Genomic DNA, 50,493 nt, shown 5'->3' on the forward strand with positions numbered 1-50,493 from the left:
CTCTCCCGCGGGGGGGCCCGCGCCCCCAGACCCCCGGCTGGTCGCGTCCCGCTGCGGGGGCTCCGCCCCCGGCCCCCCGAATCGGCGCTGCGCGCCTCTGGCCTCAAACGCCGGCCGGGCTGTATTGGCGCTTCGCGCCTCGGCCTCAAGCGCCGGCCGGGCTGTGTCGGCGCTTCGCGCCTCTGGCCTCAAACGCCGGCCGGGCTGTGTCGGCGCTTCGCGCCTCCGGTGGCCGCCGGATCGGGGCGTGCCGGGGCCGACACCCCGTCCATCCGTACCGATGCCCTTGCCACGGTGTGTGACCGAGTCGTACGTTTCCCGTCTACGCCCTCTACGTGCGTAGACGGGCGTGACCGTGCCGAAGGAGCAGCTCATGGCCAACGTCGTCCGCGCCGCCCTGGTTCAGGCCACCTGGACCGGCGACACCGAATCGATGATCGCGAAGCATGAGGAGCACGCCCGGGCGGCCGCCGCCCAGGGTGCGAAGATCATCGGGTTTCAGGAGGTCTTCAACGCCCCCTACTTCTGCCAGGTTCAGGAACCCGAGCACTACCGCTGGGCGGAGCCCGTCCCCGACGGCCCCACGACCGAGCGGATGCGCGCGCTGGCGCAGGAGACCGGGATGGTCGTCGTCGCGCCGGTGTTCGAGATCGAGCAGTCCGGCTTCTACTACAACACCGCCGTCGTCATCGACCCGGACGGCACCGTCCTCGGCAAGTACCGCAAGCACCACATCCCCCAGGTCAAGGGCTTCTGGGAGAAGTACTACTTCAAGCCCGGCAACCTCGGCTGGCCGGTCTTCGACACGGCCGTCGGCCGGATCGGCGTCTACATCTGCTACGACCGCCACTTCCCCGAGGGCTGGCGCCAGCTCGGCCTGAACGGCGCCCAGCTGGTGTACAACCCGTCCGCGACGTCCCGCGGCCTCTCGGCGTACCTCTGGCAGCTGGAGCAGCCCGCCGCCGCCGTCGCCAACGAGTACTTCATCGCCGCGATCAACCGCGTCGGCCAGGAGGAGTACGGGGACAACGACTTCTACGGCACCAGCTACTTCGTCGACCCGCGCGGCCAGTTCGTCGGCGAGGCGGCCAGCGACAAGGAGGAGGAGCTCGTCGTACGGGACCTGGACTTCGGGCTGATCGACGAGGTCCGCCGGCAGTGGGCGTTCTACCGTGACCGCCGCCCCGACGCGTACGAAGGGCTGGTGCAGCCGTGAGCAGCCCCCTCCACCAGCGCCACCGGGCGGTCATGCCCGACTGGCTGGCCCTGTACTACAAGGAGCAGGTCGAGCTCACGCACGGCGAGGGCCGCCACGTCTGGGACAGCGAGGGCCGGCGCTATCTGGACTTCTTCGGCGGCATCCTCACCACCATGACCGCCCACGCCCTGCCCGAGGTCACCAAGGCCGTCAGCGAGCAGGCCGGCCGCATCCTGCACACCTCCACCCTCTACCTCGACCGCCCGATGATCGAGCTGGCCGAGCGCGTCGCCCAGCTCTCCGGCATCCCGGACGCCCGCGTCTTCTTCACCACCTCGGGCACGGAGGCCAACGACACCGCGCTGCTGCTGGCGACGGCGTACCGCCGCTCCAACCAGATCCTGGCGATGCGCAACAGCTACCACGGCCGTTCGTTCTCCGCGGTCGGCATCACCGGCAACCGCTCCTGGTCCCCGACCAGCCTCTCCCCGCTGCAGACGCTGTACGTGCACGGCGGGATCCGTACAAAGGGGCCCTTCGCCGACCTGTCCGACGACGCGTTCATCGCCGCCTGCGTCGCCGATCTGCGGGACCTGCTCGGACAGACCCGCGGCCCGGTCGCCGCGCTGATCGCCGAGCCGATCCAGGGCGTCGGCGGCTTCACCTCGCCGCCGGACGGCCTGTACGCGGCGTTCCGCGAGGTGCTCCAGGCCGAGGGCATCCTGTGGATCAGCGACGAGGTGCAGACGGGCTGGGGACGCACCGGCGAGCACTTCTGGGGCTGGCAGGCGCACGGCGAGAACGGGCCGCCGGACATCCTCACCTTCGCCAAGGGCATCGGCAACGGCGCCTCCATCGGCGGCGTGGTGGCCCGCGCGGACGTGATGAACTGCCTGGACGCCAACTCCATCTCCACCTTCGGCGGCAGCCCCGTCACCATGGCCGCGGGCCTGGCCAACCTCACGTACCTGCTGGAGCACGATCTGCAGGGCAACGCGCGCCGCGTCGGCGGTCTGCTGCTGGAGCGGCTGCGGGCGGTCGCGGCGCCGCTGGACCTCGTGACGGAGGTCCGCGGCCGCGGGCTCATGATCGGTGTCGAGCTGGCCACCGCGGCGGCGGCCACCGCCGTACTGGAGGCGTCGCGCGAGCGCGGACTGCTGATCGGCAAGGGCGGACTCGCGGGCGACGCCCTGCGGATCGCGCCTCCCCTGACCCTGACCGTCGCGGAGGCGGAGGAAGGAGCGGCCATTCTGGAGCAGGCTCTGCACGCCGCGGTCAACTATGGCTAGGATCCTCAACTGTCCGTACAGAAGTGGAATTTGAGTCCACAGTTGCGTGCTGCGACTCGGCCTGCTTCGAATCTGAAGCGGCAGAGAATCTGACGTGACAGAGAAACGGACGCAATCGTACACATTCGTAAGTACGCACCCTTTTGGGGATCTGATGACGAGGGACGCGTGCACCCGCCCCCGAGGGCGGGTTGATGCGTAGCCGCCGCCAGCCGGCGGGCCGGGGGGAGTTCCGGCCGGTCTACCATCCGGCCGGGCCCGACGAGCAGTTACGGACGGTCCTGGACGATCTGCGGGTCGGCCGCTGGATGTCCATGCGGGACCTGCTCGCCCGTACCGGCAAGGACTGGGGGCTGCGCACGGCGCGTTCGCAGGTGCTGGCCGCCGGCGCCGCCCGGTCCGCGGTGGTCCGGGTCTGGCTCGACGAGGAGCCGGACAGCACCGACGCCCTGATGATGGCGGCCCGGGTGGCGACGGCCCGGGCCCAGCAGGCCCACCGCCGCCGGCTGCCCGGGGCGGCGGAGCTGGAGGCCGAGGCGCGCGAGGCGTGCCTGGAGGCGGTCGAACGGTTACCGCTGGACCCGGTCCCCTGGGTCTGTCTGCTGGCCCTGGCCCAGCTGGACGAGGCCCAGACCCGTCCCGAGCACCGGGCCGAACCGCCCGAGCAACTGCTCCCCGCGGGCCCCTGGGGCCTGCTCCGCTCGTGCGCCGAGCGTGACGCGTACAACCGCGAGGCGCACCACCGCGTCCTCCAGGTCTGCGCCCGCCTCGGCGGCTCGCGGGCCCACGCGCTGAACTTCTCCCGCTGGGTGGCCTCCTGGGCCCCGCGGGGTTCGGCCCTCCTCGTCCTGCCGCTCTACGCCCATGTGGAGCACTACCTCTACGAGCGCAAGCGCGGCCGCGGGGACGCGCTCGCGCACCGCCAGTGGTCGCGCCCGGACATCGCGCGCGACGCCGAGCGGGCCCTGACCGGCTGGTTCCACCAGGTCGCGCCGGTGACCCGGTCCGTGGCGGACCTCAGCCATCTGGCCCACGCCCTGGTGGCGGCGCGCCGCTTCGACGAAGCGGCCCCCGTCTTCGAGGCGATGGGGCCCCATGCCTCCCTGCAGCCGTGGTCGCAGGTGAGCAGCGACCCCGACCGGCCGGAGCTGGGCGAGGCCGACTTCCTCCGAGCCCGCGCGGAGGCCCTCGGCCGTACCTGACCCACCCCCCACGCGAGTTGTCTGTTTTGGCCTGTCATGTCCCCGTCATACTCTTCTGGAGGTCTCCCCCCATGTCCCAAGCCGCGCAAAGAACCGGGGTACCCCGGCAGCGCAAAGCGGACGACGCCCATCTGCGCGATCTGGGTTACGAGCCCGAACTGACGCGCCGGATGGGACCGTTCGGCAACTTCGCCATCTCCTTCTCCGTGATCTCGATCCTGTCCGGCTGTATGACGCTGTACGGGTTCGGCATGAACACCGGCGGCCCGTCGGTGATGATCTGGGGCTGGGTGGCCGTCGGCGCACTGGTGCTCTGCGTGGGCCTCGGCCTCGCCGAGGTCACCAGCGCCTACCCGACCTCCGGCGCGCTGTACTACATGGCCCACCAGCTCGGCGGCAAGCGCTGGGGCTGGTACACCGGCTGGCTCAACCTGCTCGGCCTGCTCGGCGCCATCGCCGGCATCGACTACGGCGCGGCGCTCTTCACCGGCGCCTTCATGAACCTCCAGTGGGGCTTCACGCCCACCCCCGAGAAGACCCTGGCGATCTTCGCCGTCATCCTGCTGGTGCACGCCGTGCTGAACCTCTTCGGCGTACGCCTGGTCAGCATCCTCAACTCCGTCAGCGTCTGGTGGCACCTGATCGGCGTCGTGGTGATCGTCGGCGCCCTGGTGATCGTCCCCTCCGAGCACCAGTCGGCCGGGTTCGTCTTCACCGAGTTCAACAACGGCACCGGCTGGTCCAGCCCGTTCTACGTCGCCGCCATCGGTCTGCTGCTGGCCCAGTACACCTTCTCCGGGTACGACGCCTCCGCGCACCTGTCGGAGGAGACCACCCAGGCCCAGGTGAACTCCGCCAAGGGCATCGTCCGCTCCATCTGGGTCTCCTGGATAGCCGGCCTCGTCCTGCTCCTCGGACTCACCTTCGCCATCCAGGACTACGCCGGCACGCTCGGCTCCTCGACGGGCGTACCGCCCGCGCAGATCTTCATCGACGCACTCGGTGTCTCCGCCGCCAAGGCACTGCTGCTCGTCGTGATCGTGGCCCAGCTGTTCTGCGGCAACGCCGAGGTCGCCGCCACCTCCCGGATGGTCTTCGCGTTCTCCCGCGACGGCGCGCTGCCCGGCTCCCGCCAGTGGCGCCGGGTCTCCAGCCGTACGGGCATCCCCACCATGGCCGTCCTGCTGTCCGTGGTCGTGGCGTTCGTCCTCGCCCTGCCCTCGCTGTACTCGGTCACCGCGTACGGGGCCGTGACGGCCATCAACGTCATCGGCATCACCCCCGCCTACGCGATCCCGATCCTGCTGCGCCGGCGGGCCGGCGACCGGTTCACCCCCGGGCCCTGGCAACTGGGCAGGTGGAGCAAGCCGATCGGCTGGATCGCCGTCGTCTGGGTCGCCGTCATCACCGTGGTGTTCTGCCTCCCGCAGGCGTCGCCGGTCACGGTGGACACCTTCAACTACGCGTCCGTGGCGCTGGTCGCCGTACTGCTGCTGGCCACCGTCTCCTGGTGGAACCACGGCCGGCGCAGCTACACCCCGCCCACGTACAACGCGGACCCGGAGCTGGAGGACCTCAGCAAGGACCTCGTCTGACTCCTCACCCCGCCGCCTGTCCGGTCCACGGGCGGGCGGCGGGGACCCGCACCCCTGTCCACCCACAACCCCCCACCCGCACCCCTGTCCACCCACAACCCCCCGCCCGCACCACCGTTCCGTGAGGACCGATGCCCCCCTTCGCCCAGCTGCCCCTGCGCACGCTGCTTCGCATCCTCGCAGCGATCGTCACGGCCGCCCTGGCCGCCCTGGTGGTGGCCGGCACGGTCCCGGCGTTCCAGCACGCAGGAGAACTCCGGGACCAGGCCAGGACCCTGGAGAGGAACCTGCCGCCGCTGCAGGCACTGATCACCGAACTGCAGACCGAGCGCTCCCTGACCGCCGCCCGCGTCGCCAAGCGGTCCGTCAGCCAGGCCGTGCTCGACACCCAGCGCACTCGCACCGACGCCGCGCTCGCCGGCACCGGCACCAAGCGCCGGGCCGTGGCCCAGATCCGCGAGGCCGCCGACGCCCGCAACACCGACGCGCCCACCGTCATCGACCGCTACACCGACGAGATCGCCAAGGCGGTCGAGGAGCTGGAGGAGTACGCGGCGGCCGGTGACGCCGACCAGGTCCGCCAGACCCGTGCGCTCGTCGGTCTGGTGCGCGTCACCGAGGCCGTGCGCCAGGAGGACGCGCTGCTGGCCGCCGCCGAGGACGGCCGGCTCACCGCCGGCGCCCAGACCGCGTTCGGCGCGGCGGTGGCCGTACAACGGCAGCAGGCCACCGACGTGGTCGCCGCGTACCTGCCCGACGCGGAGAAGACCGGGTACGGTCGGCTGGCCGGCTCGGCGGCCTGGAGCGCCAAGCAGCGCACCGAGGACCGCGTCGTCACCGCACACCGCCTCCCCGCCGCCGACGACTGGCGCGCCGTGCACGACGAGGTCGTCTCCGAACTCACCGCGCTCACCACCGGCCGGATCACCGCCATGGCCCAGCGCGTCGACGACCGCGCGGCGGAGCTGCGCGAGCGCGCGTTCTGGCTGTCGCTGGGCGGGTTCGCCGGCGCCGTCGCCGTGGTGGCGCTCGTCCTGGCCGTGACCCGCCACGTCAGCCGCCGCGCGGAGGAGGTCCGCTCCAGCGCCCTGGACGTCGCCCGCCGCCAGCTGCCGCAGCTCATCGTGCGGGTGCAGCACGGCGAGCCCGCCGACCTCTCCGAACTGCCCGCCCAGACCCGCGCCCGCGACGAGTTCGCCGAACTGTCCAACGTCGTGGCCCGGCTCACCGAGGAGGTCGTCGACGCCGCCAAGATCGTGTACGCCGAACGCCGAGGCTTCGAGAAGTTCGCCGAGGGCGTCACCCTGCGCGCGGTCACCCTCATCGTCGCCATGCTGAAGACCCTCGACGAGCTGCAGCACCGCTACGCCGACACCGACCCCGCCCTGCTGAACGAGCTGTACCAGATGGACCACCTGACGGTACGGGTCCGCCGCCAGCTGGAGAACCTGCTGGTGCTCTCCGGCGGCGCCGTCGCCAACCCGCACACCGAGCCCGTGCACATCGCCAACCTGATCGTGGACGCGGCCGGCGAGTCCCGCGGCTACGCCCACGTCGTCAAGGAGTTCCACGCCGAGGCGTGGATCGTCCCCGACGCCGCCGGGGAGCTGACGCACCTCATCGCCGAGCTGATCGAGAACGCCACGACGTACTCGCCGAGCGGCTACGAGGTCTTCGTCCGCGCCACCGAGGCCGTCACCGGCGTGGCGATCGAGGTGGAGGACAAGGGGCGCGCCCCCGACGCCTGGCACTTCGAGGCGCTGAACGGCCGCCTGCTCGACGTACCGCCGTACTCCGTGCTCGGCGAGTCCGCCGACCAGCTGGGCCTGTTCGTGGTCGGCCAGCTCGCCCAGCGGCACGGGGTGAAGGTCTCGCTGGGGGAGGGCCGGTTCGGCGGTGTCCGGGCCGTCGCGCTCATCCCGCACGCGCTGCTGACCGCCGAACCCGCCGGTGGGCCGGAGCCCGAGGCGCTGCGCGCCGCGCGCGCCACCGCCGTACCGCGCGGGCCGAAGGCCCTGCCCGCCCAGCGCGGCGCGCCGCCGGTGCAGACCACGGCGGCGGGGCTCATACGACGGCGGCCGGCGGAACCGGCGGAGCACGGGCGGGCCGTGGAGGCGGACGCCCCACCCGGCGCCGCGCGGGAGACCGCCCCAACCGGCGCCGAGCGGGCGACCGCTCCAACCAGCGCCGCACGGGACGCCGCCGCCCAGGTGACCGCGCTGCCGCAGCGCGTGCCCGGCCGCAACCTCGCCCGGCAGCTGCGCGAGGAGTCCGCCGACACCACAGCCGCCCCGTCGGAGGCGACCGCCGTCGACGACAGCCCCCTGGACACCATCGAGACCACCTTCACCCAGCTCCAGCACGCCCTGACCAACCCCGAGAAAGACACCGACCGATGAGCCCCCAGCAGTGGAAGAACGTCATCCCCGTCGCCAGTGCCCATGACGAGGCGGTCTTCGACAACCTCCGGGACAACCTCCGCCTCGTCCCCGACCTGACCGGCTTCGTCCTCCTCGCCGACGACGGCCTCGCCCTGTGCGGCTACGGCGAGGGCTGGACGGAGGACGGCGTGCAGACCATCGCCGCCGCCTGCTCCGGGCTGGCCAGCCTCGCCGACGGGCTCTCGCACCCGGTGCGCGGCGGCTCCGTACTCCACCTCAACATCACCATGGAGCGCAGCCACCTCATCCTCACCGCCTGCGGCAACGGCAGCACCCTCGCCGTGTACACCTCGGGCCCCGAGTCGCTGGGCCTGGCCATGCGGGAGACCGTGCGCGTCGCCCGGGCGTTCAAGCCCCAGCTCGGCGTCGGCGCCCGCGCCGGCGCCCGCCCGGCGGAATGAGCGGCGAGCGGGGCACGCGCCGGACGCGTACCTTCGCGCTCACGGCCGCCATGGCCGACGGGCAGCGCCCGGAGGGCATCACCATGCACTCCACCGTGCGTACCGTGGCCGACCCCAAGTCGGCCCGGCACATCCCGGAGGAGTGGCAGCGGATCCTCGCCCTGTGCACGGGCAGCGGCCTGGCCGTCGCCGAGGTCTCGGCGCGGATCGGCATGCGGCTGACGCCCACCGTCGACCTGCTGCGCGAACTCGTGGCGCACGGGCTCGTCGAGCACAGCGCCCCGCTCACCGAGGCGGACGCCTCCAACATCGAATTCCTTCGACGACTCAGGAGAGGCCTTGAACGCGGCTGACCACAACGGCCCCGACCGCCGGCGGATGCTGCCCTCCGTCAAGCTCCTCATCGCCGGCGGCTTCGGCGTCGGCAAGACCACGGCGGTCGGCGCCGTCAGCGAGATCACGCCCCTGCGTACGGAGGAACAGCTCAGCGAGGCGGGCGTCGGCATCGACGACCTCACCGGCATCGAGCAGAAGACCGCCACCACCGTGGCGATGGACTTCGGCCGGATCACCGTGCCCGAGGCGGTGCTGATGCTCTTCGGCACGCCCGGGCAGGAGCGGTTCTGGTTCATGTGGGACGACCTGCTGCGCGGGGCGCTGGGCGCGGTCGTGCTCGTCGACACCCGCCGGCTCGAACGGTCCTTCGCGGCCGTGGACTTCTTCGAGCACCGCCGGCTGCCGTTCGTCGTGGCCGCCAACTGCTTCTTCAAACAGCAGCGGTTCACCCCCGAGCAGATCCGCGAGGCGCTGGCCCTGAAGGATCCCGAGACGCCGATCGTGCTGTTCGACGCGCGGGAGGAGGACTCCGTACGGGACGTCCTGCTCGCGCTGATGGACCATCTGATCGCGATCGCCGAACGCGGACAGACGGCCAGGGTGTAGGACGGCGAACGCTTGGGACGACGAACGTTTGGGACCGCGAAGGTACAGGGAGGCATCTGCGCATGACCACCGTGCTCGCCATCGACCAGGGCACCTCCGGTACGAAGGCGCTGGTCGTCGACCCCGTCGACGGTGTGCTGGCCGTCGCCGAGGTGCCCGTGACGCCGGTGTACCTGCCCGGCGGCGGCGTCGAGCAGGATCCCGGACAGCTCCTGGCCTCCGTGCTGGACGCCGGACGGCAGGCCGTCGCCCGGGCCGGGCGCGCCCCCGACGCGGTCGCCCTCGCCAACCAGGGCGAGACCGTGCTGGCGTGGGACCGGGCCACCGGAAAGCCCCTCTCCCAGGCCGTGGTCTGGCAGGACAGCCGCTCCCAGGCGCTGTGCGACCAGCGCGCCCACGCCCGCGACTGGGTCGCCCAGCGCACGGGCCTGGTGCTCGACCCGTACTTCTCCGCCCCGAAGATGACCTGGCTGCGCGAGAACGTCACCGCCGAGGGCGTGGTGACGACCACCGACACCTGGCTGGTCCACCGGCTCACTGGCGAGTTCGTCACCGACGCCGCCACCGCGAGCCGCTCCCTGCTGCTGGACCTCGACGCCGTGGCCTGGGACCCCGAGCTGACGGGGCTGTTCGAACTCGATCCGGCCGCGCTCCCGCGGATCGTCGGCTGCGACGAGATCGTGGGGAGTACGGGCGCGTTCGGCCCGGAGGTGCCCGTGGCGGGGCTCGTCGTCGACCAGCAGGCGGCGCTCTTCGGCGAGTCGTGCCTGGACCCCGGGACCGCCAAGTGCACGTACGGCACCGGGGCGTTCCTGCTGGCCAACACGGGTGCCGCGGCCGTGCGTTCCACCGGCGGACTCACCACCTCGGTCGCCTGGCGCGCCCGCGGGGCCACGCCGTACTGCGTCGACGGGCAGGTCTACACGGCCGCCTCCGCGATGCGCTGGCTGACCGAGCTGGGGCTCATCGGCTCCGCCGCCGACCTGGACGCCGTTGCCGTGGACGACGCGGGCGGCGTGCTGTGCGTCCCGTCCTTCGCGGGCCTGGCGGCGCCGTGGTGGCGCTCGGACGCCACGGCCTCCTTCACCGGCCTCACCCTGGCCAGCGGGCCCGGCCACCTCGTCACCGCGGTGCTGCAGGGCATCGCCGCACAGGTCGCCGAACTCGCCGCGCTGGTCGAGGCCGACCTCGGTGCCCCGCTCACCCGGCTGCGCGTGGACGGCGGCCTGACGCGCAGCGCGGCCCTGATGCAGGCCCAGGCGGACCTCGCCCAGGTCCCGCTCGACGTCTACCCCTCCCCGCACGCCACCGCCCTCGGCGCGGCGGCCCTGGCGCGCCTGGCCCTGGAGCCGGCGCTCACCCCGCGGGAGGCGGTGCCGGCGTGGACGCCGGGGCGGGTGTACGAGCCGCGGTGGACGGCGGAGCGGGCGGGGGAGTTCCGGGAGCGGTGGCGGGGGGCGGCGTTGGCCAACCTTCCGGGGGGTTCGGGTGACTGACGGGCTTCCTGGGGAGGAGGTTCGGGTGACTGACGGTCTTCCTGGGGAGGAGGTTCAGGTGACTCACGAGTCTGTTCCGTACGACATCGCCGTCATCGGCGCCGGCGTGGTCGGGTGCGCCATCGCCCGCGAGCTGTCCGGCCACCGTCTCTCCGTCGCGCTGCTCGACGCCGCCGACGACGTGGGGGAGGGCACGAGCAAGGCCAACACCGCGATCCTGCACACCGGTTTCGACGCGAAGCCCGGCACGCTGGAGTCGCGGCTCGTACGCCGCGGTTACGCACTGCTCTCCGCGTACGCGGCCGACACCGGCATCCCCGTGGAGCGCACGGGCGCGCTGCTGGTGGCATGGACGCGCGAGGAACTCGACGCGCTTCCCGGCCTGCGCGAGAAGGCCCTGGCGAACGGATACGGGCACACCGTCTCGCTGACCGCCGACGAGGTCTACGCCCGCGTCCCCGCCCTCGGCCCCGGCGCCCTCGGCGGGCTCGCCGTCCCCGACGAGTCGATCATCTGCTCGTGGACGACGACCCTCGCGTACGCGACGGAGGCCAAGGCACGCGGGGCCGATCTGCTGCTGGGCCGACGCGTCACCTCGGTGTCCGTGGCCGTCGAGCACACCACGCTGCACACCGACCAGGGTCCGGTCACCGCCCGCTGGGTCGTCAACGCGGCGGGCCTCGGCGCGGACGTCATCGACGGTCACTTCGGCCACCGGGACCGCTTCACGGTCACCCCGCGCCGGGGCGAGCTGCTCGTGTACGACAAGCTGGCACGGCCACTCGCCCCGCTCATCGTCCTGCCCGTCCCCAGCTCGCGCGGCAAGGGAGTACTGATCAGCCCCACCGTCTACGGCAACGTCATGCTCGGCCCGACCGCCGAGGACCTCACCGACCGCACCGACACCGGCACCTCGGCACGCGGGCTCGACTTCCTCCTCGACAAGGGGCGGCAGTTGATGCCCCGGCTGCTCGAGGAGGAGGTCACCGCGAGTTACGCCGGACTGCGTGCCGCCATCGCCGGCGACGACTACCTCATCGAGGCCGACGCCGACCGCCGCTACCTCCTCGCGGGCGGCATCCGCTCCACCGGCCTGTCGGCGTCGCTCGCGATCGCCGAGCACGTACGCGGCCTGCTCGCCGACGCGGGGCTCACCCTCGACGCCCGCGCCGACCTGCCGTCCGCGCCGCGCATGCCGGGGATCGGCGAGGGGTCACCCCGCCCGTACCAGGACGGGGAACTGATCGCCAAGGACGCGGCGTACGGGCGCGTCGTCTGCTTCTGCGAGCGGGTCACCGAGGGCGAGATCCGCGACGCGCTCGCGTCCCCGGTGCCGCCGGCGGGCGCCTCGGGGTTGCGGCGACGGACGCGCGCGATGAACGGACGCTGCCAGGGCTTCTACTGCGCGGCGGAGGTGGGCGCGATGCTGGCCGGGCGCCGCGGCTGGGACGGGATCCCGGCCGGCCGGGAGGGCGGCCGGTGACGGGGCGTCGGATCCGCACCCCGGACGTGGCGATCGTCGGCGCCGGCCCGGCGGGGCTCGCGGCCGCCGCCCGCCTCGCCCCCCACGTAGGCAGCGTCCTGGTGCTGGAGCGGGAGCGGGCCGCCGGCGGCATCCCCCGGCACAGCGACCACACCGGCTTCGGCATCCGCGACCTGCGCCGGGTCATGCGGGGGCCGGCGTACGCCCGTACGCTCGCGGAGCGGGCCGTCGACGCGGGTGCGCAGCTGCTCACCGAGGCCACCGTGACCGGCTGGTGCGGCGAACGGTCCCTGGAGGTCACGACCCCCCAGGGCCTGCTGCGGGTGGACGCCCGCGCCGTCATCCTCGCCACGGGCGCCCGCGAACGCCCGCGCTCCGCCCGGCTCATCCCGGGCGACCGCCCCTCCGGTGTGTTCACCACCGGCCAGCTGCAGAACCTCGTCCACCTCCACGGCGGCAGCCCCGGCCGGCGGGCGGTGGTCGTGGGCGCGGAGCCGGTGAGCTGGTTGGCGGTGCTCACGCTGCGGGAGTCGGGCTGCCGCCCGGTGCTGATGACGACGTGCCACCCGGTGCCGGAGTCGTACCGGGCGGCACGCCACCTCCTGCGCGTGCCGGTCGCCACGCGGACCCGGCTCGTACGGGTCATCGGCCGCCGCCGACTGGAGGCGGTCGAGCTGGAGCACACGGACACGGGCAGCCGCCGCACGGTCGCGTGCGACACGCTGGTCCTGACCGGCGACTGGATCCCCGACCACGAACTGGCGCGCGCGGCGGGCCTGGCCATGGACCCCGGCACACGCGGCCCGCTCACGGACACGGCGCTGCGCACGAGCACGGACGGCATCTTCGCGGCCGGCAACCTCCTGCACCCGGCGGACACGGCCGACGTCGCGGCCCTCGACGGCCGCCACGCCGCGGCGAGCACGCTGCGCTACCTCGCCGCCCCCGCGGTGCCGCGCCCGCCGCTCGCCCTGGAGGCGGACACCCCGTTCCGCTGGGTGACCCCGGGCCTCTTCCGCCCCGGCGACCCACCCCCGCCGCGCGCCCGCCTCCTGCTCTGGTCGGACGCCCTGGTCCGTACCCCGCGGGTGACGGTGCACCAGGACTCCCGCCTCCTCACCGCCCGCCCACTGCCGTGGCCGGCAACCCCGGGCCGGGTGTTCCGCGTCCCGTGGCGACTGCTGGCGGGGGTGGACCCGGGGGGCGGGGCGGTGCGGATCGGGCTGGGGCCCGCCAGGCTGGGGTGAGAGGGCGGCAGACGGGTGCTGGTCGGCGACTTGACCCGTGCGGTATTGCGCGGAGGGGACACGTTCCTACGGTCTTTTGATCACGGGCGGGGTCGACGCGCCCACACACGGAGCTGCCGTTCGGCGGAACGTTCGCCTCGGACACGTTCGAGACGGGCACACGCGCGGCGGCGTGGGGCGGCACGACGAGGTGCTGCTGCGCGACGGCCTGGAGCGGTTGCTGCGGGAGGCCGGGATCGAGGTGCAGGGCACAACAGGCGACGGCGACGGACTGCGCCGGCTGGTCGCCACGGAGCACCCGGACGTCGCCGTGATCGACATCCGCATGCCCCCGACGCGCACGGACGAGGGCATCGTCGCGGCGGAACACCTCCGCGCGTCCCACCCCGCGGTGGGCATCCTCGATCGCGGAGGGCCGCTCCAACGCGGGCATCTCGACCGTCCTCAGCCTCAGCCCGAAGACGGTCGAGGCCCACGTCGGCAGCATCATGACGAAGCTGGACATCGGACGCTCCCGAGACGTCAACCGCCGCGTGCTGGCGGTGCCGGCGCATCTGCGGGGGGTGTCGTAGGGCGGGGATCGAGCCGTTACTCCGGGACCGGACGCCGAAGCGGGGTGGCCGTTGGAGGGATCACCGCGAGGTGATCGATACGATCGCCTTCAAGTTCGGACCGGAGCGCCTGCCGGCCGCTTGCGTTCGTTGTCGCCGCCGGGCAGGCCGGTGATGCGCCCGCCTTCACCGAGGTCATGGCCCGCCTGCGCGTCCCACGCCGCCGGGGACCAGGGGTGCATCAACCGCCTGAAGCAGTGGCGAGGCATCGCCACCGGCTACGGCCCATTCGCGGGGCCGCTTCACGCTCAGGGGCCTGCCGAATCGTCTTGAGGCGGCCCAGTGGTACGGCGAGGAGGAGTTCGCCGAATACGGCGTCGGCGGGCCGGAAGGCCCGGCTGATGGACTACGGGCCTCGAACGTCGTGCCGGAGCCCTCACGGACCCTCGCGCGCGTGCTCCGGTACGCCGAGTTTCTCGTACAGCGCCTCCGCGCGGCCGCGGTGTTCGAGTGCCGCTGCCACCTGCCCTGCCGCCTGCAGTACGGCGGCGAGCCCGGACAAGGCGCGGGCCTGGGCGAACGGATCGCCCGCGCGGGACGCCAGCGCATACGCCTCGGTGTGACGGCGCAGGGCGTCCTGCAGCCGTCCCGCCGCGCGCAGCGTGCCGCCCAGGTCGTCGAGGGCTCCGGCCTCCATGTCCACGTCGCCCAGCCGGCGGCTGAGAGCCAGGGCCTGGTTCACGTGTTCCAGCGCGTCGTGCAGGCGGCCCAGGCGGCGGTACGTCACCGCGAGGCCGCGAAGCGCCTCTGCCTGTCCGAAGCGGTAGCCGATCGCGGCGCACGCCACGGTCGCCTTGCGATAGCCGTCCAGGGCCTCCTCGACGCGGCCGTGCCGGGCGTCTATGTGCGCGAGGTTGATCAGCGCCACCGCCTCGCCGGCCCGGTTACCCAGTTCGCGGGCGATGGCCCGGGCCGGCTCGTAGTAGCGCAGCGCTTCGGCGTCCTGGCCGATGCGGTAGTGCAGGAAGCCGAGGTTGTTCAGTGAGCGGCCCTCGTTGGTGCGGTCGCCCGCGGCGCGGTGCGCCGCGAGGGCCTGGTGCAGGGAGGCGATCGCCGCGGGGTAGTCGCCGAGTTGGAGGCGGACCAGTGCGATGGTCTTCAAGGCCTCGCCCGCGCCGCGCAGGTCGTCCAAGGAGCGCGAGCGCGTCAGCGCGTCCTTGGCGGCGTCCATCGCCTGCTGGTAGCGGCCGGCGCGGAAGCGGGCCACGGCGATGCCGTGCAGGGAGGTCGCAGCGCCCGCGGTGTCGCCGGCGGTCTCGCAGTACACGAGGGCTTCGCCGTAGCGGTCGAGCGCCGCCTCCAGGTCCCCGCTGCGGGCGTTGACGGCGCCGAGCCGGTTCAGCGCCGTGCCGGCCGCGGCGGTGTCCTTGGTCTCGGTCGCGACGGTGACGGCGGCGCTGTGCAGCGTGACCGCTTCCGTGTAGTGGCCGCAAGCCTCCAGGTACGGTGCGAGGGTCGCGGACAGCGCGATGACGTGCCCAGCGGTATCGTCGTCGGCCGCCGACTCGGCGGCCAGGGCCATCAGGTTGAAGCGCTCTGCGTCCAGCCACACTGTCGCCGAGGCGGCGTCCCGGACACCGGTGGCGACGAGCAGGCCATGCTCGTCGGCGGGGTCGCCGATTGCGCCCGAAGCCGACTCAACGCCCCCCGCCTCCTGCGGTTTCGCCCCCGCGAATTTCAGCCGTACCGCGATGGCCGCTGCCCGTCGGTGATGCCCCCGCAGCCGATCGAGGGCCGCCGCGCGGTCGGCCGTCGGCAGTTGTGCCGCGCGCTCCGCGGCGTATGCGCGAAGCAGGTCGTGCATGCCGAAGCGTCCGTGCTCGGCGGCGCTGACCAGGTGCGCACGGTGCAGTGTGGACAGCTCGTTGCAGGCGGTCGCGGCGGCCGTGTCGGCGAGCGCCGCGGCGCCCGCCACATCGATGGCCTGCCCCGGATGCAGGCCGAGCAGGTCGAACATCCGCCGCCCGGACGGGCTCAGCTGCCGTATCGACCAGGAGAACACCGTGCGGACCGCCGTCGCGTCGTCGTCCCCCGCGGCCAGCGCGTCGAGCCGGCCCGGCTGCTCGGCCAGCTCCGCCGCCAGCTCGGCGAGCGTCGCCGCGGGCCTGCTGACCGCGCGTTCGGCTGCGACGCGCAGGGCGAGCGGCAGATAGGCGCAGCGGTCGGCCAGCGCGAGCACGTCGTCGAGGCAGGCTTCGGCGCGAGCCCCGATCAGCGTGCTGAGCAGCCCGGCGGCCTCGTCGGCCGGCAGCAGGTCCAGCTCCACCCGCACCGCGCCGTGTCGCGCCACCAGCCCGGGCAGGGCGTCCCGGCTGGTCACCACCACCACGCAGGTGGCCGCGCCGGGCAGCAGGTCGCGCACCTGCTCGACGCTGCCGGCGTTGTCCAGCACAACCAGCATCCGCCGGTCGGCCATCAATGTGCGGTAGCGGGCCGCCAGTTCGGCCACGCTGAGAGGCAGTGCCGTCCCCGCTTCCCCCAGCGACCTGAGGAACCCGCCGAGCGCCTCGGCCGGCGCCACCGGCGCGCCGGGGTCGTAACCGCGCAGGTCGACGAAGAGCTGACCGTCGGGGAAGCGGCGGCCGACGCGGTGCGCCCAGTGCGCGGCGAGCGCGGTCTTGCCGACCCCCGGCGTGCCCGAGAGGCTCGCGATCCGTACACCGTTGCCGCCCCGGTCGAGGATCCGGTCCAGCTGCGCCAGTGCGTCGCGGCGGCCAGTGAAGTCGGCGACGTCGGCGGGCAGTTCACGCGGAACGGGCCGGGCCTGGGGCGACGGCAGGTCGCCGGCCACCGGAGCCGGCTCCTGCGACGTGGCCTCAAGCCATAACCCCCGGAACAGCTCCACGTCCCCGTCGAGCGCCTCCACGACCAGCTCCAGCAGCCCCCAGCGGGGCGCGCGCGGCCCGGAGAACACCGCGGCGACCGTGACATGGCTGCAGCCCACCTCGCGGGCCATCGTGCGCAGGCTCGGCCAACCGGCCTTGTGGTGCAGGTCGTGCAGGCGGTCGAACAGCACCCGCAGCGGGCCGGCTGCGACATCTGGCCTGGGCAGGGCTCCCACCGGCACTCCTTGGACGGGGGGCGTACACGACCACTGTCGCGGTGGGTTTCCGGCGGCGTCAATACGACTACTGAGCGTAATTCCCGCGCATCCCGACCGTTCCGCACCGCGACCGTTCCGTCCCTCTCGTCCGGACAGTTCCGTTCAGTTCTGTCAACTCCGGTCCAGGCGGCGCGAGTCTTGAGTCATCCAGCAGCTCACCACTGATCGGAGCAGCACATGTCAGACACCACTGACGCGGTCAAGCACAGCCACCCGGCGCACGCAGTCAAGCACGGCGCGTCCACGGAGGCCGTCAAACACATCCTGCCCGAGGCGGACGCCCGGCGGATGGCGCACCTGTCGGCCCAAATCGCCACGCTCCTCTACGAGATGAGCGAGATCTTCGCGGGTGCCGCCGCGGTCAAGCACGACAGCCTCGAGCCACGCTACGTGCCCTCGTCGCCCGCGGAGGCGGACGCCGATGTCACGTACATCGAGATCGTCCGCGGCCCGGCCGGTACCGGCTGCTACGTGACCACGTCCGACGGCACCAGCTGGTGCGAGTACCCCTGCGGCGGCTGACCCGCCGCGGACCCAGCGAAGGAGCGCACACCATGTCCGACACCGTCCGCCGACAGATCGAGCGGATCCTCGACGAGGACCCCGGCCGCATCGTCGGCGTCCTCGCCCAGATGAGCCCTCACTCCGAGGAGAAGTCGTCGGCTCCCCTCGACGCGGGGCTGCCGGCACGGGCGGCCTCCGCCCGCGAGAGCCTGCCCGAGCCGGTACGGGCGGTCCGCCACGCGGCCGTCCTTGCGGGCGCCACCGCCGGCGGCGTGCCCTGCATGCGCCCGCCGATCCCCGACCTGGCCGGCACGGAGCCGGCCCAGCCCACCCTGTCCGCCGTCCGCCGCGCCAACACCGCCGCGCTCGAACCGTTGCTGGCCACCGACGTGGTGCGCGGCGCGCGGGCCGGCCGGGAGGGCGCCGTCGCCGCGTTCTGGCCGTCCCGCTCGGCGTACCTCGAACTGGACCGGGACGAGCTGGCACGGCTGGCCACCATGCCGGGGCTGACCGCCGTCCACCCCAACACCCCGCTGAGCCTGCCGCCCGTCACCACGGCGAGCGAGCTGCCGACGACCGTCCTGGAGAACTCGGCCTCGTCGTGGGGCGTCAACGCCACCGGCGCGCTGGCCTCCTGGGGCGCGTACGGCGCCCGCGGCGCCGGAGTGCTGGTCGGCGTCCTGGACAGCGGGGTCGACGCGAGCCACCCCGACCTGCGCGGGAAGGTACGGCACTGGGCGGAGTTCGACCGGAAGGGCAGGCCCGTGGAGGGCTCCACTCCGATCGACACCCAGGGCCACGGCACCCATGTGTGCGGCACCATCGCGGGCGGCGACGCCAGCGGGCAGTGGATCGGGGTGGCCCCCGAGGTCGAGCTCGCGGTCGCCCGCGTGCTGCCCGACGGCTCCGGTTCCCCCGCCCAGATCCAGGCCGGCATCATGTGGGCGATCGAGCAGGGCGTCGACGTGCTGAGCATGTCGCTGAGCGCGCCGCTGACCGATCCGGAGACCGGCGACTTCACCTCGCTGGCGCCGGGCGTGTTCACCCAGGCGTTCCGCACCTGCCTGATCGCGGGCATCCCGGTGGTGGCCGCGTGCGGCAACCGCGGCGACCAGACCGGCGCGAGCACCGGCGGCGACATCTTCGCGTACGGCGTCGGCGCGGTCGACCACCGCGACATCGTCGCCGGCTTCAGCGGCGGTCTGTCGGAGGTGCTCGTCACCTCACCGGTGATCCCCGCCGAGCAGCTGCCGCTCATCTTCACCAAGCCCGACATCTGCGCCCCGGGCGTGGCCGTCACCTCGTCCTTCCCCGACGGGACATGGCGGGCGCTGAACGGCACGTCGATGGCCACCCCGCACGTGGCGGGCGCGATCGCCCTGCTGCTGAGCGCGGTGCCGTCGATCCGCGACACGCACGCCGGTGTCAAGCGCGCCCTGTATCTGATGGACCAGCTCACCGGCTCGGTGGACGAACTCGGCGAGGCCGGCAAGGACTCGCGCTACGGCTTCGGACGCCTCAACATCCTGCGCGCGATCGCCCTCGCGCGCTCCGTCGTAACGGAGGAGAAGCAATGAGCGACCTGCAGACGGCGCCTCCGCTGGAGGCCATGGCGGCGGCCACGCGCCTCGCGACCGCCCGCCCCGACCCGTACGCCGCCCGGACGGCCCGCGCGGCCGCCGCGTCGCCGCTGCTGAAGCTGGCCGACGCCGATCCGGACGCGGCGAAGGCGGTCGCGGAGATGCGCTCCGCGGTGCGGGCGCTGCCGCCGCGGCAGGACGACGCGGCCGCGGTGCTCGCCGGCCGGCGGATGCCTCCGACGCGGACGGACGGCCTGTTCGACGACGTCAGCCTTCGGGTCGTCCCGTACGACTACACGGGCACCAACGGCGGGAACGCCCGGATGTACCCGGACCGGGAGACCGGGATGCTGAGCCTCAGCGGCAAGTCCGGGCACATCGAGGGCGGGCTGTCCGGGCAGGTGGCCGGCACCTGCTGGGTCGGCACGACGGTCTACTCCGACGGCGCCCGGCCGGTCCGCTGCGCCCCGTTGCTCAACTGGCAGGCCAGCTGGTCGCTCAGCGTGGCGGGCGTGCCCGACGGCTTCTTCGGCGCGGACCCGTGGGCCTCGGCGCGGGGCGGCGTGCAGATCCAGGCGTACGACGGCAACGGGCCGGTCAGTGCGCTGGAGTCGCGTGAGGTGTTCAACCAGGACAAGCGCGGCGCGCCGGGCGCGGACTGGGACACCAACAGCGGCTCGGACTCCGGCACGCCGAGCAACATGAACATCTGGTTCGACCTGCCGGCCGGCGCCCCGCGCTGGGTGAACGTGCTCGCCTACCTCGACCTCAACGCGGCCTACACCGGTGCGTTCAACGTCGCCGCGGCCAGCGCCGGCCTGGAGGTCAAGGTGGTGTGGATCGTCGTCGACTGGCAGCCGTGACCGGCCCGAGGGGGGCACACCGGGGCACGCTTCGACCGAAGAGGGGGGTCGGGGCGTGCCCCAGGGGTGTGGTGGGGGCCGCAGGCGCAACCCACGCCTGCCGTGCGGCGCTGATCGCAACCGCGCGCCATCGCGTCGCTGCGGACTCAACTACCCGACCCGGTACTGGGACTTCGCAGAGGTCGCTGCCCCGCCCGGGGCCGAGCCCGAGACGGAGGCGCTGCCCCGACGTGCGCCGCGTACTTCACCACGCTCCCAGAGGCCCGACGCGGCTGGCCTGGCGCAGGCTGCCGGGCTATGTGCGGCCATGCCCCTGAAGACTGGTCAGCGGGGCCCTGCCGGCTCTGCTCACCGGGGCCAGCGGGCTGGCAGGGCTTGATCAGGCCCCGGGTCCGCATCCGGTCTACGTTCGGCGGTTGGACGTCAGCCTTCGTCGACGGCCGACCCTGGGCGGAAGATCCGGCCGGCTTACGTGCGCAATTCCCAGCTCAGCCGATCAGACAGAGACTCCCGCAACCTCTCCAGCCGACCCTTATCCTTCTCGATCAAGGTCAGCAGTTCGTACGCGTCATTCAGCGTGTCGGGATCCGACGTTGTACAGATCTGGCGGCAGATCAGCCAGATCCCGCTGCGAGCCGCATCCCGGCACTCCTCCGGCAGATCCCTGCCCTGACCCGCGGCCAGGAACGACTGCCCCTCGCCGGCCACCAGGTCGGAGAGCAGCTCCACGAACGCCTCCGACCGTAATCCGAGATCTCGTCCGCCGGCCCCGCCAGCATGACAAAGACGGCCGGGAGCGCAGCCTCGTACAGGACAGTCGCGTTGATTACATGACTGTCGAGCCCTATCAGGGAAGCCCCACAGGCCGTTGCCGCGTACGCGACCCGACGGAACTCGTCCGGCAGATGCGCCGCGGACCTCACCGAGCCTTCGAACACCCAGCCCGGCGATCTCGTCCCGCCGACACCGCCCGCTGGCGCCGTCGTGGACCAGGACACCCTGTCGCGCCTGCCGGCCCGCGAGAAGGAGCAGGGTGGCCGGAGCGAGGTGCCGCGCACATGGTGCGCAGCGTTGAGCCGCGGCCGGAACTGACACCGTCCTAGCTCGTCAATGTCAATTTGCTGGCGCGCCTAGTCCTTGTCGATATCGAACTGGAAGTCAATCTGTCCCGCATCGCCAAGCAGGAGGCCGATCCCGGCGAGAGCCAATACCGCGACCGTAATCCCCAGCAGAATCTGCGCGGGAAATGGGATTCTGTCTACCCAGTTGTCAAGTCTGTCTTCCCAATCCCCGTTGATTCCCCTGACTATCTGCACGTCGATCAGAGGGGAGGCGAAAGATGTCCGGGGCGCACCGTTGACGAGCAGCGTGTAAGTGGCGAGTGCACCCTTGCCGATCCGACCAGGCTTGATGTGAAGTTCATGGCCGACCACCTCGTAGGCAGGCGCCTGCGTTTCTACCGGGGTTGATCCGGTGTTGAGTACGTCGAGGACGGGCGCCCCGACGCCAATGCGGATCGGTGAAGAGTTGTCGAACGAACTGCTGGCGATGTCTCGACGTCCGGTGTTCTTGATGTCGACACGGACGATATGTGGGTTCGAAAGGGTTACGCCGTCGCGGCGTAGTTCAAGAATGCCTCCCAGAGCGTGATGGGGCGACTCGATGGCCGTCGCCTCAATGTCGTACGCGATGCGACGCTTCGGATGTGCAGCCCGGAGGGTTGCCCACATGGCGCCAACGCCGATCATCGCTGAGGTCAACACGGCCACAGCAGTCCAGAACGTTCCCGACGCCCAGAAGGCGCTCGCAGCCACGACCTGCATGGACGAATTGAAGCAGGGGTCATGGGCTCTGCGCAGTGGTTCACCGCGCTTCAGGTATTGGCCGGCCTGGTGTTGGTGCAGCGCGAGACGGCAGGATCTCGTCATGCGACTTCTTGTCCTGGGCTGAGCGTGGTTCCTCAGTCGGTACGTCGCCAAGGGCGCGCTGGCGAAGGGCTGGAGGGTGACGACCTGCAGCCGAGGCCGCTCAGGCTCGGACATCGAGGGCGTTCACACTGTGCGAGGAGACCGTACGGTCCAGGCGGACGTGAAGCGCCTCGCGGCACACGGCCCATGGGGCGGGGTGATCCTGACCCGAGGAAGCGCTCGGTCGCGTGCACGCGAACGTGCTCGGCTCAGTGGCGTCGGTTGGGCGCGTGCAGACGTCGGCACGCGCCGTAGGGTGACCGAGTGTTCGATCGGTTGGAGATCAGAGTGCTGCCGCCGGGGCCACGCTTCGCTGCTCAGCCGCGGTTCTGGGTCAACGGTCAGGACGTGGTCGAAGGCGCGGTCGGCGAAGGGGGCCGCGGGCCGTTCGCAGCTGATGCGCTGCCCATCGGCCACCCCAGTCGTGCAGCGGTTCGGGGATATCGTGTAGTGGTCGGACTGGCAGGTTCCGTACGCACCAGCAGCCCCGCTGCCCGAGTTTCACTTTGACGGGAGCCAGTACGACACCGAACTGGCTCGCGCTGAGGCAGACCAGTGGTGGCAGGTCCGCAAGCAACCCAGCACGGCACAGCCACCTGTCTGACTGAGGGACGCGGTGGGCGCATTCCGTGGGCTTTGGCACACTGGGTACGTTGTCGCCATGTCCCCCGAACTGCGCAGCCGTGAAGAGCTAGTCACCTTCCTGCGTGGCCTGCACGAAGAATTCCGTGCGCACGGCCACGAGTGGGAGAACAACACGCTGGACAATTTCCTTGAAGCGCTTGCCGCGTGGGTGCACGACGCCCCGGGTGCGTACCGCAACGCGGGAGAGCAGATCCCACTCGACGGAGACTGGACCTTCATGGCCCGAGCCCTCCTCGCAGCCAGCATCTACGAGTAGTGCGCCGCTCCGCGCCACTCCAGCGCGTCTCGAGATCAGCGACAGACCCCATCGCGTGTACCCGCCTGAGCACATCAGCGCGCACGCCGACAAGTGCGACAATCCGTCCGTGCGCAAGGAGCTCTCACGTTGGTATCGAGGTCGCCTGGTGGGCGGTCCGTTCAGGGCGTGGGACCAAGGTGAGTGCGCCGCGCTGGAACGGGAGCTCGGGCTGCCCTGCCACCCGCATACCGCTCGTTCCCGGAATCCGCCGGCGGGCAGATACTGGACTACTCGGTCCACCTCCCGGGCTGTGAACCAGAACCGGTCCAGAGCTTCGACGACCTCTACCAGTTGGGCAGTGGCGACATGGGGGAGTTCGGCTGGAGCACTCTCCCGGGCGAGTATCGGCGCAGTCGCGACGGGCGGCTTGCCGAGAAGCCGGCGGCCTCGTCATCACGGCCGCCGACGAGATCCATGCCGACGTTCTCATCGAGGGCGGGCGGGTGGTCGCCGTGGCGGCGCCCGGCACGCAGAGCTGGACCGCGGAGCGCACGATCGACGCCACCGGGAAGTACGTGATTCCGGGTGGCGTCGACGTGCACACACACATGGAGCTGCCGTTCGGCGGCACGTTCGCCTCGGACACCTTCGAGACGGGCACACGGGCGGCGGCGTGGGGCGGCACGACGACGATCGTCGACTTCGCCGTGCAGAGCGTCGGCCACTCGCTGCGCGAGGGCCTGGACCTGTGGCACGCGAAGGCGGACGGCCGGTGCGCGATCGACTACCGCTTCCACATGATCATGTCGGATGTGAACGAGTCCACCTTGAAGGAGATGGACAGCCTCGTCGCAGAGGGTCTTTCCTCGTTCAAGGGTTTTGCTCGCGGATGTACCCGCGTGTCGTCCAACTGAATTCGGCAGCTGACCTGCTGCTTTAGCGCCGTTGCTGAGGGCTGTACAGGTGATTCTGGTCTGTGACGGACAACGAGTACAACGCGCCGCGGCATTGGATGGAATTGGCCGCGGCGCGTCGCATCTGCACAAGCGCAAACTGTACGGCAGGTAGGCGTGCAGTGCCCTGGGATAGGGTTGGCCCAGGACGCGTAGGTCCCCTGCAGTCGGAGCGGACGTCACCGTGCATCCAACCGCCCGGACGACCACCCCGGCGAACCTTCCTGGTCAGAGCACTAGCCGGCCTGCCCCCTGCGCGCCGCCGGTCCGGTCGCGGCGGTCTCGTCCTCCCCCTCGGTCTCCACGTGTGGCATGAGCCGGTCGAGCCAGCGGGGCGTCCACCAGGCGGACTTGCCGAGCAGGGTCATGACCGCGGGTACGAGGAGCAGCCGGACGACGGTGGCGTCGATGAGTACGCTGGCAGCGAGTCCCAGGCCGAGCATCTTGACGACGATGACGTCGCTGGTGATGAAGGCGGCGAAGACGCTGACCATGATGAGTGCGGCGCAGGTGATGACGCGTGCGGTGATCTCCAGGGCGTGGGCGACGCTCGCCTTGGGGTCATGGGTGCGTAGCCAGGCTTCGTGGACGCGGGTGAGGAGGAAGATCTCGTAGTCCATGCTGAGTCCGAAGAGGATGGCGAACATCATCATCGGTACATAGCTTTCGATCGGTACGTCGCCGGAGACGCCGAGTGCCGGACCGCCCCAGCCCCACTGGAAGACGGCCACGACGACGCCGTACGCGGCGGCGATCGACAGTACGTTGAGCACAGCTGCCTTGACGGCGACAAGCAGGCCGCGGAAGACGACGAGGATGACAAGGAAGGCGAGGCCGACGACCACGGCGATGATCAGGGGCAGCCTGCTCGAGACGGTATTGATGAAGTCGACCTGGGCGGCGGTTGTGCCCGTGACATAGGTGCGGGCATCGGTACCGGAGACCGCCTGGGGCAGGACGTCGTCCACGAGACGGTTGTCCAGTTGGGTGGTCTTCTCGTCCTGGGGAGCGGCCACGGAGTACGCGGTGCCGATCAGCACATCGCCGTCCGAGGTGGGCGTCAAGGAGGTGATCGTCGCTGCGTCGGGCACATCGGCCAAGGCCTTCTGCGCGGCCGTGGCGAGTGAGTCGCGGTCGGCCTGCGGGACGTCGGTCTGGTCGATGACGAGGGTCAGGGGTCCGTTCGAGCCGGGACCGAAGGCGGAGGACATCAGATCGAAAGCCCGCCGGTCGGTGAAGGACTTCGGATCGGCTCCGTCGCCGATGTGTCCGAGTTGAATGGAGAAGACCGGGATCGCAAGAACGACCAGGATCACCACGCCGGATGCCAGGAACCACCACGGGCGGCGCTCCACACGCTGGGCGTAACGGTGCCAGGTGCCGTGGCCTTCCTCGCCGGGTTCGGCGTCGACCTCGGCGACGGGCTTGCGTACCCGCAGCTTGTCGATGCGTCGGCCGATCAGCCCGAGCATCGCGGGGACCAGGGTGAGCGCGCCGAGCACGGCTGTGACCACGGTGACGGCGGCGGCCAGGCCCAGCTTGCCGACGAAGCTGATTCCGGAGACCCACAGGCCCGACAGGGCGATGATGACCGTGCAGCCGGACACCAGTACGGCGCGGCCGCTGGTGGCCGTCGCGAGGCCGGCCGCGATCACCGGGTTCTGCCCGTTCATGAGGTTCTGGCGGTGCCGGGTGATCAGGAAGAGCGAGTAGTCGATGCCGACACCGAGACCGATCATCGTGGCGAGCGTCGGCGAGACCGTGGCGAAGGTGAACGCCGCGGCCAACAATCCCAGGAGTGCCAGTCCGCAGATCACGGCGATGAGCGCAGTGACCAGAGGCAGTACCGCCGCCAGGATGCTGCCGAAGCCCAGCAGCAGCACCAAGATCGCCACCCCGAAGCCGATCGCCTCGCTGACTCGGTCGTCGGGTTCGGGCCGGGCCAGTTCGCCGAGCGGGCCGCCGTACTCCACGGTCACGTCGGCTGCGCGCAGCGGCTGGACGGCCGTGTCCACCCCGTCCAGGTAGGAGGACCCCAGCGTAGAGGGCTGGACGTCGAATCGGACGGTGATGTAGGCGGTCTTGGCGTCAGTGGAGAGCGGGCCGACATTGTCGTCCCCGGAGGGTGGCGGCGTCGTTCCGGATGCGGGCAGGGGGTTCTGCACGCTGAGCACATGGGGCAGCTTCTGCAGACTCGTCACGACGGTCGCCATCTGGCCGCTGACGTCGGTGAGCGGCTTGGAAGCGTCGTGCAGCACGATCTGGGCGCTGTATCCGCCGGCGGTGGGTTCGTGCGCCTTGAGAACGTCGAGGCCCTCCTGCGACTGGGAGCTCGGAAGGGTGAAGTTGTCTGAGTACTCGCCGCCGTACGCGCGGTCGAGTACTTGGAGTCCGACGAGGCCGGCCAGCCATAGGACGATGACGGTCACGAAGTGGCGGGCACACCACTCGCCGATGCGCCGCAGCGCACCCTTAGGACGCGGCGGGGTGACGTGCTCGGATGGGCGGCCGGCTGTGGGCTGTGGCGATGACATGCGTACTCCCGACGACTACCGGCATTGCCGCGGCCACGGTCCGTGGGTGCTCTCGCACGGGACTCCCGAAAGGTGACGTAGGTACTACCGACAGTGAAAGGCGCTCCGGCCTGCGCGGCACCTCCGGTCAGGAGAACGGGTGACAAACGCACCGCTCAGCCGCGCTGCAGCACCGCCAACCGGTTTCGGGCACGTCTGAGCAGCTCTCGTTCAGTCATGCGGATCTTTCCTGGTACTCCAGCAGTATTTCGCTGTCTGAGCTGGGCTTTCGCCGGGTGGCGGGAGTGTAGCGGGATGCGGAACGGGCAGGGGCGGTCTCATGGAGGCCGTCCCTCGAACCTGCGACAACGCCGCAGGTAGTGACAACGGCGGGGCAGCCTTCCCGAGTGATCACCGAGCATGCAGCTGCGCAGTGGGATGTGGAACTGGACGACCTCTTCGTGACCACCAGCCATCGCTTCGACCGTGTGGAACTTCGCCGCCGCATGCGGGACTACGCCCGCGGGCTGCTCGCCCCGGTGGCCCGCAAGAACAGCTGGCCCCGGCTGAGCAGGCCGGTCACTCCACCCCTGATGGTCTGCAGCACCTGCTCGCCGGTGCGAAGTGGCAGCCCGACGACATCCGCGACGACCTGCAGCAGTACGTCGCTGACGAGCTCGGCGAGGACAACGGCGTTCTGATCATCGACGACACCGGCTTCCTCGCCGCCTATGCCACCACCCGCGCTGCCCATCACCTGGGTTACCGCGGACGCCACCTACGGACAGGACACCCGCTTGCGCAGACTGCTGGAACAGTCGGGCGCCGGCTATGCGCCGGCCATGCCCAAGTCCCGGTTTACCGTGGGGTGTCCCCGCATCGAGGGTCTGTTCGCACAGGCACCCGACGAGGCGTGGGAGAAGATCTCGTGCGGCGGCGGAGCGAAGGGGCCCTGGGTCTATCACTGAGCGGCGGTGTGGTTGCCAGCCGTCGCCGAGTTCGACTATCAGGGCGAGGCCCAGCACCGGATGCGGTGGGCGCTGGCCCGACGCAGCCTCAATAGGCCCGACGAGATCGCCTACTACCTTGCCTATGCGCCCCTGGAGACCACCGTTCAGGAACTGGTGCGAGTTGCCGGGGCACGCTGGGCGATCGAGGAGTGTTTCCAGGCCGCGAAGAACGAATGCGGCCTGGATGAGTACGAGGTCCGCCGCTACGTGGGTTGGTATCGGCACGTCACCCTGGCCATGCTCGAGCACGCCTTCCTGGCCGCCACGGCACATCAGGCCCGGGAAAAGGGGGCGCAGCCGGTGGGACGGCTGGTGCCATCGAGCTCACAGTGGCGGAGGTAGGCGACTCCTGGCAGCTTGTCGTCCCTGGCCCCACCTGCGCGACGCCGAGGACGACACCACGCGCTTAGCTGGTCGAACTGGCGCCGCCGACACCACAGGTTCGGTGTCGATGAGAACCCAGGACATGACGGCGGGCTCGTCGGTGTCGTTGAACCACATGTGGTTGGTGCCGCGCTGCACGACAACGTCACCCGCCGTGAGCCGAACCATGTCCCCGCCGTCGAGTTCCAAGCCGACCTCGCCCTTGAGGACGATGCCGTAGTCGACGGAGTAGGTGCGGTGCAGGAGGGAACGCTGGCCTGCTCAGATCTCGCCGATCCGGAACACCGTGCCGCCGGGGACGGTGATGTCGGGTCTACGAGGCCGGAGTGCCCCACGGCTGGAGGATTGCTGCGGTACCGGGTTCGGGGTTGCGTAGGAGACGGGAAGGCCGTCTCCGACACGACATAGCTGCCGCGACCGTCGCCGTGAGTGGCCCCCCTTGCCATCATGGGTGTGACGCAGTCATCTGGGCCGGCCGCCTCTGTGGCGGCGACCCGCGGCAGGGCAGGTCCGCATCCGGTCGACATTCGGCGCGGCTTCGTGCGCCGACCGGTGTCGTGCGGCCTCGTTCCCGCCATCATGTGAGGGAGCCAGTGCCCGGATCACATCGACATCTATCCCGGGATAGAGCGATCCCGGAACAGGGGAGATGCCTGCCATGACCCGTACCCTGATCACCGGCGGCCTCGTCATCACGGCCGCCGACGAGATGCACGCCGACGTTCTCATCGAGGGCGGGCGGGTGGTGGCCGTGGCAGCGCCTGGCACGCAGAGCTGGACGGCGGAGCGCACGATCGACGCCACCGGCAAGTATGTGATCCCGGGCGGTGTCGACGTGCACACGCATATGGAGTTGCCGTTCGGCGGCACGTTCGCCTCGGACACGTTCGAGACGGGGACGCGGGCGGCGGCGTGGGGCGGCACGACGACGATCGTCGACTTCGCCGTGCAGAGCGTCGGCCACTCGCTGCGGGAGGGCCTGGACCTGTGGCATGCGAAGGCGGACGGGCGCTGCGCGATCGACTACGGCTTCCACATGATTTTGTCGGACGTGAACGAGAGCTCGTTGAAGGAGATGGACGGCCTCGTTGCATAGGGCCTGACCTCGTTCAAGGGTTTGCTCGCGGACGTACCCGCGTGTCGTCCAGCTGAGTTCGGCGGTTGACCTGCTGTCTGTGACTCGGGCAGCCGCGTGGGTCCGTGTGTGATCCGATCGCATGGCCGTCACTGGTGCTGGTCGACACCTCCCGGCACCAGTGACGGACGTCCGACCGCCAACGGCGGTCGCAGGGACGCGGTATGAGTAGTGGGCCACACCTGTCCGGGAAAGGCAGCGGCTCACCCCCAGCTTCGGCCGTGATGCGCTCGGTGGTCCTGTATTCCGCAACGGCGACTGCCCGATCTACGCATCGGTCGCCGGGGATCGCTCTGCGTCACCGTGCGGTGCGCTGTAGTGCTTCGCGTCATCCCGTCGGTCCGCGTCGGCGGTGGGAACTCCAGCTCCCGCCCGTCCACCATCGCCTGCCCCGGAGCGCCTGCGCCGGTGGTGCGCCACCAGCGTCGACGCGAGCAGCAGTGCCGCGACCGGGCCGGTGACCAGGCCCGGGCCCGCCGCGTCAAGGCCGTCCGCGAGCGCGCGTTGGACCGTGCCCGCGGCGTCGATCACCGGGTCGGCGAGTGCCGGGTCGCGCCGGGCGCGGATCTCGTACCAGCCGTAGTACGCGACGTACGCCCCCACCGCGAGCAGCAGTCCCCCGCCGATTCGCGGAGCCCGCGCGCCCGCGCGGCGGAGCCGGGCGACGGCCGTGCTGCGGGTGAGGGCCACCGTCAGCGAGGCGGCGCCCACGACGAGGCCCATCCCCGCCGCGTACGCCACGAACAGGGCGACCCCCTCGACCGTGGAGCCGCGGCGGAACGCCGACACCACGATGGCCAGGAACGGCGCGATCGTGCAGCCCAGCGACGCCGCCGCGTACGCCGCCCCGAACAGCGCCATCGACGGGACCGAGCGCCGCACCGCCGGCGCCCGGCGAAGCTTGGGCAGCAGGACCGGCAGCTGTCGGCCGGCGAGGAGCCAGGCCCCGGCAGCCGCCAGCAGGATCCCGAACACGACCGTGAACCACGGCAGATGCTCCTGAACCTGCCCCGCCGCCGGCTGCACTGCCAGCCCGAACACCCCGAACAGGGCCGCGAACCCCAGCGTCATCGCCGCCGTGGCGGTGAGCGCCTGGCCCACCGCGACCGCCCGGCCGGGGCTGTCGTCGCCCAGTACGAGGAGCGAGAGATAGGCGGGGAGCAGGGCGAAGCCGCACGGGTTGACCGCGGCGAGCATGCCCGCGGTGAGCGCGAGTGCGAGCGGGAGGTCGGACATGGCGCGCGGTCAGCCGGCGAGCCCGGCGACCTTCTCCGCCAGTCCGTCGCCACCGGGGAAGACACCCTCGTAGACCGTACTGCCGTCCTTGTCCAGGATCACGTAGCGGCTCTGCTCGGTGACCTCGAACCGCCGCCACACCGCGCCGTCCTCGTCCGACAGGTGCGGGAAGGAGCCCGTGCCCGTGTCGGAGACGAAGTCGCGCATCGCGGCGTTCTGGTCCAGGCCGGCGACGCCGAGGAAGTTGACCCGGCCGGCGGTGTCGGCGGCGACCTTCGCGGTCTCGGCCGCCTGAGCCCGGCACTTGGGGCACCACGGCGCCCAGAACCACAGCACGGTCGGCTTCCCGGCGAGCGCCCTCGCGTCGAAGGACTTGCCGTCGACCGTGGTCGCGTTGAACCTCAACGCATTGGGTACGGCCGTTTCCTCCGCGGGCGAGGGGGACTCCGACGCCGACGGCCCGGCGCTCGCGGAGGACGGGGCCGACGTGGACGGACTCGATGCGGCGTCGTCGGAGCCGTTCCCGCTGTCGGAGCCGCAGCCCACTGCCGTGAGCGCGACCACGACGGTGACGACGGCGACCGGAAGGACGAAGCGCACACCCATGGCGAACTCCAGCAGATCGGCGATTAGCTGCGACTGTAGATCCGCCCCGCACCCGCCGACGCCAACGACCGCATTTCGGATCCATGACGCCCCTGAGCGGCTCCGTGCACGGCTGCCCGTCCGGCCGCACAACCACGAGCGTCCCGCGCGGTCTCACGTCTGCGCTCGGACGCCGGCCGTCACTGGATCGATCCCCCGTCGATCCCGCGCCGTGGCGGCGTAGCGGGATCGGGACGGCAGGAGGACAGGAAACGCCCGCGTGGAGTCCGTACCGGCGAGCCGGGTCGGCCGGAGTCACCTCCGGCCGACCCGGCCGCCGCTGGTACGCGCTACGCCGCGCGCGTCGTGAACACCGCTGAGGCGCCCGCCGGCAGGCGGTACGCGTACGTGGTGCCGCCGAGCGGCATGTCGAAGACCGCTGCGGTGCGGCCCGGGTTGTAGACGACGAGCAGCTGCGTGCCGTCGGGCAGTTGGGCCGTCTTGCGCTGTACATCACCGGACGGATCCGGGACGGAGTCCGCCGGACCGGCCGGCGCGAGGACGTTCACCTCGTGGATCGACCACCAGTTGCCGGCGCTGCTCTGGTTGACCACCCGGACATACCGGCCGGTGACCTGCGGCAGCAGGATCTCGTTCACCGTGTCCCCCGGCCCGGTCGCCACCGGGCCGCCCCAGTTCGTACCGTCGTCCGACACGAAGACCTCGTACTGCTTGGAGAAGTCCTGGGGGCTCGCCGTGGTGTCCAGCACCAGCCGGTCGAACGTCCGGGAGGAGCCGAGGTCCAGCTGGAACCAGTCGCCCGGCTGCATCCCCGCCCCCGTGCTCCACCGGGTGGCCGGGTCGCCGTCGACCGCGTTGCCCACCGGGTCGTCGGCGCTGCTCGCGGAGGCCGAGACGGTCCAGCCGGAGCGGTCCAGCGGCTCCTCCTTGGTGGGGCCGGTGAGCGACGCGCCGCCCGGCGTCGAGTAACCGAGCCACTGGTCGCCGATCCGCACCTGCGGTATGGCGGCCAGCATCCCCGCGTCGTAGCTGGCCAGGGCCTGCGTGCCGTCCGCGTTGTCCAGCGGGACGTCCACCGAGCCGATCGCCTCCGGGTCCGTCTGCCCGGCCTGGGCGCCGTCCCACGTGAAGGTGGCGGCCGCGCCGCTGTTCAAGGTGTAGGAGAACCACCTGTTGCCCCACTGCACCCGGAACGTCCTTGCGGCCGTTCCGGAGTTGAACGCGACCAGCGCCTTCGAGCCGTCCGGGTTGACGAACGCGACGTCCTGCACGTCACCGGCGCCCAGCGTGCTGGAGGCGATCCGGTGGGCGCCGGGCCGTACGAACTTGCTGGCCTGCCCCAGCGCCCAGTAGTCGGCGGTCTTGGTGTACGTCCACTTGCCGTTCGCACCCCGGGCCACGGTCACCACGCCGCGGCAGGTGAGGCAGCCCCCGTTGGTCGGGCCGTTACGGCTGTCCAGCGCCATGTTCCAGCGGACCACGCTCTTCGCCCAGTCCCGGGAGGAGTTGATGATCAGGTCCATCGCGGCGGCGAACCCGTCCTGTTCGTCGCCCTCCCAGGTACCGCCCGAGCACTCGGTCTCGTAGGCCGGCTTGTTGGGATAGCTGTTGTGGGACACGGACTGGGCGCGCACGCTGCCGCCGTAGCAGTGCCACGCGGTGCCGGTGACGTACGGCGAGGTGTCCTGGTCGGCGTACAGCGTCTCCGGGTAGCCCGGGACGTCCCAGTTGTGGTCGTAGCCGAGGATGCCGGTCTGCAGGCCGTGCCTCTGGAGCGTCGGCCCGAGGTGGTTCTTGACCAGGTCGTTCTGCTGCTCGGCGGACATCCCCATGCCCGGGTAGCCGGCGGGCTGGTACAGCGGCTCGTTCTGCGGCGTGATGTAGCGGACCGGAACGCCCTCCGCCGCGTACGCCTCGATGAACTTCGCGAAGTACTCGGCCAGCGGCTGGTAGGCGTCCGGCCTGAGCTCCCCGCCGATCATGGAGTCGGTCGTCTTCATCCAGCCCGGCGGGCTCCACGGCGTCGCCATCAGCGTCAGCTGCGGATTGATCTCCCGCGCCTGCTTGAGCACCGGGATGATGTACGACTTGTCGTGGTCGATCGAGAAGCGTGAGAGCGTCGGGTCGCTCTGCCTGGGCGGCATGTCGTCGTACGAGTAGTCGCCGCGCACGGCGAAGTCGCTGGCCCCCATGGGCTGGCGCACGAAACTCAGCCCGATGCCGTCGCCATCCCGGCCGAACAGGTCGCGCATCACGGCGTCGCGCTGCGCGGCGCCGAGCCGGGTGCCGACCAGCCAGGCGGAGGAGTCGGTGAACGACGCCCCGAAGCCCTCCATCTCCTGGTAGGTGCGCTGCGAGTCGATCGTGAGGGCCGGTCCGACCGGGGCCGCCCCCTCCCGCCACTCCACGCCCTCCTGTCGCGCGAGGTAGGTCCTCGTGGCAAGGTCCGTCAGGAACACGGACACCCCCGAGGACCCGCCCGCCGCGGCGGGCTCGGCGGCGGGGACCGGCGCCGGAGTGAGTGCTACCAGGGACACGGCGGCGGCCAGGGCGGCGCCCGGCCAATATCGAGACATGTCTTGTTCCCTTCTGGTGCCTGAGACTCCCGGAACCGGTTCCGGCGGCGCCGCCCCACCTTCGTCTCGGCCGTCATTGTCGTCAAGACTTTGAACCACGAAACTTGAACAATGGCTTTCTGCCTGGGCTTTGCGCATGCTGGGTTCACAGGATGTTCCGTGCTGGGCATGAAATCACCCCTTAATGCGCCTTGTGAGTATCGGACTTGACCGCTGGGGCTTGCCGATGGGTTGAGTAACTCACCGGACGGCAGATCGTTTCGGCTGATGTGGGGCGGGGCACTCTCAGACGCCGAGTGGGCCGGGTCGGAGCCGAATCTGCAGAAGAACATCGGGCGTGGCGGCTCTGGCGGTGTCACCCGAGTGTGGTCAACGGGACTCTGCTCCGGCATCGGGATGGCGCCCGCGTAGCCGAACGGCCACCGGCTGATCTTCGAGATGTCGAATGCGACGCCCTGCGGATAGCCCCGCCGCTCTCGCTGACGGTGGCGGAGGCGGAGGAGGGCGCGTCGATCCTGGAGGCGGTGCTGACGGCGGCGCAGTCGGGCTGACGGAACGTCAGGGACCCGGGCCGCCGCCTAGGGCTCGGGCGCCGGGGGCTCGGGTGCTGCGGGCAGGGGCTCGGGCGCCGGCGGCTGAGCCTCGGGCTCCGGCGCGGCCGGTTCCGGGGGGCGCCGGACGATCAGGCGCCGTGTTCCCGGGTCCGCCTCCTCGGCGGACTGCCGTCCGGACCCGGGACGCTGGGCGGGGAGGAGGACGGTGGGCCCGGTCGGCGGCACCTCTGCGTTCTCCTGCTCCGGTGGCGGCGGCGCCGGACGCGGCATCCGCAGGTCCACGTCCGCGACTGCCTCGGGCGTGTGCTCCAGTGCACGCAGGAAGTCCTCCGGCGACGGAAAGCGACTCTCCCGCTGACGCGCCGTCAGCCGCGCCAGGACGTCGCGCAGCTGCGGCGTCACGGGCAGGTCCGAGACCGGTAGATCCTCCTGCACGATGCGATACAGCCGCGACCAGAGGTCGTCACCCTCAAAGGCCGGTCGTCCGACCAGGCACTCGTAGAGCAGCAGGCCCAGCGCGAACAGGTCGGCCCGGATGTCCGTCGGCTCACCGCGAACCTGCTCGGGCGCCATGTAACCGGGCGTGCCGAGCGCGACCCCGGTGCGGGTGAGGCGGGCGTCGGCGTTGTCGAAGTGTGCGATCCCAAGGTCGATCATGACCGCCCCGCGCACCGGATGCATCAGCACGTTCGACGGTTTGAGGTCGAACCGGGACAGTCCCAGACCTGCCGCCTGTTCGAGTACCGCACCGAGCTGGCGGGCGACGACGGCCACCCGCACGGGCTCCAGCGGCCCCGAGTCGCGCAGCACGGAGGCCAGCGACGGACCGTCGACCAGCTCCATCACCAGGGCCGGTTCGGGGTCGTCGACCAGGTCGACGAAGCGGACCACGTTCGGATGGTTGAGCTGGCGGACCACCGAGGCCTCGCGCCGCAACCGGGTGCGGAACACCTCGTCCGCCAGCAGCTGACGGTGCAGCAGCTTGACGGCCACCGCCTGCCCGGTCAGGGAGTCGCGGCCCCGGTACACCGCGCCCATGCCGCCCTGGCCGATCTGGGCGAGTACCTCGTAGCGGTCGGCCATCAGCGTGATCACGGACTCTCGGCGCCCGTCTGCCGCCGCACCTGGCGGCTGGACGCCGGCGGGCGCCGCACCCCGCGCGGGCGGGGCCGTGCCGACGAACGTGGTGCTGAACAGATCCGGCGGTCGCGGCCCCTCAAGGCCCAGATCGGCGCGCTCGGCTTCGCTGCGCAGCGTGAAACCGTCGAGCCGGCGGCGGATGTCGTCCGCCAGTTTGTAGTACGTGACCTGCACCGCGGCCTGGTCCCCGTACAACGTGGCGTCGGGCCGGCCGGCCTCGCTGACCACGTCGAGCACCCCGCCACGGTTGAGATGCCGCAGCAGCCGTTCAGCCGTCGGACTGTCCATGCGCAGCAGCGGATCGATCGACTGGGCGTCGTCGGTGCCGCTGCCGACGATGTCCGAGCAGGTGAATGGGCGGCCCTTGCTGCGCAGCGCCCAGTCCACCACGTGGTAGCCGCCGAGCCGCCAGCGGTCCTGGTCGATCGGTACGGGCAGCAGACCGGCCGGGACGTGCGCGGTGACGGCGTCGTCGACCAGTGCCTCCAGCCCGCCGTAGAAACCGATCCGCGCCCATTCCTCCGCCGGCACCCGAAGGGAGGGCGCGGGACCGTTCCACTGGATGAGCCCGTTGAACTCCTGCAGCAGTCTGCGCGGCACACCGCGTGACTTGAACCGCAGATAGGCGATGAACTCCAGGAGCGACCCGACGTCCACCTGCGACATGCCGGTGAGACCTCGCACCAGCGCTTCCGGCGCGTTCCACAGGCACGGTACGTACATCCGCCACGCGAAGACACTCTCGTACACGCCGTTGCCCCGGTCGGTGTCGAGGATCGCCCGGTCGTGCAGATCAGGACCGGCCACCACGAGGAAGTGCGCGCCCCGTGTGGTGAGCACGTTCTTCAGCCGCCCGAGTAGTTCCTCGAACTCCCGCAGCGCCTCCTCGCGGTTGTCGGTGAGCTTGTCGATCTCGTCCAGCACGATCACCGGATGCACGCGCAGTCTGCGGTCGCGCCGTCGCCGCAGCAGCCGCCGCGGCCGGCTGTCCGGACCCTCCAGCCCCGACAGCAGCCGGATGATGCGCATCAGGTCATGCTCGACATCGGTCTCCGAATAGGCGAGGAAGGACGCCTCCATCGCCTGGGCACGGATCCGCTTGCCGGCGATGTTCAGGTTCGGGGCGACGGCCGCCAGCGGCCCCTGCTGCGCGCCGAACCCCGCCGCGCCGCCCGCCTCCCGGGTGTCGGAGTGCATCTCCTTGTACGACAGCGAGGTCCGGGTGTACGCCAGCAGCAGCGGCTCACGCACCTCCCGGGGCAGCCGCTGCAGCAGGCCGTGATCGCCCAGGGTCTCGAAGATCCGCCGGACGACTGCGAACAGCAGCTGGTCGGGGGTCATGCTGCGGGCGACGCTGAGGTGGACGATGACCAGCTCCTCGTTGTCCCCGCGCCACTCCTCCGCCGCCTGGGCCAGTGCACGCAGCACCAGCGTGGACTTCCCGACGCCGCGGAAGCCCGTCACCAGGAACGTACCGCCGTGGGAGAAGCGCAGCCGCTCGCGGAGCCGCTTGACGAGGTCGGCGTGGCCGAGCGGCGGAATGGCGGCGTCGCCGACCGGCAGCGGCTCGTGGATGTACCGGAAGTCCCGGTGCAGCTCGACGTCCAGCACAGCGCCCCCTGAACGCAGCTCCTCGATCCCAGCCTAGAGCCGCGCCACGCCCGGGGCCGCCCATTCGCGCCAAAGCGGTCCATGCCCGTAACGCGATCGACCTACACGACCGGCCGCGCGTGTCGGTCCGGACACGTCGCCTGCACCTTTGGCGCCCCCTCGGCGCGGGCACGAAGTGCTGCGAGGGCAGGCCGTGCAGGTAAGGCAGCGGCCACATCGGCTAGGGAGTCGTTGACGTCGGCCTTCAGCGCGGCGGCAAGCGTCCGCCGGGCGCCCTCGTGGACGATCTCGTCGGTCAGGGAGCCGGACTCGGTGGAGTTGTCGGCGATCGCGGCCAGCGCGGCATTGACCGAGGCACGCCTTTGCGTGCGCCCTCTGCCGGCCTCCTCCGGCGCCGAGGCGCGGGGCACGGCGAGGACCGCACCGGCAGCCGAGGTGGAGGACCCGGTCGTCGCCTCCTTCGACGGAGGCCGCTACGTCCTCGACGGTGAGACGCTCCGACTGGCCGGAGCGATCGAGCTGCCCGGCTTCAATCGGGTCAACCCCGCAGGCGACAAGGACCACGTCGTGGTCTCCACCGGCACCGGGTTCCGCGTGCTGAACGCCGCCGCACAGACCTTCACCGGCATCGAGTTCAGCGGCGCGAAGCCCGGCCACGTGGTCCGCCATGCGGGCCGTACGATGCCCGTCACCGACGGCACCGGGCAGGTCACCGTGTTCGACCCCGCCGACCTGGGCCGCGGGGAAGCCCGAGAGCCGCAGGTACACCTCAGCCGAACCCCACCACGGCGTTGCCATCGAACTGAGCAACGGCGAGCTCCTCACCACCCTCGGCACCGAGGAGAAGCGCACCGGCGCGCTCGTCGTCGACGCCGACGGCAAGGAGCCGAAGCGCGACGAGCGCTGCCCCGGCGTGCACGGTGAGGCGGCGGCCAAAGGGGAGGCCGTCGCGGTGGGCTGCGAGGACGGCGTCCTGATCTACAAGGACGGCGACTTCATGACGGAGCGTTGCGGGTCATCGACCCCGCGACCGGGAGGCCCGCCCGACACTCTTCGTGCGCGGCCACGTCGCGTACGTCTCCGACCTGGGCTCGCGGACGGTGCGCGCCGTCGACCTCGAATCCGGTTCGAAGACCGCGTCCGTGACCCTGCCCAAGAGCACGAAGGAACTGTCCAGGGTCGCCGCCGGACACTGAGCGACGTATCCCGGGGCCCAGGGAGCACTCGCCTCTCGGGCTCCGGGGAGCGCCGCTACTCGCCGGCCTCGGCCGGCGGCTCCCGATCGAGTACGCGGAGGGCTCCGGGCGGGCAGTCGATCTCCACCGGTGTGCCGGACGGGAGTTCGCCTTCGTCGCTGAGCGCGAGCACCTGCAGGCAGGGGCCGTGCGGCAGGCGGACGGTCAGCTGCGTCGTGGCACCGACGTAGACCGTGCGGTCGACGATTCCCGGCAGGGTGTTCGATGCTGGTGCCGAGGAGCCCGTGCGCCGGACCCGCAGGCGCTCAGGGCGTACGACGGCACGGGCCGGGCCCGCGGGCAGCGCGGACGGGCAATCGGCGACAAGCTCGAACGCCCCGACCTGCACCCGGCGCAGAGCGTCTCCCGGCTCGCCGGCGCAGTCGACGTCGAGAAGGTTCGCGGTGCCGAGGAAGTCGGCGGCGAATTCGGTGCGCGGATGCTCGTACACCTCGCGCGGTGTACCGCACTGGACCACGCGGCCGCCGTCCATGACGGCGAGGCGGTCGGACATCTCCAGCGCCTCCTCCTGGTCGTGGGTGACGAACACGAACGTCGTGCCCACCGTCCGCTGCACGTCCATCAGCTCCGCACGCAGCACCTTGCGCAGCCGGGCGTCGAGGGCGCCGAGCGGCTCGTCGAGGAGCAGCACCGACGGCCTGAGGATCAGCGCGCGCGCCAGCGCCACCCGTTGCTGCTGGCCGCCGGAGAGCTGGTGCGGTCTGCGGCCGGCGAGATGGCCGAGGCGTACCAGCTCCAGCGCCTCGTCGACCAGGCGACGCCGTTCCCTGCGGTCCGGGCGGGCGGTGCGGGTGTCGTCGGGAGAGGACCAGCGCAAGCCGTAGCCCACGTTGTCGGCGACGCTGAGGTGGGGGAAGAGGGCGTAACTCTGGAAGACGGTGTTGACGGGCCGCCGGTGCGCCGGGACGTGGGCGACGTCGGTGCCGTCGAGCATGATCCGGCCGGAGGTGGGTTCCTCGAAGCCCGCGATCATGCGCAGGGTGGTGGTCTTGCCGCATCCCGAGGGACCGAGCAGGGAGAAGAACTCCCCACCCGGTATCCGCAGGTCGATGCCGTCGACCGCGACGCTTTCGGTGAACTCCTTGCGGAGTGATACGAGCTCGACCGTGCCGCCGGCGAGGGAGCGCTCGGTGCTGCTCGGAGAGAGGGTGTCCTGAGCCATGCCGGGCAGTGTAGGGAAGGCGACCTGATCGCGTATAGTGGCTGACTGGTTATTCAACAAGTCGGGGTCAGAGGCCTCGCTCTCCGTTACGATGAGGGCTGTGAAATCCAACGGGACAGGGCGTTCGGGTGGCGGTAGCCGCGAGGAGCAGGTCGACCAGCGCAGGGCCGAGCTGTTGGAGGCGGCGCGCAAGGTGGTGCTCGAACGCGGGCTCGCCAACACCCGGGTGGCGGATATCGCCAAGGCGACCGATGTCAGCGGCGGTCTGATCCACTACCACTTCGCGACGAAGGACGTGCTGCTCACGGAGATGCTCCGGGCGGCCAGCATGGACGACATCCGCACCCTGCAGGAGGTGGCGGACAGCCCCGGCAGCTCGGTGGACCGGATGGACGCCGTGCTGCACTTCTATCTGCCGGAGGAGGACAACGCCGGCTGGGTGCTGTGGCTCGAGGCCTGGGCGGCCAGCGTGCGCGTGCAGTCGTTGCGCAACATCGTCGGCGAACTCGACGGCGCCTGGCTCGCGGTGGTGGAACGGGTGATCCGCGACGGTGTCCGCTCCGGCGAGTTCACCTGCGACGACCCGGCCGCCGCAGCCGAACGGCTCGACGCCCTGCTGGACGGACTGGCCATCCGCTACACCCTGCAGCTGGGCGCGATGACCCGGCGGCACTACCTGGAGCAGGCCCGGGTCGCGGCGTCCCGCGAGGTCGGCGTCGACCGCTCCGTCTTCCCCCGGGGCCGGTAGCCCCGCCCGCAGCGATTCGACCGAGGGCCCGTGTACACCCCGTGCACGGGCCCTTGACGTGTCTGCGATCGAGCCGGTTGACTGACTGCCCAATCAGTCAACCGGTCGAGTCGAGTGGTGGTGTGGCATGTCGTCCTTGGTCGTTCTCAGCCCGCAGCAGCGGGACCTGGCCGAACGGGCCCGCAGGTTCGTCGACGAGCAGCTGCTGCCGTACGAGACGCAGGCGGAACGGGCCGGCGGCCGGCTGCCGCAGGAGATCGTGGACGGGATCCGCGACGCGGCCGTCAAGGCCCGGCTCAACGGCGGGCGGATCGCCCGGGAGCACGGCGGCCAGGGGTGGAGCGCCACCGACTACGTCGCCGTCCACGAGCAGCTCGGCCGCAGCACCAACGGCCTGTGGTGGTGGATCCCCGACGCGTACAACGTGCTGACCGCCGGCACGCCCGAGCAGCTCCGGCGCTATCTGGAACCCTGCGTGGCGGGCACCGCCGCCGTCTCCTACGCCGTCACCGAGGAGCACGCCGGCAGCGACCCCTCCCGGATCGCCACCACCGCCCGGCGGATCCGGGACGGGCAGGGCGAGGGCTGGCTGATCAACGGTGAGAAGTGGTTCGTGACCAGCGGCGACGTGGCCACGGCCCATGTCGTGGTCGCCGTCGCCGACGAGGGCCCCACCCTCTTCCTCGTCCCCGCCGGCGCACCCGGCGTCGATACCGTCGACGAGCCGCCGTTCACCCACAACTTCCCGCACGGCCACCCCACGATCCGCTTCACCGACGTCCGCGTCGGGCCCGACGAGGTGCTCGGACCGCTGGGCGGTGCGGAGGCGCTGCAGCAGCGCTGGTTCGTCGATGAGCGGCTCGGCATCGCGGTGCACTGCGTGGGCGCGATGGGCCGGCTGCTGGAGGAGGCCACGGCCTGGGCTGGGCAGCGCGAGCAGGGCGGCGGCCCGATCATCGACCACCAGGGCGTCTCCTTCCCGCTCGCCGACTCCGCCGCCGACGCCGCGGCCGCGCGGCTCCTCGTGTACGAGGTCGCCGCGCTCGCCGACGCCGGCGCGGACCCCAAGGTCGTCCACGCCAAGGCCTCGCTGGCGAAGCTCTTCGCCAGCGAGGCGGCGAACCGCTGTGCCGACCGGGCCGTGCAGGTCTTCGGCGGTCGCGGCTACCTGCGTACGACGGCCGCCGAGAGGTTCTGGCGCGAGCTGCGCGTGGACCGCATCTGGGAGGGGACCAGTGAGATCCAGCGCCTGATCGTCGCCCGTTCGCTCGTGCGCCGCGGCGTGCGGCAGGTCATCGCGTGATGTAACGGCTGCCGAGCAACCAGCAGAACAGCGACCGGAATCAGAGCAGCAGCAGACCAGGAGAGGAACCCGCCACCATGGCCAGCACCTTCGTCATCGCCGACGTCCAGCTCACCCCGTACGAACTCGAGCCCGGCCAGACCGTCTCCGGCGAACCCGTCGTCTCCGACGCCGCGATCTGGACCGCGCCCGACGGCAGCGCTGTCCGCGGGATCTGGACCTGCACCCCCGGCGCGATCCGGATGGCCGAGTCCGAGATCTTCGTGGTAGTCGAGGGCAGGGCCACCGTCGCACCCGAGGGCGGCAGGCCCTTCGATATCGGCCCCGGCAGCGCCGTCATCCTGGACCGGGCGACCCCCGTGGTCCTGGAGGTCCGCGAGACGCTCCGCAAGTGCTACCACATGGAGCTGGTCCCACCGGCCGACGCGGAGTGACGGTACGGCGGGAGGGGGTGGCGCCGCGGCCTCGGCGCCACCCCCTCCTCGCTGCCCGCGCGTTCAGGAACCCGCGTTGAACTGCGCCCAGGTGTCCTGCCACAACCGCTCCGACTCCACGTCGAGCTGGAGGAGCTGCACGCAGTCCCGGTACGCCTGCTCGGTCACGATCGCCGAGGTGAGGTTGGCGGGGACGTACTCGTTCTCCGCCATGTACTGCGGGGTGAAGGCGGTCTGGGCCGGCTGGTAGCCGACCCAGCCCATGTTGGTGCCCGCGTTGTCGGTGTCCAGCAGGTAGTCGAGGAAGTGGTGGGCGAGCACGGGACTCCCCGCGCCGCGCACCACGGCCACGCAGTCGGTGCCGATGACGCCCTTGCCCTGCTCGGGGTACCAGAAACCGAGATCGGTCGCCGGCTGGTCCTCGGCGAGGTTGTACTGCGCCGCGATCATGTCCCCGGACCAGGCCTGGTGCACGAGCGCCTGCCCCTGCGGCAGCAGCGTGGCCTGCTGGGTGCCGACCTTGACCTTGACGGTCCGCAGCAGCTCCGCGAGGTCCTTCCCGGCCCTGCCCAGCACGGCGGCGTCGCCGGTGTTCACCTCGAAGTCGCCGCGGCGCACGAGCGTCAGGGCGAGCGCCTCGCGGTAGTCGTCGAGGACGTAGACCTTGCCCGCGTACGCGGGATCCCAGAACAGGTCGTAGCCGTTGGCCGGGAGGGACGTGATCCGGTCGGCCCGGTAGCCGATCCCGGTGCTGAAGACGTTGTACGGGACGGTGTAGCGCGAACCCTGGTCGTAGAACGGGTTCTGCAGCGTCGGCCAGACGTTGGCGAGATTGCCCAGGTAGGAGTGGTTGACCGGCTGGAGCAGGCCCGCCTGGACCACGCGGCCGACCACGTCGGCGGTCGGGAAGAAGACGTCGTACGGGGCGGCGCTCGCGTTGCGCAGCTTCTCCACGGCCTCGGTCATCGTCGTGAACGTGGTGACCTGGACCTTGCAGCCGTACTCCTTCTGGAACGCCTTCACCAGGTCCGGTGCCAGGTAGTCGGCGTAGTTGAGCAGCCGCAGGGTGGCGCCCTTCTCGGGGGTGAGCCCGTCGGCTATCGCCTTGTTGTCCGCCGCGAGCGGCAGCGTGACCGGGTCGTCGGGGCGGGAGACCCGGGTCGGCTTTGCGGCGGCTGCGCGCCCGCCGTCCTGCCCGCACGCGGCGAGCAGACCAGCTGATCCCGCGAACAGGCCCGCGCGCAGCAGTGCGCGGCGGTCCGGCCCGCGCCGGGGTCTGCGCGCCGGTCCGGGCGGGTTGTGTGGTTCGGAGTTGACCATGGCACCTCATTCGTCTCGGACAGCGTAGATCTATCGGTTTGCGTCGAGGTCTTGCGCGGCTGACTGGTCACCCAGTTAGTCTGGCATGAGAGCCCGGCCCCGCAAGAGAGCGGCCGGAAGGAAACCGGGTTGTTACCAGAAGGGCTCGACCATTCATGGAAGCTCTGCAGCGCGAATACGACGGAATCGTCGTCGGCGGCGGCCACAACGGCCTTGTCAGTGCCGCCTATCTGGCCAGGGCGGGACTGAAGACGCTCGTCCTGGAGGCCCGCCCCGTCACGGGCGGCGCGGCGGTCACCGAGAAGCCGTGGGGACCGGAGTTCAAGATGACGGCCCTGTCGTACGTCATGAGCCTGATGCCACCCACGGTGATCAGGGATTTGAAGCTCGAGGAGTTCGGCTACCGGGTGCTTCCCATGGGCCCGTGGTACGTCCCCTCGCTCGACGGCCGCTCCCTGCACATGACGGGTGAACACCGCCACGACCATGAGCAGTTGGCGGCATTCTCCAAGAAGGACGCGGACGCCATGTCGCGGTACGAGGAGTGGCTCGGGGGCATCGGCAAGATGCTCGCCCCCCTGCTGCTGCGCACCCCGCCCGCCCTCGGCTCCCACGCCGTCGGCGATCTGCTCGACCAGCTCAAGCTGGCGTGGAGCATGCGCGGACTGAACGCCCGATCAGTCGCCGACGCCACGAAACTGTTCACGATGAGCATCGCCGATCTGCTCGACGAATGGTTCGAGTCGGACATCGTGAAGGGCTCGATGTCCATCAACGGCGTCATCGGCACCTGGGCCGGCCCGATGGAACCCGGAACGGCGTACGTGATGATGCACCACACCATCGGCGATATCGGCGACGGGAAGATGGGCAGCTGGGGGTACCCCGTCGGCGGCATGGGAGCGGTCGCCGACGCGATCCGGCGCTCCGCCGAGCACTTCGGCGCCACCGTCGTCACCGGTGCCCGCGTCGAGCGCATCCTCACCCGCGGGGGCCGCGCCACCGGTGTCGCGCTGGAGGACGGCCGCGAGTTCCTGGCGCCGACGGTCGTCTCCGCCACCCACCCGCAGATCACCTTCCTCAACCAGCTCGAACCCCGCGAGCTGCCGGAGGACTTCGTCGCCGACATCCGGCGCTGGCGCTCCCGCTCCGGCACCGTCAAGGTCAACGTGGCGCTCTCCGGACTGCCTCGCTTCACCGCCAACCCGGACCTCACCGCCCAGGAGCTGTCCGGCCCGATCGACCTGGCCGAGTCGCTGGAATACGTCGAGGACGCGTTCATCGACGCCCGCTCGGGCCGCCCGGCCGCCCGCCCCTTCGCCGACAGCGTCATCCCCTCCACCGTCGACGACACGCTCTGCCCGCCGGGTACGCACGTGATGTCGATGTTCACCCAGTGGGTGCCGCACACCTGGGCCGACGAGCCGCACACCGAGGAGCTCGAGGCGTACGCGGACCGGGTGATCGACCTGTACGACCAGCTCGCCCCCGGCTTCAAGGGCCAGGTGATCCACCGCCAGGTCATAGGCCCGCACCAGATGCAGGAGGAGTACGGCCTCGTCGGGGGGAACATCTTCCACGGCGAGCTGAGCCCCGAGCAGCTGTTCCACATGCGCCCCGCCCCCGGCTACGCCGACTTCACCACCCCGGTCAAGGGCCTGTACCAGTGCTCCTCGGCCACCCACGGCGGCGGCGGGGTCACCGGCATCGCCGGCTATCTGGCCACCCGGCGCATCCTGAAGGACCGCCGTACCCCGGGGCGCCGCAAGTGACCGTGCCACCCGACACCCGTACCGCGGACCCCCTGCTCAGCGCACTCGACCGGGACGCGCTGCGCGCCGTACTGGAGCCCCCCGGCCGGATGCTCCCCGCCGCCGCCTACCTCGATCCCGGCGTCCTCGCCTGGGAGCGCCGCGAGGTCTTCGACGCCGGCTGGGTCTGCCTCGGCCGCGCCGACGCGCTGGCCCGCCCCCGCTCCCGGCTCGCCTTCCCGCTGGGCAGCCCGGACGGTGAAGGGCCGTACGGTGCCGCGTCCGTGCTGCTGGTGCGGGGCGAGGACGGCGTGCTGCGCGGGTTCCACAACAGCTGCCGGCACCGCGGCCACGAGCTGCTTCCCTGCGCCACCGACGCTCCCGCCGGCCGGCCGCGGTTCCTCGCCTGCCCGTACCACGCATGGGTCTACGACCTCACCGGCCGGCTCGTGCGCGTCCCCGCCCTCGACGACGGAGAACCCGTCGCCATCGGCGCCGCGGTACCCGCCGCACGCTCCCTCCCGGCGGACGCGGACCGGCTCGGGCTGATCGAGGTGCCGGTCGCCGAATGGCAGGGCTTCGTCCTCGCCAACCTCGACGGCACCGCCCCGCCGCTCGCCGAGTGGACCTCGGGGCTCGACGAACTCCTCGCCCCGTACGGGCTGGTCGACCTCACCCCGGCCGCCATCCACCGCTACACGTTGCGCGCCAACTGGAAGCTGATCGTGGAGAACTACCACGAGTGCTTCCACTGCCCGGCCATCCACCCCGAGCTGTGCCAGGTCTCCTCACCCGACAGCGGCCTCGACTGCGGCGGCCCCGGCCAGTGGCACGGCGGCCACATGCAGCTCGAACCGGGGGTGCGCACCATGTCCCTGGACGGTACCGGGTCCGGGCCGCTGCTGCCCGGCCTCACCCCCGGACTGCGCGACCGCGTGTACTACCTGCAGCTCTTCCCCCAGCTGCTGCTCAGCCCGCACCCCGACTACGTGATGGTGCACCGACTGGTGCCGACCGGTCCTGACACCACCTGGGTCGAGTGCCAGTGGCTCTTCCCGGCCGACCGCCCCGCCGGCTTCGACCCCGGCTACGCCGTCGACTTCTGGGACCTCACCAACCGCCAGGACTGGACGGCGTGCGAGTCCGTCCAGCGAGGCGTCAGCTCTCCCGGCTACCGGCCGGGCCCGCTGTCCGCCTGGCACGAACGCGTGGTCGCCGGCTCCATCCAGCACCTGGCCCGCGCGTATCTGGACGGCGCGGTCGGCGCCGTACGCACCCCGTGACATCAGCGATCCGACGACGAAACGGACGTACACCCTCATGAGTACAGACACGTCGCCCGACAGCCGCAGGGCCCAGGACCTGGCCCGACTCGACGAGCTGATCGCCCAGCAGTCGAAGGTCTTCCTCGACCGCACCACCGAATCGCAGCGCATCCGCGCCGAGGCCGGATCCGTACTGGCCGGCGGCGTCGCCTCCAGCTGGCAGGACACCCAGCCGGGAACCGTCTGGATCCGCACGGGCCGGGGCTCACGGACGTGGGACGTGGACGGCACCGAGTACACCGATCTGCACGGCGGCTTCGGCGTCGGCATCGTCGGACACGCGCACCCCGCGATCGTCGCCGCGGTGTCCGACCGGGTGCGCAAAGGCACGCACTTCGCCCAGCCCACCGAGGACGCCGTCGTCGTCGCCCGTGAACTGGCCGCCCGCTTCGGGCTGCCGGTGTGGCGGTACAACAACTCCGGTACGGAGTCCACGATGGACGCGATCCACCTGATGCGCGTCGCCACCGGCCGCCCGAAGATCATCAAGGTGGAGGGCACCTACCACGGCCACCACGACGCCGTGCAGGTCTCCGTCTACCCCGCGCCCGAACTCGCCGGACCCGCCGACCGCCCGAACTCCGTACCCGTCGGCAGCGCGTACCCGAGGGCGGTCGTGGACCTCACCGTCGTCGTGCCGTTCGGCGACCTCGCGGCCGTCGACCGCGTGCTGACCGAGCACCGCGGCGAGATCGCCGGGATGATCATCGAGCCGGTGATGATGAACATCGGCCTCATCCCGCCGCCGCCCGGCTATCTGCGCCTGCTGAAGGACCTTCTCCACGCGCACGGCGCCTATCTGGCCTTCGACGAGGTGAAAACCGGCCTCGCGCTCAGCCCCGCCGGCGCCGTGGGCCTCACCGGCGTCGTACCGGACCTGGTCTGCCTCGCCAAGGCGCTCGGCGGAGGACTGCCCTGCGGCGCCATCGGCGGCATACCCGAGCTGATGGACCTGATCACGCAGGGCGCGTACGAGCAGGTCGGCACCTTCAACGGCAACCCGCTCACCATGGCCGCCGCGCGCGCCGTGCTGCAGGACATCCTGACGCCCGCCGCGTACGACGGCTTCGAGGAGCTGCGCCGCACCATGGCCGACGGAGCCGAGGAGATCCTGCGCCGCTACGGGCTGCCGGGCTTCGTACGCAGCTACGGCTGCAAGGGCGCGGTGCTGTTCACCGAACGGCTCGAGAACTACCGGGACTTCCTGGCGTACGACGACGAGTGGGGCAACGCCCACTGGCTCTACCAGCACAACGGAGGCGTCTTCCTGCCGCCGTGGGGCAAGTGCGAGCAGTGGACCGCGTCCGTCCAGCACACCCGCGAGGACGCGGAACGGTTCCTGGCGAACCTCGAGAGGATGGCCGCCGACCTGCGCGGCGGAATGCGGCCGCAGGAGGCTGCGGCATGAGCGGCACGCACCTGAACGACACCGCGAACCTGATCGACGGCGAACTCGTCGCCGGGGGCGGTGCCGCCGCCGACCCGGCCCGCGACCCCTCCACCGGTACGGTGCTCGCCGAGGTGCCGCGCAGCTCCCCGGCCGACGTGGACCGGGCGGTGGCCGCCGCGCGGCGCGCGTTCCCCGGCTGGCGGGCGCTCACCCCCGCCGACCGCGCCGCGCGGCTGAACGCGCTGGCCGACGCGCTCCAGAGCCACGCCAAGGCGTTCGCGGAGGCCGAGTCCGCGAACGCCGGCAAACCGATCGCCGCCGTACCCGAGGAGATCGACTACTGCGCCGACAACATCCGCTTCCTCGCCGGCGCCGCCCGCAGCCTGCAGGCCCCGGCGGCGGGGGAGTACGTCGAGGGGGCGACCTCCTTCGTCCGCCGCGAACCGGTCGGCGTGGTCGCCGCGATCGCACCGTGGAACTACCCGCTGATGATGGCGGTCTGGAAGTTCGCGCCCGCGCTGGCGGTGGGCTGCACGGTGGTGCTGAAGCCCTCCGAGCTGACACCCCTCAGCACGCTCGCCCTCGCCGCGCTGGCCGCGGAGCTGCTGCCGCCCGGCGTGCTGAACGTCGTCACCGGCGACGGTCCCGTCGGGGCGCAGCTCGCCGCGCACCCGGATGTCGCCATGATCTCCCTGACCGGCTCGGTCGCCACCGGGCGCAAGGTCGCCGCCGCGGCGGCGCCGGGCCTCAAGCGCCTCCACCTTGAACTCGGCGGCAAGGCGCCGGTGGTGGTGCTCGACGATGCGGACGTCGAAGCGCTGGCCGCGTCGCTTCGTATCGCCTCCTTCGGCAACGCCGGGCAGGACTGCACGGCCGCCTGCCGTGTCATCGCCACACCCGCCGTGTACGGCAGGGTGGTCGAGGCCCTCACCGAGGTCGCCGACTCGCTGCGCACCGGGCCGACGGACGACCCGGCGACCGAGCTCGGCCCGCTCATCAGCACCGCGCAGCGCGACAGGGTCGCCGGCTTCGTCGGACGGGCTGTCGCCGCCGGGGCCAGTGTGACCGCGGGCGGCGCGGCACCGGACGGGCCTGGCGCGTACTACCCGGCCACCGTCGTGATCGGGCCCGACCAGGACGCGGAGATCGTGCAGCGCGAGGTCTTCGGCCCGGTCGTCACGGTCCAGCGCGCCGCCGACCCCGAACAGGCGCTCGCCATGGCGTCGGACGTGCCGTACGGGCTGTCGGCGTCCGTCTGGACGGCGGACGCGGGCCGGGCGCTGCGGGCGGCGGCCGGGCTGCGCTTCGGCGCGGTCTGGGTGAACGACCACCTCACCGGCTGCTCCGAGATGCCGCACGGCGGCTTCGGGCAGTCGGGGTACGGGCGGGACCTGTCGGGGTACGCCCTCGATCACTACAGCGAGCCGCGCCACGTCATGGTGCGCTGGTAGCCGGGAACGGCGAGGGGAGAACGAGCAGATGGCACAGCGCGCACGGGGAGTCATAGCCCCGGGCAGGGGAGAACCGGTCCGGATCGAGACGGTCGTCGTCCCCGACCCCGGCCCCGGCGAGGCGGTCGTGGCCGTCAGCGCCTGCGGGGTCTGTCACACCGATCTGCACTACCGCGAGGGCGGCATCAACGACGAGTTCCCGTTCCTGCTGGGCCACGAGGCGGCCGGCACCGTCGAGTCCGTCGGCGCGGGCGTCACCGAGGTGGAGCCCGGCGACTTCGTGATCCTCAACTGGCGTGCGGTGTGCGGCCAGTGCCGTGCCTGCCGGCGCGGCAGGCCCTGGTACTGCTTCGCCACGCACAACGCGCGGCAGAGGATGTCGCTCGAAGACGGCACCGTGCTCTCGCCGGCGCTCGGGATCGGCGCCTTCGCCGAGAAGACCCTGGTCGCCGCCGGACAGTGCACCAAGGTCGACCCGGCCGCCTCGCCCGCCGCCGCCGGCCTCCTCGGCTGCGGCGTGATGGCCGGACTCGGCGCCGCCGTCAACACCGGCGCCGTCTCACGCGGCGACAGTGTCGCCGTCATCGGCTGCGGCGGTGTCGGCGGCGCGGCCGTGATGGGCGCGCGGCTGGCGGGCGCGGGCCGGATCATCGCCGTGGACGTCGACCCGCGCAAGCTGGACACGGCCCGGGGGCTCGGTGCCACGCACACCGTCGACGCCCGGGGGAGCGACCCGGTCGAGGCGATCCGCGAGCTGACCGGCGGCCACGGCGCGGACGTCGTCATCGAGGCGGTCGGCCGCCCCGAGACGTACAAGCAGGCCTTCTACGCCCGCGACCTCGCCGGCACGGTCGTGCTGGTGGGTGTGCCGATGCCGGAGATGAAGCTCGACCTCCCGCTGCTCGACGTCTTCGGGCGCGGCGGCGCGCTGAAGTCCTCCTGGTACGGCGACTGCCTGCCGTCCAGGGACTTCCCGCTGCTCATCGACCTCTACCTGCAAGGGCGGCTCGACCTGGACGCCTTCGTGTCCGAGACGATCACGCTCGACCAGGTCGAGGAGGCGTTCCACCGGATGGAGAAGGGCGAGGTGCTGCGCTCGGTGGTGCTGCTGTGACGGCACTCCCGAAGGGCGTCGAACGGCTCGTCACCTCAGGCCGGTTCGAACTCGACGGAGGCAGCTGGGAGGTGGACAACAACGTGTGGCTCGTCGGCGACGACCAGGAGGTCCTCGTCGTCGACGCCGCCCACGACGCCGAGGTGATCGCCGCGGCCGTGGGACCGCGCCACGTGGTCGCGATCGTCTGCACACACGCCCACAACGACCACATCGACGCGGCCCCCGCTCTCGCCGACCTCACAGGCGCGCCCGTGCTCCTCCACCCGGCGGACCTGCCGCTGTGGAAGCAGACCCACCCGGCCCGGTCGCCGGACGGCGAACTCGCCGACGGACTACGGCTGGAGGCGGGCGGCATCCGCCTGGAAGTCCTGCACACGCCGGGCCACAGCCCGGGAGCGGTGTGCCTGTACGCGGAGCGGGCGGATGTGCTGTTCTCCGGCGACACGCTCTTCCACGGCGGGCCGGGAGCGACTGGCCGCTCGTTCTCGGACTTCACGACGATCATCGCGTCGATCCGCGACCGGCTCCTCACGCTGCCGCCGCAGACGGCCGTGCTCACGGGATACGGCGAGGGGACGAGCATCGCTGCCGAGGCGCCGCACCTGAAGGAGTGGGAGGACCGGGGGCACTGAGGGGGGCTGCCTCCGGGCGGGTCGGGGTGGCGTGCGGTGCCGCTTGCGCGTCGGGGAGTTGCGGTGGTTGCGTCCCACGCC

General features: G+C 71.5%; 36 protein-coding genes and 6 pseudogenes. 31 read left to right on the top strand and 11 right to left on the bottom strand.

What is annotated here, in order from left to right; genetic code table 11:
- Positions 1-373: 373 nt before the first annotated feature.
- The 14 genes and pseudogenes from AB0M28_RS22750 to AB0M28_RS22815 form a co-directional block, all read left to right on the top strand.
- Positions 374-1,216, top strand: coding sequence for a nitrilase-related carbon-nitrogen hydrolase (locus AB0M28_RS22750; RefSeq protein ID WP_365407787.1), 843 nt, complete (start codon positions 374-376; stop codon positions 1,214-1,216).
- 32 nt (positions 1,217-1,248) lie between these two features.
- Positions 1,249-2,487 (top strand): aspartate aminotransferase family protein, encoded by a 1,239-nt coding sequence (locus tag AB0M28_RS22755; RefSeq protein ID WP_365407878.1) that lies wholly within the window; start codon positions 1,249-1,251, stop codon positions 2,485-2,487.
- A 194-nt stretch (positions 2,488-2,681) separates the two neighbouring features.
- Positions 2,682-3,689 carry a hypothetical protein gene (locus tag AB0M28_RS22760; RefSeq protein ID WP_365407790.1) on the top strand — a complete coding sequence of 336 codons (1,008 nt, stop codon included), beginning with the start codon at positions 2,682-2,684 and terminating at the stop codon, positions 3,687-3,689.
- A 71-nt stretch (positions 3,690-3,760) separates the two neighbouring features.
- Positions 3,761-5,284 carry an amino acid permease gene (locus AB0M28_RS22765; protein ID WP_365407793.1) on the top strand — a complete coding sequence of 508 codons (1,524 nt, stop codon included), beginning with the start codon at positions 3,761-3,763 and terminating at the stop codon, positions 5,282-5,284.
- Positions 5,285-5,415: 131 nt separating this feature from the next.
- Positions 5,416-7,683 carry a nitrate- and nitrite sensing domain-containing protein gene (locus tag AB0M28_RS22770; RefSeq protein ID WP_365407796.1) on the top strand — a complete coding sequence of 756 codons (2,268 nt, stop codon included), beginning with the start codon at positions 5,416-5,418 and terminating at the stop codon, positions 7,681-7,683.
- Positions 7,680-8,126 carry a roadblock/LC7 domain-containing protein gene (locus AB0M28_RS22775; RefSeq protein ID WP_365407799.1) on the top strand — a complete coding sequence of 149 codons (447 nt, stop codon included), beginning with the start codon at positions 7,680-7,682 and terminating at the stop codon, positions 8,124-8,126. Before AB0M28_RS22770 ends, AB0M28_RS22775 begins: the two co-directional genes overlap by 4 nt.
- Entirely contained in the window at positions 8,123-8,479 is a 357-nt protein-coding gene (locus tag AB0M28_RS22780) for a DUF742 domain-containing protein (protein WP_365407801.1), read from the top strand. The genes AB0M28_RS22775 and AB0M28_RS22780 overlap by 4 nt, the downstream gene beginning before the upstream one ends.
- 25 nt (positions 8,480-8,504) lie before the next feature.
- A complete protein-coding gene (locus tag AB0M28_RS22785; protein ID WP_365407880.1) occupies positions 8,505-9,068 on the top strand; it encodes an ATP/GTP-binding protein in 564 nt (187 codons plus the stop codon).
- 62 nt (positions 9,069-9,130) lie between these two features.
- On the top strand, positions 9,131-10,564 hold the full coding sequence (locus AB0M28_RS22790) for an FGGY family carbohydrate kinase (protein ID WP_365407804.1): 1,434 nt from the start codon (positions 9,131-9,133) through the stop codon (positions 10,562-10,564).
- A gap of 58 nt (positions 10,565-10,622) precedes the next feature.
- Entirely contained in the window at positions 10,623-12,047 is a 1,425-nt protein-coding gene (locus tag AB0M28_RS22795) for an NAD(P)/FAD-dependent oxidoreductase (protein ID WP_365407807.1), read from the top strand.
- A complete protein-coding gene (locus AB0M28_RS22800) occupies positions 12,044-13,294 on the top strand; it encodes an FAD-dependent oxidoreductase (protein ID WP_365407810.1) in 1,251 nt (416 codons plus the stop codon). The genes AB0M28_RS22795 and AB0M28_RS22800 overlap by 4 nt, the downstream gene beginning before the upstream one ends.
- A 241-nt stretch (positions 13,295-13,535) precedes the next feature.
- A pseudogene (locus AB0M28_RS22805) lies at positions 13,536-13,634 on the top strand (DNA-binding response regulator); the annotation flags it as partial.
- Between the two features lie 91 nt (positions 13,635-13,725).
- A complete protein-coding gene (locus AB0M28_RS22810; protein WP_365407883.1) occupies positions 13,726-13,866 on the top strand; it encodes a LuxR C-terminal-related transcriptional regulator in 141 nt (46 codons plus the stop codon).
- A gap of 113 nt (positions 13,867-13,979) precedes the next feature.
- A pseudogene (locus AB0M28_RS22815) lies at positions 13,980-14,066 on the top strand (IS5/IS1182 family transposase); the annotation flags it as partial.
- Between the two features lie 215 nt (positions 14,067-14,281).
- Here the strand turns inward: AB0M28_RS22815 and AB0M28_RS22820 are convergent.
- Positions 14,282-16,966: a tetratricopeptide repeat protein gene (locus AB0M28_RS22820; protein ID WP_365407813.1), complete on the bottom strand. Its 2,685-nt coding sequence runs from the start codon at positions 16,964-16,966 to the stop codon at positions 14,282-14,284.
- A 219-nt stretch (positions 16,967-17,185) separates the two neighbouring features.
- Here AB0M28_RS22820 and AB0M28_RS22825 point away from each other — a divergent pair, with 219 nt between their 5' ends.
- The 3 genes from AB0M28_RS22825 to AB0M28_RS22835 are packed head-to-tail and all read left to right on the top strand — an operon-like array spanning position 17,186 to position 19,955.
- Entirely contained in the window at positions 17,186-17,530 is a 345-nt protein-coding gene (locus tag AB0M28_RS22825; protein ID WP_365407816.1) for a hypothetical protein, read from the top strand.
- Positions 17,531-17,562: 32 nt separating this feature from the next.
- Entirely contained in the window at positions 17,563-19,089 is a 1,527-nt protein-coding gene (locus AB0M28_RS22830; RefSeq protein WP_365407819.1) for a S8 family serine peptidase, read from the top strand.
- On the top strand, positions 19,086-19,955 hold the full coding sequence (locus AB0M28_RS22835) for a hypothetical protein (RefSeq protein WP_365407821.1): 870 nt from the start codon (positions 19,086-19,088) through the stop codon (positions 19,953-19,955). Before AB0M28_RS22830 ends, AB0M28_RS22835 begins: the two co-directional genes overlap by 4 nt.
- Positions 19,956-20,423: 468 nt before the next feature.
- Here AB0M28_RS22835 and AB0M28_RS22840 read toward each other — a convergent pair whose 3' ends face one another.
- Together AB0M28_RS22840 and AB0M28_RS22845 are read right to left on the bottom strand one after the other, a co-directional pair.
- Positions 20,424-20,684 carry a hypothetical protein gene (locus tag AB0M28_RS22840; protein WP_365407824.1) on the bottom strand — a complete coding sequence of 87 codons (261 nt, stop codon included), beginning with the start codon at positions 20,682-20,684 and terminating at the stop codon, positions 20,424-20,426.
- A 401-nt stretch (positions 20,685-21,085) separates the two neighbouring features.
- Positions 21,086-21,778 carry a hypothetical protein gene (locus tag AB0M28_RS22845; protein WP_365407827.1) on the bottom strand — a complete coding sequence of 231 codons (693 nt, stop codon included), beginning with the start codon at positions 21,776-21,778 and terminating at the stop codon, positions 21,086-21,088.
- A gap of 805 nt (positions 21,779-22,583) precedes the next feature.
- Between AB0M28_RS22845 and AB0M28_RS22850 the strand changes: the two genes are divergently transcribed.
- Positions 22,584-22,823, top strand: a complete 240-nt coding sequence (locus AB0M28_RS22850; protein WP_365407830.1) for a hypothetical protein — start codon at positions 22,584-22,586, stop codon at positions 22,821-22,823.
- 362 nt (positions 22,824-23,185) lie between these two features.
- Positions 23,186-23,686: pseudogene (locus AB0M28_RS22855) on the top strand (amidohydrolase family protein); the annotation flags it as partial.
- Positions 23,687-23,994: 308 nt separating this feature from the next.
- Here AB0M28_RS22855 and AB0M28_RS22860 read toward each other — a convergent pair.
- Positions 23,995-26,292 (bottom strand): MMPL family transporter, encoded by a 2,298-nt coding sequence (locus AB0M28_RS22860; RefSeq protein ID WP_365407833.1) that lies wholly within the window; start codon positions 26,290-26,292, stop codon positions 23,995-23,997.
- A 419-nt stretch (positions 26,293-26,711) separates the two neighbouring features.
- Between AB0M28_RS22860 and AB0M28_RS22865 the strand changes: the two are divergent.
- A pseudogene (locus AB0M28_RS22865) lies at positions 26,712-27,623 on the top strand (transposase).
- On the opposite strand, the gene AB0M28_RS22870 reads toward AB0M28_RS22865, so the two are convergent.
- Positions 27,606-27,908, bottom strand: a complete 303-nt coding sequence (locus AB0M28_RS22870; RefSeq protein ID WP_365407885.1) for a cupin domain-containing protein — start codon at positions 27,906-27,908, stop codon at positions 27,606-27,608. The pseudogene AB0M28_RS22865 and the gene AB0M28_RS22870 overlap by 18 nt on opposite strands.
- A gap of 415 nt (positions 27,909-28,323) precedes the next feature.
- On the opposite strand from AB0M28_RS22870, the pseudogene AB0M28_RS22875 reads away from it, so the two are divergent.
- Positions 28,324-28,758, top strand: a pseudogene (locus tag AB0M28_RS22875) (amidohydrolase family protein); the annotation flags it as partial.
- 309 nt (positions 28,759-29,067) lie between these two features.
- Here AB0M28_RS22875 and AB0M28_RS22880 read toward each other — a convergent pair.
- The 4 genes from AB0M28_RS22880 to AB0M28_RS22895 form a co-directional block, all read right to left on the bottom strand.
- The gene (locus AB0M28_RS22880) at positions 29,068-30,036 is read right to left on the bottom strand and encodes a cytochrome c biogenesis protein CcdA (protein WP_365407836.1); all 969 of its coding nucleotides are present in this window, start codon (positions 30,034-30,036) and stop codon (positions 29,068-29,070) included.
- Between the two features lie 9 nt (positions 30,037-30,045).
- A complete protein-coding gene (locus tag AB0M28_RS22885; RefSeq protein WP_365407839.1) occupies positions 30,046-30,642 on the bottom strand; it encodes a redoxin family protein in 597 nt (198 codons plus the stop codon).
- Positions 30,643-30,971: 329 nt separating this feature from the next.
- Positions 30,972-33,218: a discoidin domain-containing protein gene (locus AB0M28_RS22890; protein ID WP_365407842.1), complete on the bottom strand. Its 2,247-nt coding sequence runs from the start codon at positions 33,216-33,218 to the stop codon at positions 30,972-30,974.
- A gap of 578 nt (positions 33,219-33,796) precedes the next feature.
- Positions 33,797-36,523 (bottom strand): serine/threonine-protein kinase, encoded by a 2,727-nt coding sequence (locus tag AB0M28_RS22895; protein ID WP_365407845.1) that lies wholly within the window; start codon positions 36,521-36,523, stop codon positions 33,797-33,799.
- Between the two features lie 345 nt (positions 36,524-36,868).
- On the opposite strand from AB0M28_RS22895, the pseudogene AB0M28_RS22900 reads away from it, so the two are divergent.
- Positions 36,869-37,719 (top strand): annotated as a pseudogene (locus AB0M28_RS22900) (hypothetical protein).
- Positions 37,720-37,774: 55 nt separating this feature from the next.
- On the opposite strand, the gene AB0M28_RS22905 reads toward AB0M28_RS22900, so the two are convergent.
- Complete coding sequence (locus tag AB0M28_RS22905) at positions 37,775-38,941, bottom strand: ABC transporter ATP-binding protein (protein ID WP_365407848.1); 1,167 nt, start codon at positions 38,939-38,941, stop codon at positions 37,775-37,777.
- Positions 38,942-39,041: 100 nt separating this feature from the next.
- Between AB0M28_RS22905 and AB0M28_RS22910 the strand changes: the two genes are divergently transcribed.
- The 3 genes from AB0M28_RS22910 (at position 39,042) to AB0M28_RS22920 (ending at position 41,426) form a co-directional block, all read left to right on the top strand.
- Positions 39,042-39,689, top strand: coding sequence for a TetR/AcrR family transcriptional regulator (locus AB0M28_RS22910; RefSeq protein ID WP_365407851.1), 648 nt, complete (start codon positions 39,042-39,044; stop codon positions 39,687-39,689).
- A gap of 127 nt (positions 39,690-39,816) precedes the next feature.
- Positions 39,817-40,992, top strand: coding sequence for an acyl-CoA dehydrogenase (locus AB0M28_RS22915; RefSeq protein ID WP_365407854.1), 1,176 nt, complete (start codon positions 39,817-39,819; stop codon positions 40,990-40,992).
- A 77-nt stretch (positions 40,993-41,069) separates the two neighbouring features.
- On the top strand, positions 41,070-41,426 hold the full coding sequence (locus AB0M28_RS22920) for a cupin domain-containing protein (RefSeq protein ID WP_365407856.1): 357 nt from the start codon (positions 41,070-41,072) through the stop codon (positions 41,424-41,426).
- 63 nt (positions 41,427-41,489) lie between these two features.
- Here AB0M28_RS22920 and AB0M28_RS22925 read toward each other — a convergent pair whose 3' ends face one another.
- Positions 41,490-42,746, bottom strand: a complete 1,257-nt coding sequence (locus tag AB0M28_RS22925) for a spermidine/putrescine ABC transporter substrate-binding protein (protein ID WP_365407859.1) — start codon at positions 42,744-42,746, stop codon at positions 41,490-41,492.
- 155 nt (positions 42,747-42,901) lie between these two features.
- Between AB0M28_RS22925 and AB0M28_RS22930 the strand changes: the two genes are divergently transcribed.
- Genes AB0M28_RS22930 through AB0M28_RS22955 form a run of 6 tightly spaced genes read left to right on the top strand, consistent with a single transcriptional unit; the run spans position 42,902 to position 50,412 of the window.
- On the top strand, positions 42,902-44,518 hold the full coding sequence (locus AB0M28_RS22930) for an NAD(P)/FAD-dependent oxidoreductase (protein WP_365407862.1): 1,617 nt from the start codon (positions 42,902-42,904) through the stop codon (positions 44,516-44,518).
- Positions 44,515-45,780, top strand: a complete 1,266-nt coding sequence (locus AB0M28_RS22935) for an aromatic ring-hydroxylating dioxygenase subunit alpha (protein ID WP_365407865.1) — start codon at positions 44,515-44,517, stop codon at positions 45,778-45,780. The genes AB0M28_RS22930 and AB0M28_RS22935 overlap by 4 nt, the downstream gene beginning before the upstream one ends.
- A gap of 37 nt (positions 45,781-45,817) precedes the next feature.
- Positions 45,818-47,230: an aminotransferase class III-fold pyridoxal phosphate-dependent enzyme gene (locus tag AB0M28_RS22940; protein WP_365407868.1), complete on the top strand. Its 1,413-nt coding sequence runs from the start codon at positions 45,818-45,820 to the stop codon at positions 47,228-47,230.
- Complete coding sequence (locus AB0M28_RS22945; RefSeq protein WP_365407870.1) at positions 47,227-48,663, top strand: aminobutyraldehyde dehydrogenase; 1,437 nt, start codon at positions 47,227-47,229, stop codon at positions 48,661-48,663. The genes AB0M28_RS22940 and AB0M28_RS22945 overlap by 4 nt, the downstream gene beginning before the upstream one ends.
- Positions 48,664-48,691: 28 nt before the next feature.
- A complete protein-coding gene (locus AB0M28_RS22950) occupies positions 48,692-49,777 on the top strand; it encodes an S-(hydroxymethyl)mycothiol dehydrogenase (protein ID WP_365407872.1) in 1,086 nt (361 codons plus the stop codon).
- A complete protein-coding gene (locus AB0M28_RS22955; RefSeq protein WP_365407875.1) occupies positions 49,774-50,412 on the top strand; it encodes an MBL fold metallo-hydrolase in 639 nt (212 codons plus the stop codon). Before AB0M28_RS22950 ends, AB0M28_RS22955 begins: the two co-directional genes overlap by 4 nt.
- Positions 50,413-50,493: the final 81 nt, after the last annotated feature.

Source organism: Streptomyces sp. NPDC051940 (assembly GCF_040680895.1).
In the GTDB taxonomy this organism is placed as follows: Bacteria; Actinomycetota; Actinomycetes; order Streptomycetales; family Streptomycetaceae; genus Streptomyces.

Excerpts from the sequence above, each read along its gene's own strand:
- AB0M28_RS22835 (WP_365407821.1), top strand. The coding sequence starts at position 19,086 with ATGAGCGACCTGCAGACGGCGCCTCCGCTGGAGGCCATGGCGGCGGCC.
- AB0M28_RS22765 (WP_365407793.1), top strand. The coding sequence starts at position 3,761 with ATGTCCCAAGCCGCGCAAAGAACCGGGGTACCCCGGCAGCGCAAAGCG.
- AB0M28_RS22755 (WP_365407878.1), top strand. The coding sequence starts at position 1,249 with ATGCCCGACTGGCTGGCCCTGTACTACAAGGAGCAGGTCGAGCTCACG.
- AB0M28_RS22750 (WP_365407787.1), top strand. The coding sequence starts at position 374 with ATGGCCAACGTCGTCCGCGCCGCCCTGGTTCAGGCCACCTGGACCGGC.
- AB0M28_RS22845 (WP_365407827.1), bottom strand. The coding sequence starts at position 21,778 with ATGCAGGTCGTGGCTGCGAGCGCCTTCTGGGCGTCGGGAACGTTCTGG.
- AB0M28_RS22825 (WP_365407816.1), top strand. The coding sequence starts at position 17,186 with ATGTCAGACACCACTGACGCGGTCAAGCACAGCCACCCGGCGCACGCA.
- AB0M28_RS22890 (WP_365407842.1), bottom strand. The coding sequence starts at position 33,218 with ATGTCTCGATATTGGCCGGGCGCCGCCCTGGCCGCCGCCGTGTCCCTG.
- AB0M28_RS22940 (WP_365407868.1), top strand. The coding sequence starts at position 45,818 with ATGAGTACAGACACGTCGCCCGACAGCCGCAGGGCCCAGGACCTGGCC.
- AB0M28_RS22760 (WP_365407790.1), top strand. The coding sequence starts at position 2,682 with ATGCGTAGCCGCCGCCAGCCGGCGGGCCGGGGGGAGTTCCGGCCGGTC.
- AB0M28_RS22785 (WP_365407880.1), top strand. The coding sequence starts at position 8,505 with ATGCTGCCCTCCGTCAAGCTCCTCATCGCCGGCGGCTTCGGCGTCGGC.
- AB0M28_RS22850 (WP_365407830.1), top strand. The coding sequence starts at position 22,584 with ATGTCCCCCGAACTGCGCAGCCGTGAAGAGCTAGTCACCTTCCTGCGT.
- AB0M28_RS22930 (WP_365407862.1), top strand. The coding sequence starts at position 42,902 with ATGGAAGCTCTGCAGCGCGAATACGACGGAATCGTCGTCGGCGGCGGC.
- AB0M28_RS22905 (WP_365407848.1), bottom strand. The coding sequence starts at position 38,941 with ATGGCTCAGGACACCCTCTCTCCGAGCAGCACCGAGCGCTCCCTCGCC.
- AB0M28_RS22790 (WP_365407804.1), top strand. The coding sequence starts at position 9,131 with ATGACCACCGTGCTCGCCATCGACCAGGGCACCTCCGGTACGAAGGCG.
- AB0M28_RS22775 (WP_365407799.1), top strand. The coding sequence starts at position 7,680 with ATGAGCCCCCAGCAGTGGAAGAACGTCATCCCCGTCGCCAGTGCCCAT.
- AB0M28_RS22830 (WP_365407819.1), top strand. The coding sequence starts at position 17,563 with ATGTCCGACACCGTCCGCCGACAGATCGAGCGGATCCTCGACGAGGAC.
- AB0M28_RS22950 (WP_365407872.1), top strand. The coding sequence starts at position 48,692 with ATGGCACAGCGCGCACGGGGAGTCATAGCCCCGGGCAGGGGAGAACCG.
- AB0M28_RS22780 (WP_365407801.1), top strand. The coding sequence starts at position 8,123 with ATGAGCGGCGAGCGGGGCACGCGCCGGACGCGTACCTTCGCGCTCACG.
- AB0M28_RS22860 (WP_365407833.1), bottom strand. The coding sequence starts at position 26,292 with ATGTCATCGCCACAGCCCACAGCCGGCCGCCCATCCGAGCACGTCACC.
- AB0M28_RS22925 (WP_365407859.1), bottom strand. The coding sequence starts at position 42,746 with ATGGTCAACTCCGAACCACACAACCCGCCCGGACCGGCGCGCAGACCC.
- AB0M28_RS22880 (WP_365407836.1), bottom strand. The coding sequence starts at position 30,036 with ATGTCCGACCTCCCGCTCGCACTCGCGCTCACCGCGGGCATGCTCGCC.
- AB0M28_RS22945 (WP_365407870.1), top strand. The coding sequence starts at position 47,227 with ATGAGCGGCACGCACCTGAACGACACCGCGAACCTGATCGACGGCGAA.
- AB0M28_RS22770 (WP_365407796.1), top strand. The coding sequence starts at position 5,416 with ATGCCCCCCTTCGCCCAGCTGCCCCTGCGCACGCTGCTTCGCATCCTC.
- AB0M28_RS22915 (WP_365407854.1), top strand. The coding sequence starts at position 39,817 with ATGTCGTCCTTGGTCGTTCTCAGCCCGCAGCAGCGGGACCTGGCCGAA.
- AB0M28_RS22885 (WP_365407839.1), bottom strand. The coding sequence starts at position 30,642 with ATGGGTGTGCGCTTCGTCCTTCCGGTCGCCGTCGTCACCGTCGTGGTC.
- AB0M28_RS22920 (WP_365407856.1), top strand. The coding sequence starts at position 41,070 with ATGGCCAGCACCTTCGTCATCGCCGACGTCCAGCTCACCCCGTACGAA.